General features: G+C 72.0%; 49 protein-coding genes (1 of these 49 only partly in view). 21 read left to right on the top strand and 28 right to left on the bottom strand.

What is annotated here, in order from left to right; all coding sequences use genetic code 11:
• The 5 genes from KSK32_RS12080 to dnaA all read right to left on the bottom strand — a co-directional run.
• Nucleotides 1-584 carry the 5' portion of a DciA family protein gene (locus tag KSK32_RS12080; protein WP_216931309.1) on the bottom strand. The gene continues 22 nt to the left of window position 1, outside the view, so 584 of the gene's 606 nt are visible here — the first part of the coding sequence; its start codon is at nt 582-584; the stop codon falls past the left edge of the window.
• Nucleotides 574-1707 carry a DNA replication/repair protein RecF gene (gene recF, locus KSK32_RS12075; protein ID WP_216927902.1) on the bottom strand — a complete coding sequence of 378 codons (1134 nt, stop codon included), beginning with the start codon at nt 1705-1707 and terminating at the stop codon, nt 574-576. The genes KSK32_RS12080 and recF overlap by 11 nt, the downstream gene beginning before the upstream one ends.
• Before the next feature lie 16 nt (nt 1708-1723).
• Nucleotides 1724-2596, bottom strand: a complete 873-nt coding sequence (gene gnd / locus KSK32_RS12070; RefSeq protein WP_216927901.1) for a phosphogluconate dehydrogenase (NAD(+)-dependent, decarboxylating) — start codon at nt 2594-2596, stop codon at nt 1724-1726.
• A gap of 40 nt (nt 2597-2636) precedes the next feature.
• On the bottom strand, nt 2637-3770 hold the full coding sequence (gene dnaN / locus KSK32_RS12065) for a DNA polymerase III subunit beta (protein ID WP_216927900.1): 1134 nt from the start codon (nt 3768-3770) through the stop codon (nt 2637-2639).
• A 1167-nt stretch (nt 3771-4937) separates the two neighbouring features.
• A complete protein-coding gene (gene dnaA, locus KSK32_RS12060) occupies nt 4938-6782 on the bottom strand; it encodes a chromosomal replication initiator protein DnaA (RefSeq protein WP_216931308.1) in 1845 nt (614 codons plus the stop codon).
• 576 nt (nt 6783-7358) lie between these two features.
• On the opposite strand from dnaA, the gene rpmH reads away from it, so the two are divergent.
• From rpmH to KSK32_RS12010, 9 genes are all read left to right on the top strand, one after another.
• Entirely contained in the window at nt 7359-7496 is a 138-nt protein-coding gene (gene rpmH / locus KSK32_RS12055; protein ID WP_018788530.1) for a 50S ribosomal protein L34, read from the top strand.
• Nucleotides 7497-7530: 34 nt separating this feature from the next.
• Nucleotides 7531-7944, top strand: a complete 414-nt coding sequence (rnpA, locus tag KSK32_RS12050) for a ribonuclease P protein component (protein ID WP_216931306.1) — start codon at nt 7531-7533, stop codon at nt 7942-7944.
• Nucleotides 7945-7988: 44 nt separating this feature from the next.
• Nucleotides 7989-8228: a membrane protein insertion efficiency factor YidD gene (yidD, locus tag KSK32_RS12045; RefSeq protein WP_013477538.1), complete on the top strand. Its 240-nt coding sequence runs from the start codon at nt 7989-7991 to the stop codon at nt 8226-8228.
• Nucleotides 8229-9230, top strand: a complete 1002-nt coding sequence (gene yidC / locus KSK32_RS12040; RefSeq protein ID WP_216931304.1) for a membrane protein insertase YidC — start codon at nt 8229-8231, stop codon at nt 9228-9230.
• Between the two features lie 208 nt (nt 9231-9438).
• The gene (locus KSK32_RS12035) at nt 9439-10029 is read left to right on the top strand and encodes a R3H domain-containing nucleic acid-binding protein (RefSeq protein ID WP_216931302.1); all 591 of its coding nucleotides are present in this window, start codon (nt 9439-9441) and stop codon (nt 10027-10029) included.
• 194 nt (nt 10030-10223) lie between these two features.
• A complete protein-coding gene (gene rsmG / locus KSK32_RS12030; protein ID WP_374226746.1) occupies nt 10224-11123 on the top strand; it encodes a 16S rRNA (guanine(527)-N(7))-methyltransferase RsmG in 900 nt (299 codons plus the stop codon).
• A 247-nt stretch (nt 11124-11370) separates the two neighbouring features.
• Nucleotides 11371-12708 carry an AAA family ATPase gene (locus KSK32_RS34370; protein WP_374226708.1) on the top strand — a complete coding sequence of 446 codons (1338 nt, stop codon included), beginning with the start codon at nt 11371-11373 and terminating at the stop codon, nt 12706-12708.
• Nucleotides 12709-12735: 27 nt separating this feature from the next.
• Entirely contained in the window at nt 12736-13776 is a 1041-nt protein-coding gene (locus KSK32_RS12015) for a ParB/RepB/Spo0J family partition protein (RefSeq protein ID WP_216931299.1), read from the top strand.
• Between the two features lie 1554 nt (nt 13777-15330).
• Nucleotides 15331-16224, top strand: coding sequence for a hypothetical protein (locus tag KSK32_RS12010; protein WP_216931297.1), 894 nt, complete (start codon nt 15331-15333; stop codon nt 16222-16224).
• A 1-nt stretch (nt 16225) separates the two neighbouring features.
• Here KSK32_RS12010 and KSK32_RS12005 read toward each other — a convergent pair whose 3' ends face one another.
• A complete protein-coding gene (locus tag KSK32_RS12005; protein ID WP_216931296.1) occupies nt 16226-17221 on the bottom strand; it encodes a D-alanine--D-alanine ligase in 996 nt (331 codons plus the stop codon).
• A 7-nt stretch (nt 17222-17228) separates the two neighbouring features.
• Nucleotides 17229-18542 carry a PLP-dependent aminotransferase family protein gene (locus KSK32_RS12000; protein WP_216931294.1) on the bottom strand — a complete coding sequence of 438 codons (1314 nt, stop codon included), beginning with the start codon at nt 18540-18542 and terminating at the stop codon, nt 17229-17231.
• Nucleotides 18543-18824: 282 nt separating this feature from the next.
• Between KSK32_RS12000 and KSK32_RS11995 the strand changes: the two genes are divergently transcribed.
• Entirely contained in the window at nt 18825-19490 is a 666-nt protein-coding gene (locus KSK32_RS11995; protein ID WP_013289377.1) for a hypothetical protein, read from the top strand.
• An 8-nt stretch (nt 19491-19498) separates the two neighbouring features.
• On the opposite strand, the gene KSK32_RS11990 is transcribed toward KSK32_RS11995, so the two are convergent.
• The 7 genes from KSK32_RS11990 to murJ all read right to left on the bottom strand — a co-directional run bounded on the left by KSK32_RS11990 (nt 19499) and on the right by murJ (nt 27769).
• Nucleotides 19499-20659: an N-acetylmuramoyl-L-alanine amidase gene (locus tag KSK32_RS11990; protein ID WP_216931293.1), complete on the bottom strand. Its 1161-nt coding sequence runs from the start codon at nt 20657-20659 to the stop codon at nt 19499-19501.
• Nucleotides 20660-20822: 163 nt separating this feature from the next.
• Nucleotides 20823-21146: a thioredoxin gene (gene trxA / locus KSK32_RS11985; protein WP_013289375.1), complete on the bottom strand. Its 324-nt coding sequence runs from the start codon at nt 21144-21146 to the stop codon at nt 20823-20825.
• A gap of 38 nt (nt 21147-21184) precedes the next feature.
• On the bottom strand, nt 21185-22138 hold the full coding sequence (trxB, locus tag KSK32_RS11980; RefSeq protein ID WP_216931291.1) for a thioredoxin-disulfide reductase: 954 nt from the start codon (nt 22136-22138) through the stop codon (nt 21185-21187).
• A gap of 176 nt (nt 22139-22314) precedes the next feature.
• On the bottom strand, nt 22315-23259 hold the full coding sequence (locus tag KSK32_RS11975; RefSeq protein WP_216931289.1) for a hypothetical protein: 945 nt from the start codon (nt 23257-23259) through the stop codon (nt 22315-22317).
• Nucleotides 23256-23960, bottom strand: coding sequence for an RNA polymerase sigma factor SigM (sigM, locus tag KSK32_RS11970; protein ID WP_216931287.1), 705 nt, complete (start codon nt 23958-23960; stop codon nt 23256-23258). Before sigM ends, KSK32_RS11975 begins: the two co-directional genes overlap by 4 nt.
• Before the next feature lie 43 nt (nt 23961-24003).
• Nucleotides 24004-25614, bottom strand: coding sequence for a protein kinase family protein (locus KSK32_RS11965; RefSeq protein ID WP_216931285.1), 1611 nt, complete (start codon nt 25612-25614; stop codon nt 24004-24006).
• 409 nt (nt 25615-26023) lie between these two features.
• A complete protein-coding gene (gene murJ, locus KSK32_RS11960) occupies nt 26024-27769 on the bottom strand; it encodes a murein biosynthesis integral membrane protein MurJ (protein ID WP_216931283.1) in 1746 nt (581 codons plus the stop codon).
• Between the two features lie 132 nt (nt 27770-27901).
• Between murJ and KSK32_RS11955 the strand changes: the two genes are divergently transcribed.
• Complete coding sequence (locus KSK32_RS11955; RefSeq protein WP_216931281.1) at nt 27902-29362, top strand: CCA tRNA nucleotidyltransferase; 1461 nt, start codon at nt 27902-27904, stop codon at nt 29360-29362.
• Between the two features lie 178 nt (nt 29363-29540).
• Entirely contained in the window at nt 29541-31577 is a 2037-nt protein-coding gene (locus KSK32_RS11950; protein WP_216931279.1) for a S8 family serine peptidase, read from the top strand.
• Between the two features lie 57 nt (nt 31578-31634).
• Here the strand turns inward: KSK32_RS11950 and KSK32_RS11945 are convergent, their stop codons facing one another.
• The 4 genes from KSK32_RS11945 to KSK32_RS11930 are packed head-to-tail and all read right to left on the bottom strand — an operon-like array spanning nt 31635 to nt 35349.
• Complete coding sequence (locus KSK32_RS11945) at nt 31635-33143, bottom strand: flotillin family protein (protein WP_216931278.1); 1509 nt, start codon at nt 33141-33143, stop codon at nt 31635-31637.
• A 25-nt stretch (nt 33144-33168) separates the two neighbouring features.
• Nucleotides 33169-33711, bottom strand: coding sequence for an NfeD family protein (locus KSK32_RS11940; protein WP_216931276.1), 543 nt, complete (start codon nt 33709-33711; stop codon nt 33169-33171).
• Between the two features lie 31 nt (nt 33712-33742).
• A complete protein-coding gene (locus tag KSK32_RS11935; protein ID WP_216931274.1) occupies nt 33743-34843 on the bottom strand; it encodes a hypothetical protein in 1101 nt (366 codons plus the stop codon).
• Nucleotides 34840-35349, bottom strand: a complete 510-nt coding sequence (locus KSK32_RS11930; protein WP_374226707.1) for a SigE family RNA polymerase sigma factor — start codon at nt 35347-35349, stop codon at nt 34840-34842. The genes KSK32_RS11935 and KSK32_RS11930 overlap by 4 nt, the downstream gene beginning before the upstream one ends.
• A gap of 68 nt (nt 35350-35417) precedes the next feature.
• Between KSK32_RS11930 and KSK32_RS11925 the strand changes: the two genes are divergently transcribed.
• Complete coding sequence (locus KSK32_RS11925; protein WP_216931271.1) at nt 35418-35897, top strand: methylated-DNA--[protein]-cysteine S-methyltransferase; 480 nt, start codon at nt 35418-35420, stop codon at nt 35895-35897.
• 66 nt (nt 35898-35963) lie between these two features.
• On the opposite strand, the gene KSK32_RS11920 is transcribed toward KSK32_RS11925, so the two are convergent.
• Complete coding sequence (locus KSK32_RS11920; protein ID WP_013289364.1) at nt 35964-37043, bottom strand: inositol-3-phosphate synthase; 1080 nt, start codon at nt 37041-37043, stop codon at nt 35964-35966.
• Between the two features lie 23 nt (nt 37044-37066).
• Entirely contained in the window at nt 37067-37705 is a 639-nt protein-coding gene (locus KSK32_RS11915) for a PadR family transcriptional regulator (RefSeq protein WP_018788504.1), read from the bottom strand.
• 174 nt (nt 37706-37879) lie between these two features.
• Here KSK32_RS11915 and KSK32_RS11910 point away from each other — a divergent pair, with 174 nt between their 5' ends.
• From KSK32_RS11910 to KSK32_RS11900, 3 genes are all read left to right on the top strand, one after another.
• The gene (locus tag KSK32_RS11910) at nt 37880-38326 is read left to right on the top strand and encodes a DUF5318 domain-containing protein (RefSeq protein ID WP_026268621.1); all 447 of its coding nucleotides are present in this window, start codon (nt 37880-37882) and stop codon (nt 38324-38326) included.
• 194 nt (nt 38327-38520) lie between these two features.
• Complete coding sequence (locus tag KSK32_RS11905) at nt 38521-41343, top strand: transglycosylase domain-containing protein (RefSeq protein WP_216931269.1); 2823 nt, start codon at nt 38521-38523, stop codon at nt 41341-41343.
• 122 nt (nt 41344-41465) lie between these two features.
• Complete coding sequence (locus tag KSK32_RS11900) at nt 41466-43022, top strand: glycosyltransferase family 87 protein (RefSeq protein ID WP_216931267.1); 1557 nt, start codon at nt 41466-41468, stop codon at nt 43020-43022.
• Between the two features lie 21 nt (nt 43023-43043).
• On the opposite strand, the gene KSK32_RS11895 is transcribed toward KSK32_RS11900, so the two are convergent.
• Both KSK32_RS11895 and KSK32_RS11890 read right to left on the bottom strand, forming a co-directional pair.
• A complete protein-coding gene (locus tag KSK32_RS11895) occupies nt 43044-45224 on the bottom strand; it encodes a hypothetical protein (protein WP_216931266.1) in 2181 nt (726 codons plus the stop codon).
• Entirely contained in the window at nt 45221-46003 is a 783-nt protein-coding gene (locus tag KSK32_RS11890) for a deoxyribonuclease IV (RefSeq protein ID WP_216931264.1), read from the bottom strand. Before KSK32_RS11890 ends, KSK32_RS11895 begins: the two co-directional genes overlap by 4 nt.
• Nucleotides 46004-46637: 634 nt before the next feature.
• On the opposite strand from KSK32_RS11890, the gene rpsF reads away from it, so the two are divergent.
• The 4 genes from rpsF to rplI all read left to right on the top strand — a co-directional run bounded on the left by rpsF (nt 46638) and on the right by rplI (nt 48280).
• A complete protein-coding gene (gene rpsF, locus KSK32_RS11885; protein ID WP_013289357.1) occupies nt 46638-46928 on the top strand; it encodes a 30S ribosomal protein S6 in 291 nt (96 codons plus the stop codon).
• A gap of 82 nt (nt 46929-47010) precedes the next feature.
• Nucleotides 47011-47538, top strand: a complete 528-nt coding sequence (locus KSK32_RS11880; RefSeq protein ID WP_018788497.1) for a single-stranded DNA-binding protein — start codon at nt 47011-47013, stop codon at nt 47536-47538.
• 41 nt (nt 47539-47579) lie between these two features.
• Entirely contained in the window at nt 47580-47819 is a 240-nt protein-coding gene (gene rpsR / locus KSK32_RS11875) for a 30S ribosomal protein S18 (RefSeq protein WP_013289355.1), read from the top strand.
• Between the two features lie 14 nt (nt 47820-47833).
• On the top strand, nt 47834-48280 hold the full coding sequence (gene rplI, locus KSK32_RS11870; protein WP_018788496.1) for a 50S ribosomal protein L9: 447 nt from the start codon (nt 47834-47836) through the stop codon (nt 48278-48280).
• A gap of 66 nt (nt 48281-48346) precedes the next feature.
• On the opposite strand, the gene KSK32_RS11865 is transcribed toward rplI, so the two are convergent.
• Nucleotides 48347-50029 (bottom strand): hypothetical protein, encoded by a 1683-nt coding sequence (locus tag KSK32_RS11865; RefSeq protein ID WP_216931262.1) that lies wholly within the window; start codon nt 50027-50029, stop codon nt 48347-48349.
• A gap of 397 nt (nt 50030-50426) precedes the next feature.
• On the opposite strand from KSK32_RS11865, the gene dnaB reads away from it, so the two are divergent.
• Nucleotides 50427-51827 carry a replicative DNA helicase gene (dnaB, locus tag KSK32_RS11860; RefSeq protein ID WP_216931260.1) on the top strand — a complete coding sequence of 467 codons (1401 nt, stop codon included), beginning with the start codon at nt 50427-50429 and terminating at the stop codon, nt 51825-51827.
• Nucleotides 51828-51833: 6 nt separating this feature from the next.
• Here dnaB and KSK32_RS11855 read toward each other — a convergent pair whose 3' ends face one another.
• The 5 genes from KSK32_RS11855 to KSK32_RS11835 all read right to left on the bottom strand — a co-directional run bounded on the left by KSK32_RS11855 (nt 51834) and on the right by KSK32_RS11835 (nt 57569).
• A complete protein-coding gene (locus KSK32_RS11855) occupies nt 51834-52514 on the bottom strand; it encodes a maleylpyruvate isomerase N-terminal domain-containing protein (RefSeq protein ID WP_216931258.1) in 681 nt (226 codons plus the stop codon).
• Nucleotides 52515-52608: 94 nt separating this feature from the next.
• Nucleotides 52609-53004, bottom strand: coding sequence for a zf-TFIIB domain-containing protein (locus tag KSK32_RS11850; RefSeq protein ID WP_216931257.1), 396 nt, complete (start codon nt 53002-53004; stop codon nt 52609-52611).
• Nucleotides 53005-53027: 23 nt separating this feature from the next.
• The gene (locus KSK32_RS11845) at nt 53028-53660 is read right to left on the bottom strand and encodes a phosphoribosyltransferase (RefSeq protein ID WP_216931255.1); all 633 of its coding nucleotides are present in this window, start codon (nt 53658-53660) and stop codon (nt 53028-53030) included.
• Nucleotides 53657-55000, bottom strand: coding sequence for a glycosyltransferase 87 family protein (locus KSK32_RS11840; protein WP_216931253.1), 1344 nt, complete (start codon nt 54998-55000; stop codon nt 53657-53659). The genes KSK32_RS11845 and KSK32_RS11840 overlap by 4 nt, the downstream gene beginning before the upstream one ends.
• Nucleotides 55001-55040: 40 nt before the next feature.
• Nucleotides 55041-57569, bottom strand: a complete 2529-nt coding sequence (locus KSK32_RS11835) for a putative bifunctional diguanylate cyclase/phosphodiesterase (protein ID WP_374226706.1) — start codon at nt 57567-57569, stop codon at nt 55041-55043.
• Between the last annotated feature and the right edge of the window lie 102 nt (nt 57570-57671).

Below are 57671 nucleotides of genomic sequence, written 5' to 3'. Positions count from 1 at the left end.
CCGCGCCCGCGTACCCGCCGGGGACCGCGCGACCACGACGGCGCCGCCGGGCCGTGGATGTGCAGCTTGCGCACCACGTTGTGGCCGACCTCGCTGGCGATCTGCTTGAGCAGCGAACCCGCCAGCAGGCGCAACTGCGTCGCCCAGGCCGTCGAACGCGCCTCCACCGTCAGCTCGCCGTCCTCCAGCTTGACCGGGCGGCTGTGCTGGGCGACTTCCGGGCCGACCACCTTCTCCCAGGCGCCGAACACGGTCGCCTCAGCCGCCGGCTGCTGCCAGCCGCGCGCCTTCACCAGCTTGTCCAGCACCGCGCCGAGCGGCTGCGGGTCGCGCGGGTCCGGCCCCGGGCCGGAGTAGCCGCGCAGCCGCTTCTCGCCGTCGCCGCGGACCGCGCCACGCCGGCGCGGGGCCGCCGCCTGACGCCGGGCCTTCGCCGCGTCGAGCACCGCCCGCGCCAGCTCCGGCCCGGTCGCGCCCTCCGGCAGGTTCGCGGCCGGCTCGCCGTCCGCGGGCTTCCCCGGGGTACGCGCGTCGCGCCCCGGCCCGAGCCGCGCGGGCGGGAGCTGCACCTCGTCATCCGGCACGTCGCACCGTCCCCTCGCCCACCGCGTACCGGGTGCCGCGCAGCGTCGCCGGCACGTCGTCGTCCACGGCGCAGGTGACGAGGAGCTGACTCGCGCCGCCGACCAGCTCGGCCAGCCGTTCCCGCCGGCCGGTGTCCAGCTCGGCGAAGACGTCGTCGAGCACCAGCACCGGCTCGATCCCGTCGGCGCGCAGCAGGTCGTACCCGGCCAGCCGCAACGCGAGCGCGTAGGACCAGGACTCGCCGTGGCTGGCGTACCCCTTGGCGGGCAGCGGGCCGAGCGTCAGTGCCAGGTCGTCGCGGTGCGGGCCGACGAGTGTGGTGCCGCGCTCGATCTCGGCGGCGCGGTTCGCGGTCAGCGCGGCGGCGAGCGCCTCCGCCAGCGCCGCCCGGTCGGCGCCGGGTTCGGGCAGCTCCACCGAGGGCCGGTACGAAATGCCCGCCGCGCCCCGGCCGGCGGCCACCGCGTCGTACGCCTTGGCCACGTGCGGGGTGAGCGCGGCGACCAGCTCCAGGCGACCGGCAAGCAGGTCCGCGCCGTGCTGCGCCAGATGCGCGTCCCACACCGCCAGCGTCGACAGGTCGCCGCCGCGTGTGCCGCCGGTCTTCCGAGCGAGGTACGAGGTACGCAGCAGCGCGTTGCGTTGCTTGACCACGCGCTCGTAGTCGGCGCGTACCCCGGCGTAGCGGGGCTGGCGGGTGACCAGCAGATCGTCCAGGTAGCGGCGACGTTCGGCCGGGTCGCCACGGACCAGTTCGAGGTCCTCCGGCGCGAACAGCACGAGGCGCAGCGCGCCGAGCACGTCCCGGGCGCGCCGGGCCGGGGACCGGCCGAGCCGGGCCCGGTTGGCCTTGCCCGGGACGATCTCCAGCTCGACCAGCAGTTCCCGGCCCTCGTGCACCACCGCGCAGCGGATCACCGCCGAGGCGGCGCCCATCCGGACCAGCGGGGCGTCCGTGGCGACCCGGTGCGAGTCCAGGGTCGCCACGTAGCCGAGCGCCTCGACCAGGTTGGTCTTGCCGACGCCGTTGGCGCCGACGAGCACGTTCGGACCCGGCTCCAGGTCGACGCCGACGCGCTCGTAGGAGCGGAAGTCGACCAGTTCGAGCCGGCGGACGTACACAGCCTGTGGATACCGGTCAGCGCTTGTGGACGGCGTGGCCGCCGAACTGCTGGCGCAGCGCGGCGACGGCCTTCATCGCGGGCGAGTCGTCCTGCCGGGAGGCGAACCGGGCGAAGAGCGACGCGGTGATGACGTTGAGCGGCACGGCGAGCCGGACCGCCTCGTCCACGGTCCACCGGCCCTCGCCGGTGTCCTCGGTGTAGCCGCTCAGGTCGGCCAGCTCCGGGTCCTCGTCGAGCGCCCGGTCCAGCAGGTCGAGCAGCCACGACCGGACCACGGTGCCCTCACGCCACGACTTGAACACGCCGGGGACGTTCGTCACCAGCTCCGAGGCGGCCAGCAGCTCGTAGCCCTCGGCGTACGCGTGCATCAGGCCGTACTCGATGCCGTTGTGCACCATCTTGGCGTAGTGGCCGGCGCCGACCGGACCGGCGTGCACGAAGCCGAACTCGCCCTCGGGCTTGAGCGCCTCGAAGATCGGCATGAGGCGCCCGACGTGCTCCTGCGCGCCGCCGACCATCAGCGCGTACCCGTTCTGCCGGCCCCAGACGCCGCCGGAGACGCCGACGTCGATGTAGCCGATGCCCTGCTCGTTCAGCCGCTCGGCGCGCGGGGCGTCGTCGCTGAACCGGGAGTTGCCGCCGTCGATGATGATGTCGCCCTCGCCGAGCACACCGGCGAGCTCGTCGATGGTGGCGTCGGTGACGCCGGCCGGAACCATGACCCAGACCGCACGGGGCGACTGGAGCTTCTCGGCGAGCTCGGCCAGGCTTGCGGCGTCGCTGATCTCCGGGTTGTGGTCGTAACCGACCACCTCGTGCCCGGCGGCGCGCAGCCGCTCCCGCATGTTGCCGCCCATGCGGCCGAGTCCTACCAGGCCGAGCTGCATCTGCTCCTACCTCCGTACGTCAGGGTCGTGCTGCCTGCGATCAGCGGGACACGCGGATCGGCATGATGAGGTACCGGTACCCCGGGATGACCTCGCCATCCTCGCCGGCCGGGGAGATGACCGCGGGCTTGAACGCGTCGACGAACCGGAGCAGGGCGTGCTGGGCGCCCAGGTTGGTCAGACCGTCGATGAGGTACTGCGGGTTGAACCCGATGGTCAGCGGCTCGCCGCTGAACGTGGCCTCCATGGCCTCGCTGGCCCGGGCCTCCTCGGTGCCGCCCGCCTCGACCACGAGACCGTCGGCGCTGAAGCTGAGCAGGACCGGGGTGGTGCGCTCGGCGACCAGCGCGACGCGCTTGACCACCTCGATGAGCGCGGCGACGGCGACCCGGGCCTCGGCGTTGTGGTCGGCCGGGAACAGCGAACGCACCGGCGGGTAGTTGGCGCCGTCGAGCAGCCGGCTGGTGGTCCGGCGGGTGCCGCCGGAGAAACCGATCATGCCCTCACCGGCGCCGCCGGAGGACAGCGCCATGGTGACGTGGCCGCCGAGCGGGCCGAGCGCCTTCGCGGTGTCGTGCAGCGTACGGGCCGGCACCAGCGCATTGAGGCTGATCTCCGGGTCGTCCGGGTTCCACTCCATCTCGCGCAGCGCGAGGCGGTAGCGGTCGGTCGCCAGCATGGCCATCGTGCTGCCGCTCAGCTCGATCCGGACGCCGGTCATCATCGGCAGCGTCTCGTCGCGGCCGGCGGCCACTGCCACCTGGGCCACGGCGGAGGCGAAGGCGGCGGCGTCGACGGTGCCGGCGCTCTCCGGCATCTCCGGCAGCGTGGGGTAGTCCTCCACCGGCATGGTGGGCAGCGTGAACCGGGCGCTGCCGCAGACCAGTTCGAGGTGGGCGCCGACGGCGGCGATGTCCACCGGCTTGGCCGGGAGAGCCTTGGTGATCTCGGCGAGCAGGCGGCCGGAGACCAGGGCGGCGCCGTCCGCGTCACCGTGCACCTCGACTGTCACCTGGCTGGAGACCTCGTAGTCGAAGCCGGAGACCTGGAGGTTGCCGTCGGTGACCCGGAGCATCACTCCGGCCAGCACCGGTACGGAGGGCCGGTTGGGCAGGCTCTTGGCGGTCCACGCGACCGCCTCGGCGAGCGCGTCGCGCTCCACTCGGAACTTCATCAATGCCTCCGCGTCGACGTCAGCGACAACTCTCTCATGCCGACCGCTGCCACCCGCCCCGCCCGACCGTGCGGGTACCCATCGCACCTTAAGGCGCTGGGGCATCGGCTGTGCGCCCGACCCCGTGGATCCAGGTGCCGGGGTGACTGCCGACGGCAGTGCTTCGGCCCGATCCACAGGAAGTCCAACGGTGATGATTGGTTTTTGTTGTTTAGAAGAGATAACTCATCGTCTTCATCGCACCTGTGCAAACTGTGGAGAACCAGCGTCCGCGCAGGTCACACACGTTATCTACAGGTGGTTTGGCTGTGGAGAACCAGGGGTAAAACCCGTGTCCCGGTCCACAGCCCTCGCCGGCAGCCGGGTTTTCCACGGCTGTCCACCGGTTGTCCACCGGTAATCCACCGGTTTTCTCCCCAGCGCTGTGGACAACGCGGGCCGGGTTGACAGCCGTCATCCCCAGAACCTTCAACAGCTCACCCACAGGCGGACCGCCGGCTGGGGACAACGTGATCGTCGTCCCCAGGCATCCACAGCGTCGTCCCCAGGAGTTGTCCACAGTCTGTGGGTAACCGGCCGGGTGCGATGCGTGGTTGTCCACCGCCTGTGACACAGGGGCTGTGGACAACGGGTACGAGCTGTGGACGAGCACACGACCGATCCTGGGCCCTCCACCGGGTCGAGGGTCAACATTTCCCCGCTGTCGGCTACTCGCCACCCGCCCGAGCCCGGCCCGTAGGCCCCGAGATGGTCGCCTCCGTCACGCCGCCCCTCCCGCCGCTCCGCCTGTCTCGCCCCGCCCCACCTCGGTTGATCATGAAGTTGGCGGCATTTGGCGTCCGGTTTGTCGCCGCCAACCTCATGATCGACGCGAACGGTCGGGCGGGTGAGGGCGGGATCGTGGCGGTGGGCGGTCGCCGTGACCGCCGATCAGGGCACGCCCGGGGCGGTGACGCTAGGGTCCGGCGAGATCTTGGTAGGAAACGGCACCTATGAGGGCCTATGAGGGCACCACGCTTCCAAGATCCGCGCGTCTGCCCCTTCTTGTTGACCAAGGAGTTTGGGGCAGGGATGACGCCTTTCCCGGACACAAACTCCTTGATCACCGGGGAGCGGCGGGAGCGGCGGGAGCGGGAGGGAAGGAGGCAGCGCGAGGGCTGAGCGCGGTCAGGTGTTCTGCTTGATGCGGTTGGTCAGCTCGGCGATCTGGTTGTAGAGCGAGCGCCGCTCCGCCATCTGCTGGCGGATCTTGCGGTCCGCGTGCATCACCGTGGTGTGGTCCCGGCCGCCGAACGCCTGCCCGATCCGGGGCAGGGACAGGTCGGTCAGCTCGCGGCACAGGTACATGGCCACCTGACGCGCGTTCACCAGCACCCGGGAGCGGGAGTGGCCGCGCAGGTCCTCCAGGCTCACGCCGAAGTAGTCGGCAGTGGACACCATGATCTGGTCCGCGGTGATCTCCGGGCCGGCGCCGTCCGGGATGAAGTCCCGCAGCACCTCCTCGGCCAGCGACAGCTCCACCGAGGACCGGGTGAGGCTGGCGAAGGCGGTGACCCGGATCAGCGCCCCCTCCAGTTCGCGGATCGAGTTCGAGACCCGGGACGCGATGAACTCCAGCACGTCCGGCGGCGCGAACAGCCGCTCCTGCGCCGCCTTCTTCTGGAGGATCGCGATCCGCGTCTCCAGGTCCGGCGGCTGGATGTCGGCGAGCAGGCCCCACTCGAAGCGCGTACGCAGCCGATCTTCGAGCGTCGCCAGTTGCTTCGGCGAGCGGTCGGACGTGATCACGATCTGCTTGTTGGCGTTGTGCAGCGTGTTGAAGGTGTGGAAGAACTCCTCCTGCGTCCGCTCCCGGTTCTCCAGGAACTGGATGTCGTCGATCAGGAGGATGTCCACGTCCCGGTAGCGGCGCTGGAACGCGCTCGTCTTGTCGTCGCGCAGCGAGTTGATGAAGTCGTTCGTGAACTCCTCGGTCGAGACGTACCGGACCGAGCGCGCGTTGCCGAGCGTCGTGGCGTAGTGCCCGATGGCGTGCAGCAGGTGGGTCTTGCCCAGCCCGGAACTGCCGTAGATGAACAGCGGGTTGTACGCCTTCGCCGGTGACTCGGCCACCGCCACGCTCGCGGCGTGCGCGAACCGGTTGGACGAGCCGATGACGAACGTCTCGAACATGTACTTCGGGTTGAGCCGGTTGCCGCCGCTCTCCGTACCGCCGGGGAGCCTGCGGTCGGCCTGGCCGCCGCCGGGGCGGTGGTGGTCGGCGCCACCGCGGCCGGGGCCGTTGTCGGTCGCGCCGTCGCGGGGCAGGCCGCGCATCGGCGCGGGGTCGGCGGCCGGACGCTCCCGGTAGCGGGGCTCGTATCCGCCGGCGTCGGGCACGGGAGGTTCGATCCGGGTGCGCTCGTCGAACGCGCGGCGCTCGGGCGCGGTGCGCACCGGCTCGGCGAACGCGGCACTGAAAAGCGTGTCCTGCGCGTCCCGGCCGGTCGGGATCAGGTGCGGGCGACCGCCGTCGGCGGTCCGCTGGCGCGGCGCCGGCTCGTCGAGCGGCTGCTCCGGGCGCAGTTCGGCGTACCCGGGATCCGGGCGGGAATCGGCGTACCCGGATTCCGGGCGCGGCGACGGGAAGGCCGGGGCGGACACCTGCGGGCCGGGCTGGTCGAAACCGGGCAGCGGGGCGGTGCCGTCGTGCTCGGGCAGCGGCTCCGGGCTGGTGCGGTAGACGGTGCCGGCCGGGCGGGCGCCCGGGTCCTCGGCGACCCGTACGGTGACCGCCACCTGGATCGGCCGGCCGAGCCGGCGGCTCAACGCCTCGGTGATGGCCGGGCGGAGCCGGGACTCGATCACGTCCCGGGTGAAGGCGTCCGGCACCGAGAGCAGCGCGGTGTCCTCGACGATCGCGCGCAGCCGGGTGAGCCGGAGGTACGCCCGTTGCTGCGCGGAGATGATCTCGTCGGCGAGTTCGTCGGTGGTCGCCGTCCACACCGCGGCAAGGTCGGTCGCTCCGGTCACCGTCGTGCCACCCCCTCGCCTGCTCCTTCTCACGCCCGCCCGGACGGCTGACCGGTCGTCATCCACAAGTTATCCACAGCCTGTGTACCGACCGATTGTGGCCGCCCACCGGACGCGGGTCGGACCTGCCCCCCTCGATCCACGGAGGCGTTGAAGCGGGTTCACCGTGCCGAACGATTCAACAGCGTGTCCGGTCTTGCCGATCGGCGACAAACCCCGGACCCCCGACGCCGACCGCAATCGCGCACGCTAACAGCGCGGACCCCGCAGCATCAACCGGCGACACCCTGACGACCTTGGCAACATCAGTGAAAACCGCCCCTTCGGTCGCGCATGCCCGCAGGTCGGACGCCCGAGTGTGACGTTTGACGGTCATTGCGCCCCTGCGTAGGCTGGAGCGGCTGCTCTCTCGCCCTCTGCTAGGGTGATTGATGCTTGCTGTCCGTGGCTGTCACCCCGCATCGCCGGGGAGCGTGTCACGGCAGCGCCGATCGGAGGTCACCGGCAGGTGATCTGGACCAGCACACGACCCCGGGCGATCCGCCGCGCGGGGCGTACGACAACGGAGAGCCTGACGTGAGCAAGCGCACCTACCAGCCGAACAACCGCCGGCGCGCGAAGACCCACGGCTTCCGGCTGCGCATGCGCACCCGTGCCGGCCGCGCCATCATCGCGACCCGTCGCTCCAAGGGCCGCGCCCGCCTGTCGGCCTGACGCCGACAGGTCCGGTCCGGGGACGTGGGCAGTCGTGCTGGCCGCCGCGCAACGACTGCGGCGCAGTAGCGACTTCGCCGCAGCGGTCCGCGGTGGCCGACGCGTCGGCCGCGGTGCCGTCGTGGTCCACCTGACCCTCCCCGGATCGATCGGCACGACCGCGACACCCTCGCCGGAGCCGGCGCGGAGCAGCGGTGCGGAGACCTCCGCACCGAGCCGCGCCGGCTTCGTCGTGTCCAAGGCCGTCGGCGGCGCGGTGGTCCGCAACAAGGTCCGCCGCTGGCTCCGGCACCTGGTCCGCGAGCGGCTGGCCGAGCTGCCCGCCGGCGCCACCCTCGTGGTACGCGCGCTGCCCGCGGCCGCCGACGCGACGTACGCCCGGCTCGGGGCCGACCTGGACGCGGCCCTCTCGGCCGCGCGGGCCCCCCGGGGGCGGCGGTCGCGGTGACCGGGCCGACGACGGCGACTCCGCCGCGCACAACCGGTGCCCGCATGCTGCTGGCGCCCATCATCGCGTACCGTCGGTGGATAAGTCCGGCACTGCCGGCCCGCTGCCGGTTCTACCCGTCGTGCAGTGCCTACGCCGTCGAGGCGGTGTCCCGGCACGGTGCGCTGCGGGGAGCCTGGCTGACGGTCCGTCGGCTGTCGCGCTGCCATCCCTTCCACCCTGGTGGACACGACCCGGTTCCGGAGCCGGGCGACCGCCGCCGTTCCGACGTGACTGGAGCCTGAGTGTTTAGTCTCGACTGGATCTACTACGCGATCTCGTGGATCCTGCTGGCCTGGCACTCGGCCTGGGACGCCATCGGAGTGCCGGTCGGGGCCGTGGTCGGTACGAACTGGGCCTGGATCCTCGCCATCATCTTCCTGGTGGTGACGGTCCGGGTGATCCTGTTCCCGGTCTTCGTCAAGCAGATCAAGTCGCAGCGTGCCATGCAGGCGCTCCAGCCGAAGGTGAAGGAGCTCCAGGAGAAGCACAAGGGTGACCGGGAGACGCTCCAGAAGGAGATGATGGAGCTCTACCGGAAGGAAAAGGCCAACCCGCTCATGGGCTGCCTTCCGATGTTCCTCCAGATCCCGGTCTTCCTGGGCCTGTTCCACACGCTGCGCCGGCTCAGCCCGGACAACCAGGGTAAGACCCTGTACGGCTGGACCGTCGACCAGTTCGACAGCGCCTCGAACGCGACGCTCTTCACCGCGCCGATCTCCGGCAAGTTCGGCTCCACCGTCGAGGAGCTGAGCCGGCTGGGCGCGAGCACCGGCACGGTCAAGGTGGTCGCCGGCATCCTGGTGGTCATCATGATCGCCACCACCTACCTGACCAGCCGCCAGATGATCCTCAAGACCGGCTGGGCCGAGGACCCGCAGCAGCGGATGGTGCAGCGGCTGATGCTCTACGGCATCCCGCTGTCGCTGCTGGTCTCGGGCGCGATCTTCCCCATCGGTGTGATCATCTACTGGGTCACCAACAACCTCTTCACGCTCGGCCAGCAGCAGTGGGTGCTGCGGAAGTTCCCGCCGCCGCCCACGGCCAAGAGCACCAGCGCCGCCAAGAGCACCTCCGGCCGGGGCCCGGTGCAGCCGGCCAAGGTCGGTGGCCTGTTCGGCCGCAAGGCGGCCCAGCCGCCGGCGAAGGCGCCGGCAGCCGCGCCGAAGGTGGCCGGCCCGAAGCCGGGCGCCAAGCCGGTCAACCCGAAGAAGGGCGGCAACCGGCCCGCCAAGCGACAGGGCTGAGCCACCGGGCCACCGTCGCGACACCGGCGGTGGCCCGTTCCGGCCGCGTGCTGCCATTCGAGGAGTCGGCGCCGGGCCGGAATCGCCGCGCGGAGCGCGGACACGGGCGAAACTGGCCCGTACAGACGTGCCCGAGGGCACCCGGCGAACCTCCCGCCGGCCCCGGGAGACCAGCGGACCTCGACGGTCCGGCCGAGCGAGTACGGAGATGAGACCCGTGACCGAGACCAGCATCCCCAGCGCCGACCAGTCCCTGGACGAGGAGACCCCCGTTACCGCCGCCACCGAGACCGAGGACGCCGCGGGCGAGGCCCGGGAGAAGAAGGCCCCGGCCGACAGCGACCTGTTCCGGCAGAGTGAGATCGCCGCCGACTACGTCGAGGGTCTGCTGGACATCCTCGACTACGACGGCGACATCGACGAGCTGGTCTCCGGCGGCCGCCCCGTGGTCGAGGTGGTCGGCGCCCGGCTCCAGAACCTGGTCGGCCAGCGCGGCGTGACCCTGGAGGCGCTCCAGGAACTGACCCGGCTGGCCGTGTTCCGCCAGACCGGCACCCCGAGCCGGCTGCTGCTCGACGTCGGCGGCTACCGGGCCGCCCGTCGCAAGGAGCTGGCCGCCGTGGCGAAGAACGCGGTCGAGAAGGTCAAGGAGCACGGCGAGCCGGTGCGGCTGGAGCCGATGTCCGCGTTCGAGCGCAAGTGCGTGCACGACGTGGTGAACGCGATGAGCGGGGTGGAGAGCGAGTCCGAGGGCGTCGAGCCCAACCGCCGCATCGTCGTCCGGCCGGTGGCGGACTGAGGTCCGTGATCTCCGACGAGACGACGGCAGGAGCCGTGACCGGCCCGGGTGGCACGCCGCCCGGGCCGTCGGCTGTGCGCCCCGACCACAACGTCGACCCGGTCTTCTCCGACGACGACGGGCCGGCCGACCCGGCGTACCCGGGACGGGCCGGGACCGACCCCGGCGAGCCCGCCTTTTCCGGCGAACCGGCGGTGGTGACCGGGATGGAGCCCGCCGACCCGGCGGTGGACGTGACACCCGCCTTCTCCGGTGAGCAGGCGGCGGATGTGACGCCGCCCGACCCGGCCGCGGTGGCCGACCCGGTCTTCGCCGAGCCGTCGGCGGACGTACCGTCCCTCGTGGACAGTGGCGCCACGCCCGATCCGGCGTCGGCGACGCTGCCGCCCGAACTGGCGGAGGCCGCCCGCGCGCTGTTCGGGGACCGGCTCGACCTGGCCGCCGCGTACACCGAACTGCTCGCCACCGACGGTGTGGTCCGTGGCCTGATCGGCCCCCGCGAGACGCCGCGACTCTGGGAGCGGCACCTGCTCAACTGCGCGGTGGTGGCGGATCGTATTCCGGAGGGTGCCCGTGTGATCGACGTCGGCTCCGGCGCCGGGCTCCCCGGTCTGGTGCTGGCGATCGCGCGCCCCGACCTCACCGTGACGCTCGTGGAGCCGCTGGCTCGACGGGTGTCCTTCCTGATCGAGGCGGTACAGCGTCTCGGCCTCACCCGGGACGTCCGTGTGTTCCGTGGGCGGGCGGAGGAGGCGGCGGCCGGCTCACGTGACCGGGAACCGTTGAGCGCGGACATCGTGACGGCCCGCGCGGTGGCGCCGCTGGACCGGCTCGCCTCCTGGTGCCTGCCGCTCGTGACTCCCGGCGGGCGGCTCGTCGCGCTCAAGGGCGCGTCGGCGGCCGAGGAGATCACCGAGCACACCGAGACCGTGATCCGTCTCGGCGGCGGTACGCCGGAACTGCGTCGATGCGGCGAAGGGGTGATCGAACCCCCGGCGACTGTGGTCGAGGTGGTCCGGGAGCGCGTGGTCAACCCGCGTGGTCCGAAGAAGCCGAAGCGGTCGCGTGGCGGTCGTCGTCGCGGCGACCGCTGAGCGGGTACGCCATTCCGCGCGCCCGGTCCGGTCGTTGGACCGGTGGGCGTGACGCGATCGATCGCAACCCGACATGGACCCACCGCGCCCGTCGGCCGTAGGCTGACCGCGCGTCGATAGTGTGGAACGGCGGTGCCGGGCGGCACCCGAACCCGATGGTTCCCGCCGAGCCGACACACCGCCGCGCGAGGCGCGGACGCGATTCGACGGGTGCGGACCGACCATCCGGAGCGGGTAGGGATGACAGGTGCATGACGACGGCAGGTACGACGATCCACGGTTGACCGGACCAGGAGGCCAGCCCTCCGCCGACCCCGTTTCACGTGAAACCAACTACCAGGAGTGGACGGTGAACGAGTCCGGCGAACCGTCCTCCCCGCACCCGGCTCAGCCGTCGAAGCGACGGGAGTCGTCGGCCGGCGGACCCGTGCGTCCCGTCTCGTCGGTGCCGGCGAACGTACCGCCGGCCCGCGACCCACTCGACCCGGCCGACGGCCCGGTGAACGCGCCGACCCCGCGCCCGCCCGCGGTGCGGGCGAACGCCGCGGTGCCCACCCGCTACGAACCCCAGCCGCCCGTCTCGGCCGTGCCGTTCCAGGCCGCCCCCGAGGCCGCCGCGGCGGCCTCCGACACGCCACAGGCAGACGGGTACGGGGACGAGGTAGACGCCAGCACGTACGTTTCACGTGAAACCCCGACGCGCGAAGAGGATGATCCACCGTTGGCTATGGAGGCGATGCGCGCCGTGCAGATCCTGAATCCCAGTGGCGAGGTCACCATGCCGCGCCCCGACCGGACCCGGGTGATGTGCGTCGCCAACCAGAAGGGCGGCGTGGGTAAGACGACCACCACCGTGAACCTCGCAGTGGCGCTCGCGCTCCACGGCAACCGTGTGCTCGTGGTTGACCTTGATCCCCAGGGCAACGCCTCCACCGGTCTGAACGTGCCGCACCACACGGGCGTGCCCGATGTGTACGACTGCCTGATCGACAGCGTGCCGTTGGAGGAGGTGGCCCAGGCGGTCGAGGGCATCCCGAACCTGTGGTGCGTACCGGCCACGATCGACCTGGCCGGCGCCGAGATCGAGCTGGTCTCGGTGGTGGCCCGGGAGTCGCGCCTGGCGCGGGCCATCGCCGCGTACCCGGGGCACTTCGACTACGTCTTCATCGACTGTCCGCCGTCGCTCGGCCTGCTCACCGTCAACGCGCTCGTGGCCGCGCAGGAGGTGCTGATCCCGATCCAGTGCGAGTACTACGCGCTGGAGGGCCTGAACCAGTTGATAAACAACATCAACCTGGTTCGTCAGCACCTCAACCCGAAGCTTGAGGTCTCCACCATCCTGCTCACCATGTACGACAGGCGTACCCGGCTGGCCGACGCGGTGGAGCAGGACGTCCGGAACCACTTCGGTGACAAGGTGCTCCAAGCCGTCATCCCCCGCAACGTGCGTGTCTCCGAGGCACCGAGCTACGGCCAGTCGGTGATGACCTACGATCCCGGTTCGCGGGGAGCCACGAGTTATTTCGAGGCCGCCCAGGAGATCGCGGAGCGAGGCGTCAAGGAGCCGGTGAGCCGGAATGCGTAGTGCGGAGATGTCGCTGGGAGGCGTCGCATGAAGAACCGTCCCCGCGGCGGACTGGGCCGAGGGCTCGGTGCCCTCATCCCCACCGGACCGGTACCGGGTGCCGAACCGGCTGCCGTCGAGCCGGAGGCGTCGGCCGCTGCCGCGTCGCCGTCGGCTCCGGTCGCCGGCGCGACCGCCGCCATCACCGGCGGCCTCGGAAGCACCCCGCCTCCGGCCGTCGAGCCCGAGCCGCAGCTGAGCCCGGTGCCCGGCGCGCGCTTCGCGGAGATCCCGGTCGACGCGATCGTGCCCAACCCGAAGCAGCCCCGGCACGTCTTCGACGAGGAGGCGCTGGAGGAACTGAAGACCTCGATCCAGGAGGTCGGCTTCCTCCAGCCGATCGTGGTCCGCCAGCTCGATCCCGAGAAGTTCGAACTCGTGATGGGCGAGCGGCGCTGGCGTGCCGCCCAGGCGGTCGGCCGGGAGACCATCCCGGCGATCGTCCGGGACACCAAGGACGACGCGATGCTCCGGGACGCGCTTCTGGAGAACATCCACCGCGCCAACCTCAACCCGCTCGAAGAGGCGGCGGCGTACCAGCAACTGTTGGAGGAGTTCGGCGCGACGCACGAGGAACTGGCCCGGCGGATCGGCCGCAGCCGCCCACAGATCTCGAACACCATCCGGCTGATGAACCTGCCGCCCGCCGTGCAGCGCCGGGTCGCCGCCGGTGTCCTCTCCGCCGGCCACGCCCGGGCACTGCTCAGCCTGGACAACGCCGAGGCGCAGGAGGCGCTCGCGGAGCGGATCGTGCGCGAGGGCATCACGGTCCGCGGCGCCGAGGAACTGGTGCACCTGGCGCTTGCCGAGGAGCCGGCGAAGTCGGCCGCCGCCAAGCGCCGGCCGAAGCCGCACGCTCCGGCGCTCACCGATCTTGCGGACCGGCTCTCGGACCGGTTCGACACCCGGGTGAAGGTCGACATCGGCCGCAGCAAGGGCAAAATTACGATCGAGTTCGCCACCGTCGACGATCTGGAGCGGATCGTCGGCATCATCGGCATGGGCGAGGACGGGCAGCCCGACGCGTAGCCCTGACTCTGGTCTGTTGATCCGGCCGTACCGCCCGCCGAGGGGGTGCGGCCGGATCTGCGTCGAGGGCTTGCCTTCGCTGCCGCACCCCGGACTGAAGGCGTGCGTCTCGCTTCCTGATCGCGCGAGGCGGGCTGCCGATCGTCGCCGGTGGTTTCACGTGAAACGGCGAGAGGCGGCTGAGGCACGTGGCGCTCGCCGCGCGGGTCTTCGCGGCCCGGGCTTGGCGACAGCCCGTTCGGCGAGCGGTGGAACCGGCCGGTCCTCAGCGATGCAGCCGGGCCGGCTTTGACGGTGCCGGGATCCGTCCCTTGATCGATGGCTCGTCCTGGCCGACCCACCGTTCGGTCGCCGGCGTTGAGGCGTTCCGCGGCTTCACCGCTAACCGCGTCGGGAGCGGCAGAACCACCCAGGCCTCGAACCTGGATCCACGCTCAGCGCGCTTACACACCCCGGTAGTGCGCCCTCATCAGCCAGACCGAGCCACAGTGCTAAGCCGCGAGCTTGACGGTTCAGGCTCCGGTGACGCGGCTCCTTCGGAAACGACCTCGGCACTTCGCCCGAATCGGCTCGGCGGCCGGACTGGCCGCGCTAGCCGACCGAGCCCTGCTTCACTCAGTCCTGCCGGACGAGGGATCTCAGTCGCCGGACGAAGCAGCGATCTCAGTCCTTCCGGTGAATCTGGGCCGCGGAGCGCCCGAGCCGGGCACAAGGATCCGGGCGAACGCATCGAGCCGAGCAGTGAGGCCGGACGGGTCCAGCAGGGAGCCCGGCATCACGCTGGCTCCGGTCCCGTCATCCGGGCGGCCTTGACGCGGGAGCGAACCGCCGAGCCGCGCACCACGACCTCGAACGATCAAGCCCTGCACGAGGAACTCACCCACCGAGCCGCGCGACGTAGGTAGGGACTCTCGACTCCCGCGGACCCGCTCCGCCTTGCGGGGATCGCACTTGCACGCAGCCCCGTTGGAGCCGGCCGAGCCCGGGGAGACGGCGATCCGTTTCACGTGAAACGGCCTCCCCGGCTCCCGTCCGCCTCAGAGCTGCGCCACGGGCAGGCGATGACGCGCGGCACTCGCCGGATGGAGGGCTGAGGGGTACCCCCGCGATCAGCTCTTCAAGAACGCCAGCGCCTCCGGCGCAACGCCCCTCTCCAGCCGGCACCATCCCCATGCCCCGTCCGGCTGCCGCCCGCCCGAAGAAGCCACGCGGCGTGCCGTGCCTAAGTGACCGCGCCAAGCACCCGCGCCGAGGATGGCACCGGCACGCCCTGTTTCACGTGAAACACGTACGAGAAGAACCGCCCACACCCGGTGCGGATCGATCGCCGGATCGTTGGAAGAACGGACCCGGACACGCCCCTGGTTATCCACAGCAGTTTTCCACAGGCTCCCTCCGTTTCACGTGAAACGAAGCGAGGAAACCCTTGCTGAGCAGTGCATGACGCGCTGTGCTGGTGATCTCGGCAGCCTGTGGACAACGCGGTGGACAACCTGTGTGTGCCCAGTGGAACGGGTAGGGACAGGCGTCGCCAACTCGGTTAGGGTCAGCGTCGTGCCGGACACCCCTCCCTCAGTTCCCGACTTCACCCAGTGGCCGTCGTTCCCCTTCGAGGGCGATCTCCGCGTCAAACAGCTCGACGAGCCCGTACCGTTCGAACCGCCCCGCCGTGGCGAGGCGGACCGGGAGTGCACCGCCTGCAACGCGCCCGACGAGGCGTACATCTGGGTCGGTGAGCGGTGGCGCGTCCGCGCCATGGACCGGCCCACCGGCCTGCCGATGGTCCTGATCCTGGAGTCCCGCTCGCACCTGGATCTGGGCGACCTGCCGAACCTGCTCGCCGCCGAGCTGGGCGTGATGACCGTCCGCCTGGAGCGGGCCGTCCGCTCGCTCGACGGGGTGGCCCGCGTTCACGTGAACCGGTGGGGCGACGGCTCCGCGCATCTGCACCTGTGGTTCCTGGCCCGGCCGTACGGGCGGCTGCAACTGCGGGGCACGTTCCTGTCGCTGTGGGACTCGATCCTGCCGCCGATCTCCGAGGACCAGTGGCGGGAGAACCTGGCGCTGGTGGCCGCGTGGCTCGCCGAGTTCGGTGGCCGCCCGCTGGCCGAGCCGCCGCGCATCCAGTGGCAGGCACCGTCGAGCCTTTCCGCGACCTCCCCCGCGAACGCCGCTGAGGAGCCCGAGGAGGAGTCCTTGTCGGTGATCGAGGCTGCGGACGAGATCCCGGAGTCCGACGCGGCAGCGGACCTCTCAGACCCCTCGGCGGACCCGTCGGAGCCCGACCCGGCAGCGCAGGCCGGTGAGACGCCCGCGAGCGAGTCACACAGCGCGCCGAACAGCGCATCGGACAGCGGGCCGAACAGCGCCCCGGACGACGAAGACGAGGACGAGCCGGAGAACGCGCCGGACGACCGGCCGGGCGCGGCGCGTACCCGGGAGGTCTGAGTCAGCGACGGCGGGCGGCGGCCCGGGTCACGAGCGTGCCGAGGACCCGGCCGAAGTCCAGCCCGGCCGCCTGGATCGCCAGCGGCAGGAGCGACGTCTCGGTCATGCCCGGGGAGACGTTGACCTCCAGCACGTGCGGGTCGCCGTCGGCGTCGACGATCAGGTCGACCCGGGACACGTCGCGCAGTCCGAGCGCGGTGTGCGCGGCGAGCGCCACCTCGGTCACCCGGGCGGTCGTCGCGGCGTCGAGCCGGGCGGGCGCGTGCCAGGTGGTACGCCCGGCGGTGTAGCGGGCCGCGTAGTCGTAGACGCCGTTGCGCGGCACGATCTCGACCGGGGGCAGGGCCTGCGGCCCCTTGCCGAGGTCGAGCACGGAGACCGCCACGTCCATCCCGGGGACGTAGCGTTCCACGAGCGCGGTCTGGTCGTACGCGAAACAACCCACCATCGCGGCCGGCAGCGACGCCGCCTCCCGGACCACGGCGGCGCCCAGTCCGGAACCGCCCTGCGCGGGCTTGACCATCAGCGGCAGCCCGAGGCGGTCGACGATCCGGTCCAGGACTGCGACCGCACCCAGCTCGGAGAAACGGTCGTGCGGCAGCGCCACCCAGTCGGGCGTCGGGATGCCCGCCTCGCGCAGCACCGCCTTGGCCGACGGCTTGTCCCACGCGAGGCGGGACGACCGGGCGTCGCAGCCGACGTAGGGCACGTCCCAGAGGTCGAGGACGCCGCGCAGCGAGCCGTCCTCGCCGGTGGCGCCGTGCAGGGCGATCACCACGGCGTCCGGCGGGTCGGCGGTCAGGGCGGGCAGCAACGCCACGTCGGCGTCGCGCAGTTCCGCGTCGACGCCGACGGCGCGCAGTGCGTCGAGAACCCGGCGGCCCGACCGCAGTGAGACGTCCCGCTCGTAGGAGAGGCCGCCCGCGAGCACCAGTACGTGCAGCTCGTCGGCGGCGGATCCGGTCACGGGAGGCGGTGCGGCAGGGCTGTCGGACATGCGGGCATCATGCCAAGTCGGGACCGGGCGCGTCCGAGCCGCCCTGGCGACGGCGGGGACCGGCACCGCCGACCGCGCCGAAGACCTTGCGCATGGCGATCTCCTGCTCCATCACCCCGGCGAGCCGGCGGACGCCCTCGCGGATCCGCTCCGGCGTCGGGAAGGAGAAGTTGAGCCGCATGTTGCCGGCGCCCGTGCCGTCGGCGTAGAAGCCGGTCCCCGGCACGTACGCGACGCGGGCGGCCACGGCGCGCGGCATCATCGCCTTGGAGTCGAGCCCGTCGGGCAGCGTCGCCCAGACGAACAGGCCGCCGCCCGGTGTGGTCCAGGTGGTGCCCTCCGGCATCAGGTCGGTCATCGCGTCGAGCAGCGCGTCCCGGCGCTCGCGGTAGACCTCGCGGTAGACCTTGAGCTGCTGCCGCCAGGGCATGGTGCCGAGGTACGTCGAGACGGCCGACTGCGCGTAGGCGCTCGGGCAGAGGATCTGCGCCTCGCTGGCGATGACCAGCTTGTCGCGGACCGCGTGCGGGGCCAGGATCCAGCCCACCCGCAGACCCGGCGCGAACGTCTTGGAGAACGTGCTCAGGTAGAAGACCCCGTCGCGCCGCCGGGCCCGCAGCGGCGCGGGCGCCGCGCCTTCGAAACCGAGCTGACCGTACGGGTCGTCCTCCACCACGAGCAGCCCGGCGCGCTCGCAGATGTCGAGCACCCGTTCGCGCCGTTCCTCGCTCAGCGTCACGCCGGTGGGGTTCTGGTAGGTGGGGATGGTGTAGAGGAACTTCACCCGCCGGCCGGCGCGGGCCAGATCCGCGATGGCCACCTCCAGCGCCTCCGGGATGAGCCCCTCGTCGTCCATCGGCACATGGGCGACCTGGGCCTGGGCGGCCTGGAACACCCCGAGCGCGCCGACGTACGTCGGGCCCTCGGCGAGCACCACGTCACCCGGGTCCAGGAAGAGGCGGGCCACCAGGTCGAGGGCCTGCTGGCCGCCGACAGTCACCACCACGTCCTCCGGTGAGGCGCCGCAGGAGGCGTCGATCCCGGACAGGGACATCACCTCGCAGATCCGCTCGCGCAGCTCCGGGGTGCCCTGGCCGATGCCGTACTGGAGGGTGGTGGCGCCGTGTTCGGAACCGAGCCGGCCGAGCATCTCGCCGACCGCGTCCAGCGGCAGCGCCGCGATGTAGGGTGCCCCACCGGCGAGCGAGACGACCTCCGGCCGGCTGGCCACCGCGAAGAGTGCCCGGATCTCCGAGGCGGTCATCCCGCGGACGCGCCGGGCGTACCGGTCGGTGTAGTCGTCGAGCGTCGTGCCGGTCATGGACATCACCTCGATCGGGTGTCGGCGGGGCTGCCGCCCGGTGTGGTACCCGCGATGCCGACATCCATTGGCGGCGGGGGCCGGTTGGTCGATCGTAGTCCCCGGTGACGGTCGTGGCACCGGCCGTGTGGACACGTCCACATCCCGGACCCGCCGCCGGCCGTCCGGGTGGGGGTTCGCGCGTTCCCTCCCGTACCGCCGGGCAGGGGCGTACGATCGCTCGTCGGGAGCAGGAGGGCGCGGGACTCACCGGCGCTCCGAGCCTAGTGGTGGGGTGCGCTCATGTCGCGACGTCTGGTCAGCCTGACCCTGGACACGCTGGAGGACCTGCCTCGATCCTGCCGCAGCTGCGTCTACTGGGAGCTGGATCCGGTCTCCGCCGAGCGGGCCTGTGCGGCAGGCGACCCGGGCCTGGAGAAGGAGGCGTGGGTCTCCCAGACGCTGCTGGAGTGGGGCTCCTGCGGCAAGCTCGTCTACGTCGACGGCATGCCGGCCGGTTTCGTCATGTACGCCCCGCCGGCGTACGTCCCGCGTTCGATGGCGTTTCCCACCTCGCCGGTCTCGGCGGACGCGGCGCTGCTGATGACGGCGCACGTGGTGCCCGCCTTCGCCGACGGCGGCCTGGGCCGGATGCTGGTGCAGGGCGTGGCCCGCGACCTGACCAAGCGCGGCATCAAGGCGATCGAGGCGTTCGGCGACGCGAAGTTCGGCGACGACGCGGACGATCCGGCGCGTGCGTGTGTGGCGCCCGCCGACTTCTTCCTGTCGGTCGGCTTCAAGACGGTCCGGCCGCACCCGCGCTATCCGCGCCTGCGACTGGAGTTGCGGACGGCGCTGAGCTGGAAGTCGGACGTCGAGTACGCGCTGGAGAAGCTGCTCGGCTCGATGAGCCCGGAGACGCTGCTGCGGCCGGTGCGCCCGGCGCCCGCCACCCGCTCGACGAGCTGAGCCGCGGGTCAGTCGACGACGGTTCCGGCGGCGACGATCGCCCGCAGCTCGCTCACGTCGATGGAGCCGGTCGGCACGTCCCGCTCGATCGGCAGGTACATCCGCTGCACGCCGGCCACGATGGCCTCGACCACCCGGTCCCGGAAGCGGGGGTCGACGAGCCGCGCCCGGTCGTCCGGTGAGGTGAGGTATCCGACCTCGACGCGTACCGCGGGCATCCGGGTGAGCCGGAGCAGCTCCCAGGCCTTGGCGTGGGTACGGCAGTCGCGCAGCCCGGTGCGGGCCACGATCTCCCGCTGCACCAGCCCGGCCAGGCGTTCGCCGGTCGCCGACGTGACGCCGTTGTCGGTGCCGTAGTGGTAGGTGGCCACCCCCTCGGCCTCCGGGTTGGCGTGCCCGTCGGTGTGCAGCGAGATGAACACGTCGGCGCCGAGGGAGTTGGCGAGCTGGGCCCGGTCCGCGTCCGGCAGGCAGTCGCCGGGCGACGGGCCCCGGGTGAGCTGCACGCGTACGCCGGCCGCGGCGAGCCGCCCCTCCAGCCGGCTGGCGAGGTCGTGCACGAGGTCCGCCTCGCTCCAGCGCAGTGGGCCGTCGGGCACCACCACGCCCGGGTCGGTGCCTCCGTGCCCCGGATCGATCACCACGGTCCGCCCGACGAGTGCCGGCCCGGCCTGCCGGATGGCGTCGGACTCGCGCAGCCACTGCGGGCGCCCGCCGACCACCTTACGGCCGAGGCGGCGCAGCGCGTTGACTGTGTGCGGCCCGCACGAGCCGTCCGGCTTCAGGCCCATCTCCCGCTGGAACTGTGCCACCGCGCGGGAGGTGCGGATGCCGTAGATGGCGTCGGCGCGGCCCACGTCGTACCCCATCTCCAGCAGGCGTTCCTGGAGCGAGCGGACGTCCTCGCCGGTCAGCGGTTCGGGTACGGCGTGGTAGAGCGCGCGGGCGCCGAACCGCCAGCGGGCCGCGTCGAGCGCCCGCCAGGTCTCGGCGCCGACCCGCCCGTCGACGCTGAGGCCGCGGGACTGCTGGAAGGCGCGTACCGCCCGTTCGGTCTGGGCGTCGTAGTCGTCGCCTCCGGCCTCGGCGGGAAGAAGTTCCAGGGCGGCGAGGACGGTACGGATCTCGGCCACCGCCGGTCCCTGGTCACCGGGTCGGATCGGACGCACGACGACCCCCTCTGCACGGACGTTGGCGGACCGGAACTCCGACGGACGCTTACGGAGCGTACCGTGACCGATACCCGACGGGTTCGTGTTCATGCAGGTCAGGAAAGCCGCAACCCCCGCCACCGGGGTGTGGTGGCGGGGGTTGCGGCGGTGTCGGTACGGCTCAGAGCGCCGACTCGATGAGCTTGACCAGCTCGCCCTTCGGCTTGGCGCCGGCGATCGACTGCACCGGCTGGCCGTTCTTGAAGATGGTCAGCGTCGGCACCGACATGACCCGGTAGGCGCGGGCCGTCTCCGGGTTCTCGTCGATGTTGAGCTTGACGATGGTGACCTGGTCCTTCATCTCGCCCGCGATCTCCTCCAGCAGCGGCGAGACCTTGCGGCAGGGGCCGCACCACTCCGCCCAGAAGTCGACCAGAACCGGCTTGTCGGACTGCAGCACGTCGCTGACGAAGCTGGCGTCCGTGACCGCCTTTGTTGCTCCCACTATGAACTCTCCTCCTCCGAACCTTGCCCGTGGAACTCTCAGCCCTGGATGGTGGCGATGAACCGCTCGGCGTCCAGCGCGGCGGCGCAGCCGGTGCCGGCCGCGGTGATGGCCTGCCGGTACGTGTGGTCGACGAGGTCACCCGCCGCGAACACACCGGGCACGCTGGTCCGGGTGCTGGGGGCCTGCACCTGCACGTACCCCTCGTCGTCCATCTCCACCTGACCGCGGAACAGCTCGCTGCGCGGGTCGTGACCGATCGCCACGAACACGCCCGTGACGTCGAGCACCTTGCTCTCGCCGGTGTGCACGTTGCGCACCCGTACGCCGTTGACCTTGCCGTCGTCGCCGAGGATCTCCTCGACCACGGTGTTCCACTCGACCTTGATCTTCTCGTTGCTCAGTGCGCGATCGGCCATGATCTTGCTGGCGCGGAACGAGTCGCGGCGGTGGAGGATGGTCACCGACTCGGCGAAACGGGTGAGGAAGCTGGCCTCCTCCATCGCCGAGTCGCCGCCGCCGACCACCACGATGTGCTGGTTGCGGAAGAAGAAGCCGTCACAGGTGGCGCAGGACGACACACCGTGGCCGAGGTACTCCTGCTCGCCCGGCACACCCAGCGGACGCCAGGCCGAGCCGGTGGAGAGGATGACGGCACGGGCGCGGTAGGCGGTCTCGCCCACCCACACGGTGCTCACCGCGTCGGAGCCGATCTCGCCGGTGTCCTTCAGCTCGACCCGCGTCACGTCGTCGGTGAGGAACTCGGCGCCGAAGCGCTCGGCCTGCTTGCGCATGTTGTCCATCAGTTCGGGGCCGAGGATGCCGTCCGCGAAGCCGGGGAAGTTCTCCACCTCGGTGGTGGTCATCAGCGCGCCACCCGACTGCACGCCCTCGATCACCAGGGGCTTCAGGTTGGCGCGGGCGGCGTAGACCGCCGCCGTGTAGCCGGCCGGACCGGAGCCGATGATGATCAGGTTGCGGACCTCGTCCACTGCCGTCTCCCGATGTGTGTGTTCGTCACCGGCCGCACCGATGTCGATCCCGAGTGCCGGCGGCTCAGGGGCGCCGGCGCCTGACTTGCAGAACGTCATCGTACGAAGCGGGGATTCCCGGGCCGGTCATCCGGTGGGTCAGGTCACGTGGCGGGACAAGCGTCGGGTCCGCGTTTTCACCCTACCCGCGTCCGGAACCGCGTGTCCGCGCCGGACCCGGGTACCCCGCACTCCGGCCCGCTCACCCAGCCCCAGCGGGCGCCGCCCGCGTCGGCGAACGTCACCACGAGCGCCGGAGCACCCTGGAACCGGGCGTAGTCGACCATGGTCACGGTGAGCGGCCCGGCGCCGTGCTCGGCTCCGATCGCGGTGAGGCACGCGGCGAGGGTCTCCGGCCGGTCCAGCCGAGCCAGGCCGCTGAGGGCGCCGAGGCGCTCACTCTTGTACAGGGGCGTCTCCGCGCCGCCCTTCGCCGCGCCGGACGGCCCGGCCATGTCTCCCGGGACCGACTTCGCTCCGGCGGGCGCCCGGTCGGCGGCGAGGCGTTCCGGTGTCCAGTCGGTGCCGCTGCGCACTGCCGGTCCGGTGGTCCGGTACGGCGCGGCGGCCATCGGCGCCGCCTCCCCGCCCGCCCGGTCGGCCGTACCGACGCGGCCGTCGCCCGGATCGGCCATCCGGCCGACACCGAGCCCCACCGCGGCGACCGAGGCGGCGGCCAGGGCCACCGGCCCGGCGATGCGGGCCCAGCGCCGAGGACGGCGACCGGGGCCGCTGTGCCGATCGGTGCGGGGGGCCGTGCCGGGTGGCCGACTCGCGCCGCCGGACTGCGCCGGCACGACCGGCGTACCGTCGCGCAGCGCGGGCCCGGCCCCGGCGAGCGCGGCGGTGATCCGGTCGGCCACCGCCTGCGGCATCTCCGGCGCGGGGGCCGCGGCCCAGCCGGCCAGGTCGGCTCTGACCAGTTCGACCGCGTCGGCGAGATTCTCGTACGCGGCACGCCACGCGGGGTCCTGCTCGACCAGCCCTGCCACGGTCGCCTGCTCGGGGGTGCCGTCCAGCGCCCCGCCGAGGTAGTCGGCGAGCAGGTCGTGGTCGACCTTGCTGAACTCCCGGGAAGTCACGGCTCCTCCTGGCTGACGGCCTGACGGGACGCTCCCGACGAGGATCCGACGCCCTCGGGACGCCTGCGGTTCCCGGAGGTGAGCCGCGGCACGTCGCCGGCCGGTGCGTCGGTGCCGGTCCGCAGATGTCCGAGCAGTACGGCGAGGCGGGCCCGGCCCCGGGCGCACCGGCTCTTCACGGTGCCCTCGGCGACGCCGAGCATGGCGGCGACCTCGGCCACCGGGTAGCCCTGGACGTCGACCAGGACCAGCGCGGCCCGCTGCTCCGCGGGCAGCGCGGCGAGCCCCTGCCGGACCACGAGCGCGGTGTCGTGGTCGTGGTCCGGCGCGGCCGGTTCCGGGCCGCCGGTGTGCCGGCCCGGTTCGCCGTCGGTGTGCACGCCGTCGGGCAGCGGGACCGTGGCGTGGGTCTGCCGCCGCCGGATCCGGTCCAGGCAGGCGTTCACCACGATGCGGTGCATCCAGGTGGTGACCGCCGAGTCGCCCCGGAACCGGGCCGCCGCGCGGTGCGCCGACAGCATGGCGTCCTGGAGGGCGTCGGCGGCCTCCTCGCGGTCGCCGATCGTGCGCAGCGCGACCGCCCAGAGGCGGTCCCGGTGCCGTTGGAACAGCTCGGTGAAGGCGTCCCGGTCGCCTGCCGCGTGCGCCCGGAGCAGCTCCAGGTCGGAGCGGCCGGGCTGCGCGCCGTCGCGTTCGGCCATCACCACATCCGGCGGAGGTGGCTCGGTGGGGACGGCGGCCGGGTCACGAGCCCTGGACCGTGATCTCCTGGACGCCGAGCTTCCAGCTGTTGCCGCTGTCCTTCGCCGGCAGCTTGGTGATCCAGAACAGCAGGTACTGGTACTTCTGGTCGGGCTCGAACGCGTCGAAGATCATCTTGGTGCCGCCGTCCTCGTTCGGCGGTCCGACCACCGTCGAGTAGGCGTTCACGAGCTGCTTGTCGCCCGAGGAGGTGGACGGGAAGTCGCCGCGGGTGCCGGTGCGAAGCTCGACGGTGGCGCCGGTGGCGGAGAGCGTGGCCTCCAGCTGCTTGACCGTGTGCGGGGCGCCCAGGTCGATCCAGACGCCCATGCCCTTCTTGAGGCCGCCGAACTTGGCGTTGGTGCGGTAGCTGTTGGTCTCCCACCCGTCGTCGTCGTCGCCGTCGATGACCTTTTCGGCGTTGCGTACCTCGGCGCGGTCGCCCTCCGGATCGATGATCCGTACGTCCTCGATGGTGAGCTTGCGGACCTGCGCGGTGGGTTCGGCCCCGCCCTCGGTGGCCGGCGCGCTGTTCGACGGCTGGGCGACCGGCTCCTTGTCGCCGTCGTCGCCACCACCGAGCGCGTTGATGCCGATGAGCAGCCCGACCAGGGCGACCGCCAGCAGGCCGGCGATGCCGATGGCGACCTTGCGACCACCGGCCGCGGCCAGCGGGGAGGGCTCCTCGCCGGGGTCGGCGGTGAAACGCAGCGGACCGGCCTGCTCCAGGAACTGCTCGTCGGCCGGGATGTCGAGCCGGCTCAACTCGGCGGCCAACACGTCCGACGACGGCGGGGGGATCTCCGGGTCGAGCAGATCCATGGTGAGGTCGTCGAGGTAGGCCGGCACCCCGGCGCGCATCTGCCGGGGCGCGGCGATGGCGCCGCCGGCGTCCCGGACGGCGTCCGGCAGGGCGGCGCGGCCGTGCCCGGCGGTGGCGCCGTGCAGCGGGGCCTCACCGTGCGGCCAGTGCCCGGTCAGGGCGAAGTAGAGCACCCCGCCGACCGCGCGCAGGTCGTTCTCCTGGCTGTCCGCGCCGTCGGTACGCGCGTCGGCGAGCACCACCCGGCCGTCGTCGCTGATCATGACGGTGCCGGGGTGGAGATTGCCGTGGACCATGCCGGTGGCGTGCACGGCGGCGAGGGCGCTGGCGACGGCGTTGCCGATCGCGGTGGCCCGGGCCGGGTCCAGCGGCCCGTCGGCGGCGACCAGTTCGCGCAGCGACTGGCCGTCGACCCACTCGCGGACCACGTAGGCCCGGTCGTCCTCGTCGATCGCGTCGTAGACGCCGACCAGGTTGGGGTGGATGACGCGGCTCGCGGCGACCGCGGCCTGAAGCATCTCGGTGGCGGAGTCGCCACCCGGGTAGCGGAGGACCACGGCGACGGGACGGCGGAGCACCACGTCGACACCGCGCCAGACCAGCCGGCCCGCGCTGTCGTTGTTGATGTGCTCGACCAGTTCGTACCGCTCGGCGAGCAGCTCACCGACCGTGGGAGCACCGAAGGTCACGACCGCAGGAGAGGTCTCCTCCGCTTCCTGACCCTCGCCGACCTGGGTCACCCGTCCTCCCTCGGTGATCGCGTCGATCGATGGACCCGTGCTGCTGGGCATGTGGCTTCCCGCTCTGCCTTCGGTGGAACGGCCGCGGTGTCGACACCCGCGTCGATCCCGGTCGTACCCGTCGAGAGCGACCTTACCCGGGATGCCCGGTTCTCCGACATGTCATCTTCCCGCTGTGACCGGCCGGAAGGCCAGTCGCCACGGGCCCCGGCCGGCTCGCCCGCCCGCCCGACGGGCAAGCCGGACACACACCGCCAATCTAGAGGTTGGCGGCAACGAGGCGGCACAGGGGCGTACCGGTGCGGCGACGGGAAGGTTCTCCCCGCCCCGGCCTGCGCTCCCTCGTCCGTACGGTTGGTTGTCCACAGGCCGAGAGGGCCAGTGGACGGCGGAATTCCAAGTTATCCACAGCCGTATCCCCAGCCTGGTGATCCTCGTTCACCGTCGGTCACCGAGGGGGTCAACGCCCGAGGCGCCGCCGGACCATCCCGACCACCTCGGTGATCTCGCCGATCCGCAGCACCATGGCGAGCCCGAGGTAGGTCGCGCCGATCGCCGCGCCGCCGATCACCAACTGCACCGCCGCGGCGAGCCAGCTCAGGCTCGCCGGATCGCCGGGGAGCACCGCCACCACGAGCACGCCGACGAGCGCGGCGCCGAGCGCCGCCACGACCACCCGGCCGAGCGTCCGCATGATCGCGCCCAGCCCGATCCGGCCCACCCGGGGCCGCAGCAGCATCGCCGAGATGATCGCCGCCGCCAGGTACGACACCGCGTTGCCGAGCATCATCCCGGCCGCCGCGAACGTGTTCGAGAAGATCAGGAACAGGCCCACCTGGAGCAGGACGCGCAGCGCCACCACCGGGATGTTGACCAGAGCGGGGGTACGGGTGTCCGGCAGCGCGTAGAACGCGAAGGTGAAGAGCTGGCTGACGGCGAACGGCACCAGCCCGAGCGCCGCCACCAGCAGCACGGTCGAGGTGGCCACCGCGTTGTCGCCGGTGAACGCGCCGTACCGGAAGACCACCACGGAGATCGGGGCGGCCAGCACCGCGTAGCAGACCGCGATGGGCGCGAGCACGGCGCTGACCATCCGGGTGCCCCGGGACAGGTCGGCGGTGACGTCGTGGAAGCGGTTCTCGGCCGCGGCCGCGCTCATCCGGGGCATCAGCGCCGTGATGATCGAGACCGCGATGATGCCGTGCGCCATCATCAGCAGCAGGAAGACGTTGTTGTAGATCAGCAGGCCGGCGTTGTCGCCGCCGGCGGCGCGGGTGAGCAGGTTGACCACCACGAAGAGGCCGAGCTGGTTGACCCCGACGTAGCAGAACATCCAGCCGCCCAGCCGGGCCAGCTCGCCCAGGCCGAGCGCGCCGAAGTCGAATCGCCACTTCCACCGGAAGCCGACCTTGCGCAGCGCCGGCAGCAGGCCGGCGGTCTGGACCGCGACGCCGAGCAGCGTGCCGCCGCCGATGAGCAGGATGCGGTCCCAGCCCATCTGTCCGGGCTCGACGATCTTGGCGCCGAAGACCGCGATGTAGAGCCAGCAGACGCCGATCACCACGAGGTTGTTCAGAATCGGCGCCCACATCGGCGCGGCGAAGTGCCCGCGCGTGTTCAGCACCGCGGCGATCAGCGCGCTCACACCGGTGAAGAACAGCATCGGCAACATCAGGTACGACAGGCCGGTGACCAGCCCCCGGTAGTCCTGGTCCTTGCCGCCGGCGTAGATGGCGGTCAGCACCGGCGCACCGATCATCGCGATCAGCGCGACGGCGGCGAGGGCCAGCACGGCCAGCGTCAGCAGCCGCTGGGAGTATGCCTCGCCCCGGTCCGGATCCGACTTGCGCCGCCGGACCAGCACCGGGATCAGCACGCTGGTGAGCACACCGCCGAGAAGGAACTCGTAGACCTGGTTCGGCAGGAAGATCGCGGTGGTGAACGCGTCACCGACCAGTGCGCCACCGAGCGCGGCACCGATCATCAGGTTGCGGATGAAGCCGGTACCCCGGCTGACCAGGCTGCCGACGGCCATCACCGCGCTGTTCGCCGCGGCGCTGGTCTCGGCGACCACCTCCTGCGGAGGCGCGACGGACTCGACACCGGGCTGGTTCAGCGGCTCGGCGGAGATGAAGGTGGCGCCGTCGTCCGGCGGCGGGCCGCCGTCGTGCGCGTTCGCGCTGCGGTAGAGCCCGCCGCCGCTCATCTCCACAGCCTCCAAGGGGTACGCCGGAACCGGGCCCCGCCGGCCCCGCCACCCGGAACCTTAGTCAACCTCGACCCGTTACCCGCGCCCGGCGCGGTCGATCCACCTCCGGCCCGATAGGCTGGCGATCCCATGTCCGAAGCCTCCGCCTCCCACGCCGCCGACCGCCGCGAACTGACCGCCGCGCAGCGCAACGCCGTCGCCGAACTGCTCCGAGTCTCACCTGTTGCCGACGAGTTGGGCCGGCGCTTCGCGCAGGCCGGTCACGAACTGCACCTGGTGGGCGGATCCGTCCGCGACGCGCTGCTCGGGCGGCTCGGCAACGACCTCGACTTCTGCACCGACGCCCACCCGGACGAGACCATCAAGGTCATCCGCGGCTGGGCGGAGTCGATCTGGGAGACCGGACGCGAGTTCGGCACCATCGCCTGCCAGCGCGACGGCCTCAACCTGGAGATCACCACGTTCCGCGCGGAGGTCTACGACCAGGTCAGCCGCAACCCGGTGGTGCAGTACGGCACCAGCCTGACCGAAGACCTCAAGCGCCGCGACTTCACCGTCAACGCGATGGCGGTCAGTCTTCCCGACCACCGGTTCACCGACCCGTACGGTGGCCTGGCCGACCTGGCCGCCAAGATCATCCGTACTCCCGGCACGCCGCAGGAGTCGTTCCGCGACGACCCCCTGCGGATGCTGCGCGCGGCCCGGTTCGCCGCCCAGCTCCGCTTCGCCGTCCACCCGGACGTCCGCGGGGCGATGACCCGGATGGCGACGGACCTGGACCGGATCACCGCCGAGCGGATCCGGGACGAGTTCACCAAGCTGCTCTGCGGCGCCGACCCGATCACCGGGCTGCGGCTGCTCGTCGACACCGGCCTGGCCGAGCGCTTCCTGCCCGAGCTGACCGGCCTGAAGCTCACCATCGACGAGCACGCCCAGCACAAGGACGTCTACGAGCACACGCTCACCGTGGTCAGCAACGCGATGTCGCTGGAGTCCGACGGCTGCGACTTCGTGCTGCGGATGGCCGCGCTGATGCACGACGTCGGCAAGCCGGCCACCAAGGCGGTCGGCGCGGACGGCCGGGTCAGCTTTCACCACCACGAGGTGGTCGGCGCCCGGCTGACCAAGAACCGGATGAAGGCGATGCGCTACTCCAAGGAGATCACCTCCCAGGTGGTCAAGCTGGTCGGGCTGCACCTGCGCTTCTACGGGTACGGCCGGGGCGAGTGGACCGACTCGGCGGTGCGCCGGTACGTCACCGACGCCGGTGACCTGCTGTCCCGGCTGCACAAGCTGACCCGCTCCGACTGCACCACCCGCAACCGGCGCAAGGCGGCCCAGCTCGCCGCCGACTACGACGCGCTGGAGGAGCGGATCGCCCGGATCGCCGCCGAGGAGGACCTGGCCCGGGTCCGGCCCGACCTGGACGGCAACGCGATCATGGAGCTGCTCGGCGTACCGCCGGGGCCGGTGGTCGGCCGTGCCTGGCAGCACCTGAAGGAGCTGCGCCTGGAGCGCGGGCCGCTGGACCGTGACGAGGCCGAGGCGGAGCTGCTGCGCTGGGCGCGCGACGAGGGCATCACCGGCTGAGGCCGGCGCCGGGATTCGACGACGATACGCCGGCGTGTCGACCGAACGGTTGACCCGTTCCGGTCGATGTCTCCCGCATGATGGGTCATCGCCAGCCGCAGGATCGACGGATGCGGCTGCTCTGATCTTCATCCGCCCGTCCGACCCGGACGGTCGCTGGACACGGGGAGACATCTCGGTGACACGTCACGGCGCCCTGCGCCGCTCCGCACTCGTGGGGCTCGCCCTCACCAGCGCCACTTCGATCATCTGCGCCACAGTCGGCGGCCCCGCCCTGGCCGATCCGAAGCGACCGCCGGTCCGTGGCGCCGGCACGGCCGAGGCGGTGCCCGGCCGCTACATCGTGGTCCTCAAGAAGGGCAAGACCACCCCGCCCAAGGTGAAGTCCGCCGCGTCCGCGCTGGCCGGAGAGCACGGCGGCACCGTCCGCCGGGTCTTCGGCAAGGCGCTCAACGGCTACTCCGCCACCATGGACGCCCGACAGGCCGCGCGGCTCGCCGCCGACCCGGACGTCGAGTACGTCCAGCAGGTCCAGCGCTGGAGCACCGCCGGCACCCAGACCACCCCGCCGTGGGGACTGGACCGGATCGACCAGCTCAAGACCCGGACCGACGGCAAGTACACCTACCCCGCCACCGGCGCCGGGGTGACCGCGTACGTGATCGACACCGGCATCGACATCGACCACCAGGACTTCGGTGGGCGGGCCCGCAACGGCTACGACGCGATCGAGCAGGACGACGTCGCGCAGGACTGCGACGGGCACGGCACGCACGTGGCGGGCACGATCGGCGGTACGACGCACGGCGTAGCCAAGGGCGTCGACCTGGTCGCCGTCCGGGTCCTCGACTGCTCCGGCAACGGCGACACCGAGCAGGTGATCGCCGGCATCGACTGGGTCACCACGAACGCCACCGGGCCGGCCGTGGCGAACATGAGCCTCGGCGTCAGCCGCGTCGACCAGGCCGTGAACGACGCGGTCACCCGCTCGATCAACTCCGGCATCACGTACGCGGTCGCCGCCGGCAACAGCATGCAGGACGCCTGCGGCTCCTCGCCGGCGAGCGTGCCCGCCGCCATCACCGTGGGCGCCACCGACCGGGTCGACATGCGCGCCTGGTTCTCCAACCACGGCCGCTGCCTGGACCTGTTCGCCCCCGGCACCGGCGTGGTCTCGGCCAAGGCCGGCACCAGCGCCGGCACGGAGTCGATGAGCGGCACCTCGATGGCGTCCCCGCACGTGGCGGGCGCGGCCGCGCTGCTGCTGCAGGAGCACCCGGGCTGGTCGCCGCAGCAGGTGCGCGACTCGGTCGTGACCACCGGGATCGGCGGCGCGGTGCACGACGTCATGGGCTCCACCGACCGGCTGCTGCACATCGGCTCGGCCGTGACCGCGCGCGGCTCGTACGGGCTCAAGGCCCGGGGCACCGGCCGGTACGTCACCGCGGAGAGCGCCGGCGCGAAGCCGCTGGTCGCCCGCGGCACGACCGTCGGCGCCTGGGAGAAGTACGACGTGGTCGACGCCGGCGGGGGCCTGTTCGGCCTGCGGGCGCGGGTCACGAACAAGTTCGTCACGGCGGAGAGCGCCGGGGCGAAGCCGCTGATCGCCCGCTCGGCCACCATCGGCGCCTGGGAGAGGTTCCAGATCGTCGACAACACCGACGGCACCATCAGCCTGAAGGCGGCGGTCAACGGCAGGTACGTCACCGCGCCGAGCACCACCTCCCCGCTGATCGCCAGCAAGACCGCGATCGGCACGGCCGAGAAGTTCGACTTCGACGCCCCGGCACCCCTCGTGAGCATCAAGTCGGTGGCGAGCGGCAAGTTCGTGACGGCGGAGAGCGCTGGGACGAAGCCGCTGATCGCCCGCTCGGCCACCGTCGGCGCGTGGGAGAAGTACGAGCTGGTGAACGTCGGTGACGGCTACGGCACCTTCGGCCTGAAGGCCCAGATCAACGGCAAGTTCGTCACGGCGGAGAGCGCCGGGGCGAAGCCGCTGATCGCCCGGGGCGCCTCGATCGGCGCGTGGGAGGGGATGTCGTTCCTCGACTACAACGCCGACGGCTCGGTCTACCTGTACGCGAACATCAACGAGAAGGCGGTCACCGCCGGCAGCGCCGGCACCAGCCAGCTTGTCGCGAGTCGGACCATCGACTGGAACAGCCCGACCCTCGGCCTGGGCGCCGGCGAGAAGTTCGTCGTCGCCGTGCTCTGACCCGTACCACAGCGCGACGCCCGCCGGCTCCCCGAGGGAACCGGCGGGCGTCCGTCGTCACGGGGTGACCGTGGCGCCGTCCACAGTGGTCTTGCCGTTGTTCTGCGCGCTGCTGCCCAGCCGCGCCAGCAGTCCGGCCAGGTCGATGCCGGTCAGGTCGCTGCCGAGCTGGAGACCCTGGGCGACGTTGCCGGCCACGGACTTGGTCAGCGACGACGCGCCGTCGGTGGAGATCACTGTCATCTTGTCGATCGCGCCGATCGGGGCGCTCGCCGCGCCGACCACCTCGGGCAGCACCTTGACCAGCAGGTCCAGCACGGCTGCCTCGCCGTACGCGGCGAACGCCTCGGCCTTGCGGGCCATCGCGTCGGCCTCGGCCTGACCCTTGGCGAGGATGGCCGCCGCCTCGGCCTGGCCCTCCCGCTCGACCGCCTCGGCGATCGCGGAACGACGGCGCTGCTCCGCCTCGCCCTCCTTGGCGCCCTCGATGGCGTTCGCCTCGGCCAGCGCGGCCCGGCGGGCCCGCTCGCCCTCGCCGGTGAGGCGGGCCTGCTCGGCTGAGGCCTGCGCGGCGGCGATGGTGGCCTGCCGCTGCGCGTCGGCGGTGAGCACCGCCGCGTTGCGGGCCGCCTCGGCCTCCTGCTCCACCTTGTACCGGGCCGCGTCGGCCGGCTTGCGCACCTCGGTGTCGAGCTGGCGCTGCTTCAGCTCGGCGTTGCGCTCGGCCACCTTCTGCTGCTCGGAGAGGATCGCCTGGTCCCGCTCGGCCTGCGCGAGCGGACCGGCTGCGGCCGACTTCGCCTTCGCCGCGTCGATCTCGGCCTGGATGCCTGCCTGCTTGAGCGCCAGGTTCCGGTTCGCCTCGGCGATCGCCTCCTCGGCGAGCAGCCGCTCCTGCTCGGCCTGCTGGCGGGCCCGCGCCTCGGCGATGGCCGCGTCCTTGAGCACCCGGGCCGCCTCCGGCCGGCCCAGGTCCTGCAGGTAGGAGCCCTCGGCGAGGATGTCCTGGAGCTGGAACGTGTCCAGCACCAGGCCCTGGTTGGTCATCGAGTGCTCGGCCTCCTCGGCGACCGCGCTGGCGAACGCCGCCCGATCCCGGATGATCTCCTCGACGGTGAGCCGCCCGACGATCGAGCGCAGCGCGCCGGCGAGCACCTCGCGGGTGAAGTTGTCAATCTCCTCCTGCTGGTTCAGGAAGCGCTGGGCGGCGGCGCGGATCGCGTCCTCGGTGCCGCCGACCTTGACGATCGCGACGCCGTGCAGCTCGGTGCGGATGCCCTGCTTGCTCACCGCGCCGCGGATGCTGACGTCGATCCGGCGGCTGGACAGGTCGAGCGACTGGAGCTTCTGCACCACCGGCAGGACGAACACCGAGGCGCCGAGCACGACCTTCTGCCCGGACATGTCGGTGGCCCGGCCGCCGTCGGCGGTCTGGGTGGTGCGGCCCTTGCGGCCGGTGACGATGAACGCCTGGTTCGGCCCGGCCACCTTGATCCGGGACAGCACGAAGAGGATGAGGACGACGGCGAGGAGGACCGCGCCGCCGATGGCGACGAGCAGGGGCATGGGCGTTCCCGTCTGTGTGGTGGTGTCAGTAGGTCTCGACGTGCACGCTGGTCTCGCTCAGTGCTTCGACCACGAAGATCCGGGTGCCGACCGGGATCGGCCCGTCGGCCCGGGCGTTGAGCTTCACCGGCTGGCCGGCGAGGCGTACCCGCACCTCGCCGTAGCCGCCGTCGGGGATCGGCGTCACCACCAGGCCGATCGCGCCGGCCAGATGGTCGCGGGTGGGTGTGGCGTCCGTGCGCATGTTGCGGGCCGCGCGGCTGAGCCGCGCCGCCAACCAGCCGGTGGGCACGGCGGCGAGCGCGCCGCCGGCCACCGCCGCCGCGATCATTCCGGGGGTACGACCCCCGAGCAGCTCGTTGACGATCGCGCCGCCGAAACCGAACGCCCCGGTGAACCCGGCGGCCGCCTCCAGCGACACCGGCCCGTCGACGTCCGGCTGGCCGAGGTGGAGCACTCCCGAGCCGAGCAGGGCGAGGGTCAGCACCCCGACACCGACCCCGCCGATGATCAGGAAGATGAGCGTCCCGGTGGCCATGACCTGCACGGTATCGACGCCGTGCAACATCCACTTCGCTCAGCTGACGTTCAGCGGCGGGTCAGCGCGGCGCGATCGTCACCTCGGCCAGGGAGAAGTCCTCCGGCAACGGCTGACGCACGAGTTCGCGGCCGGTGGTGTCGGCGAGCACGAAGTCGCGCGACCCGTACGGCCGCCGGTAGAGCAGGCGGTCGTCGCCGACCCAGACGACGTCGGCCACCGGCAGCGGGTTCACCACCCGGCCGGTCGCCGCCTCCACGAGCAGCGGCTCCGTCTGCCCCTGCACCACCACCAGTTTCCCGTCCGGTGACCACGCCCACGGCCCGGCCGGGTCGCCCGGCAGCGGCTCGAAGCGGGTGGGCCGGCCGCTGTCGGCGGCGAAGAACTGGACGCCGCGCCGCAGGTGCCGGACCGACTCGGACCGGGGACGGCTCGGGTCGCTCTGCTGGAGCAGCACCTCCCGCCCGTCCCGGGTCCAGAGGAAGAAGCAGTAGTCGGTGCAGGGGTAGCGGGTGGTGTCGACCGCGTGGGAACGCGTGGTGCCGTCGGTGCTCAGCACGACGAAACCGGAATGGCCGACCCGCTGACTGGTGAACAGCAGGCTGCGGCCGTCCGGCGACCAGTTCGGCGAGCCGAGCGCGCGGCCCGGCTCGTGCCAGCTGGTGGTTCCCCGGGCCAGGTCGACCAGGCCGACCTGCCGGGGCCGGTCGTCGTCCCAGACCGCCACCAGCGAACCGGCGGGCGCGGGCAGGACGGCGTCGTAGCGGGCGTTGCCGAAGTACCGGCCGCGTCCCCGGTCGAGCAGGTACGACGGTCCGCCGGTGCCCGTCGGCGCCCGCGTGCCGGTGACCACCCAGTCGCCGGGCAGCACCAGCGGCCCGTCCGCCCAGTCCGCTCCGGGCGCCGACCGGACGACCGGCGACGGGGCGACGGTGACCGGCGGCGCGGTCGGCGGCGGAGCGGGGCGCGGACGGAGCAGGACGAACGGCAGGGTCACGGCGACCACTGCGACGAGCGCGGCAGCCGCCGCGCCCGCACGCCGGCGACGGCGCAGCCGGCGGCCCCGGCCGAGCGCGCGCGACGCCAGGTCCGGCGCGGGCGCGGCGCGGTCGGCGAGATCGTGTACGGCCGTCCGGAGCGTCTCGTCCGGTGACGTGCTCATCGGGTCACCTCCGTCCGGTTCGTCAGCTCGTCGAGTCCCGGCACCAGCTTCCGGAGCCGGGCCAGCGCCTTGGTGCTCTGGCTGGCCACGGTGCCGGGGCGGCAGCCGAGCAGCGCGGCCGTCTGCTCGACGCTCAGGTCCTCCAGGTAGCGCAGGGTGAGCACGGCGCGCTGGCGTGGCGGCAGCGCCCGTAGCGCGTCGCGCACCAGCAGCCGCAGGTCGCTGTCGTCTCCGGCGGCCGGTCGCTCCGGCAGTTCGGCCACCGGCACCTCTGCCCGCCGCGCCCGTCGCCGCCAGCCGGAGACCTGGTCGTGGTAGAGGATCCGCTTCACGTACGGCTCCGCGTCGCCGTGGATCCGGGACCACCGGACGTACGCCTTGGCCAGCGCGTTCTGCAGCAGATCCTCCGCCGCGTGCTGGCTGCCGGCCAGCGCGTACGCGACCCGCAGCAGGGCCGCTCCCCGCTCGTTGACGAACGCGGTGAACTCCCCGTCGACCTCTGCCACCGTCCACCTCCGCATCTCCAGACGCCCGGGGCGGGGAAATCTTTGCCCGCCGCGCGACAATGGGTGACATGCGCTGGACCGTGCTCGACTCACCGATCGGGGAGTTCTCCGTCGGCACCGACGACGACGCGGTGCGCGGCGCGCACTTCGGCCGGGTGGACGGCGCGGCCGGCGAGCCCGGCGACGCGGTGGCCCGGCTGGCGGTGGCGGAGCTGCGGGCGTACTTCGCCGGTGAGCTGACCGAGTTCTCGGTGCCGGTGTCGGCGCCCCGGGGTTCGGAGTTCGAGCGCGCGGTGTGGCGGGAGATGACCCGCATCCCGTACGGGGAGACGATCACATACGGCGAGGTGGCGAAGGCGGTCGGTGAACCGGGAGGCGCCCGGGCGGTCGGGGTGGCCTGCAACCGCAATCCGGTGCCGGTGATCGTGCCCTGTCACCGGATCGTCGGCGCGGGCGGCAAGCTGGTCGGCTTCGGTGGCGGGCTGCCGCGCAAGGTGACGCTGCTGGAGCTGGAGGCGTCGGTGGCACTGCGACGAGCCTGGTCCTGACGTACGCGAGGAGAGAAGGCCGGGTCCGCGCGGACCCGGCCTTCTTCCTTGTGCTGGTGTGGCGCGTCAGCGCTCGATCTCGCCGGCGATGAACGCCTCGACGGCGGCGTGCGCGTCGTGGTCGGCGTACTGCTCCGGCGGGGACTTCATGAAGTACGACGAGGCGGAGAGGATCGGGCCGCCGATCTTCCGGTCCAGCGCGATCTTCGCGGCGCGGACGGCGTCGATGATGACACCGGCCGAGTTCGGCGAGTCCCACACCTCGAGCTTCAGCTCCGCGTTGAGCGGGGTGTCACCGAAGGAGCGGCCCTCCAGGCGGATGTACGCCCACTTGCGGTCGTCCAGCCACGGCACGTGGTCGGACGGGCCGATGTGCACGTCGCTCTTGCTCATCTCGTGCGGGATCTGGGAGGTCACCGACTGGGTCTTCGAGATCTTCTTCGAGACCAGGCGGTTGCGCTCCAGCATGTTCATGAAGTCCATGTTGCCGCCGAAGTTGAGCTGGTACGTGCGCAGCAGCTCGACCCCGCGGTCCTCGAAGAGCTTCGCCAGCGCGCGGTGCACGATGGTGGCGCCGACCTGGCTCTTGATGTCGTCGCCGACGATCGGCAGACCGGCGTCGGTGAACTTCTTCGCCCACTCCGGGTCGGAGGCGATGAAGACCGGCAGGGCGTTCACGAACGCGCAGCCGGCGTCGATCGCGGCCTGGGCGTAGAACTTGTCGGCCTCCTCGGAGCCCACCGGGAGGTAGGAGACGACCACGTCGACCTGCGCGTCGCGCAGCGCCTGCGCCACGTCGACCGGCTTGGCGTCCGACTCCTCGACGATCTCGCGGTAGTACTGGCCGAGACCGTCGAAGGTCGGGCCGCGCTGCACGGTGACGCCGGTCGGCGGCACGTCGCAGAGCTTGATCGTGTTGTTCTCGCTGGCGACGATCGCCTCCGCGAGGTCCATGCCCACCTTCTTGGCGTCCACGTCGAACGCCGCGACGAACTTCACGTCCGAGACGTGGTAGTCGCCGAAGGTGACGTGCATGAGACCCGGGACGCGGTCGTTCGGGTCGGCGTTCCGGTAGTACTCCACGCCCTGTACGAGGGACGAGGCGCAGTTACCCACACCGACGATGGCGACGCGGACGGAGCCCATAGCGTCTGCCTCCTTCTTCTTCATCACGGCCGCTCTGTCCTGGACGTTCCAGGCGTGGGCGGGCTGTCGTTGTCTCCTCGGCCACCGGCCGTCCCGGGTCGCGGGTCGGCCGGGGCCCGGCCGGAGCGCTCGTTGGCGATGAGCTCCTCCAGCCAGCGGACCTCGCGCTCACAGGCGTCGAGCCCGTGGCGTTGCAGTTCCAGGGTGTACGCGTCGAGGCGCTCGGCTGCCCGGCCGAGCACGTCACGAAGACCTTCGCGACGTTCCTCGATCTTGCGGCGACGACCTTCCAGGATCCGGAGCCGGGTGGCCTGGTCGGTCCGGGCGAAGAACGCGAAGTGCACGCCGAAGCCCGTGTCGTCGTACGTCTCGGGTCCAGCCTGCGCTATGAGCTGGGCGAAGCGTTCCTTGCCCTCCGCGGTAATGGTGTAGACCACCCGACCGCGTCGGCTGGTCAGCGCGGGAACCTCCTCGGCGGTCGCGGGTGTCTCGGCGGCTTCGGTGATCCATCCCGCCGCCTGCAGCCGGCGCAGGGTCGGGTAGAGCGAGCCGTAGCTGATCGCCGCCCGGATGGCGCCGAGCTTGGCGGTCAGCTCCTTGCGCAGCTCGTAGCCGTGCATCGGCGCCTCCTGCAGGAGGCCGAGGACGGCGAGCTCGAGCACGGGCCATCCCTACTTTCCCCCTGCGCGGAGCACTAACCACCGCGATGTATCGGACCGATACCTCGCACGTTAGCGGAGAGGTGAGGGTGGGGCAAACCCCTGCTTGTGCGACGCGTCTATCACGCATCGTGACCATGGTCGCCTGGGTCCGCGGGAGCGCGTACCCTTTGCCGCATGCGTACGTCTCGCCAGGTCGTCGACTACTCGCTCCAGAAGCGGGCTGTGCTGCGTGAACTCCTCGCCGGGCGGATCGGCACGTACGACGTCTGCGACGCCTCGCCGTACCTGAAGAACGCTGCTCGTTTCCACGGCGAGCCGACCGACCACCGCTGCCCGATCTGCCGCAGCGAGAACCTGATCCACGTCCACTACATTTACGGTGACGAACTCAAGCAGTCGGCCGGCCAGGCGCGTACCCGGGCCGAGTTGCCCGTCCTGGCCATGACGCTGCGTGAGTTCCAGGTGTTCGTGGTGGAGGTCTGCCCCGGCTGCGACTGGAACCATCTCGTCGAGCAGTTCCTGCTCGGCCGGGACGGTCTCGCGGGCGAGGCGGAGGGCGCGGACGAGTCGGTCGCGGCCAACGGTTCCACCCCTCGGCGAAGGCGAGAGGCGCAACGGTGAACGCGGCTGTCCCGATCGCTGCCGGCCCATTCCCCGGGCGGCAGGATCGACAGCCTTTAAGCGTAAATAGTCCGAATAGATCGGATTTGGCGGGCGCGCGCCGGTACCACCGGCGGGTAACGTCCCGTGTTCCAGCTCACGGCAACCCGGTGGCGGCGCCCCCGCGTCCCACCGCGACCGGCAGGGTGTGAGGAATGAACTACGGCGATCCCAGTTCTTCGCGTGGGCGGGCCCAGATCCCGGGCCCGAACGGCGACCCCGGTTCCGAAGGAAACTGGGGCGGGAACGGTTGGTCCGGCGCGGCGGAGGGCGGCGCCTCGGCGCGCGCCTCCGTGTCACCGTACGGTGCGGGTGGCCGGGCTTCGGTCGGCGGCGCCGCTCCGGCGCCGCGCGGAGCGGCCGGCTCGGCCTCGGTGGGCCGGGCCGGCACAGGCGGCCGGGCCTCGGTGCCCGTCTCTCCGGCACCCGGGGCCTCCGGACGTGCGGGCGCCGGCCGGGCGTCGGTGCCGGTGTCCCCGGCGGCTCCGGCGGGACGCGCCTCGGTGGGCGCGGCGAGCGTGGGCGCGGCGGCGGTAGGTGGACGGGCGAGCGTTGGTGGACGCGCGAGCGTGGGCGGGGCAGCGGTCGGCGGCCGCGCCCGGGTGCCCGGCGCCGCCGGCGGCGGCCCCGGTGGTCCCGGCGGTCCGGCCGGCCCCGGCCGGCGCGGCCGCGGCGAGGACCCGGCGCGGGCAAAGAAGCGCCGCCGGATCAACATGATGATCGCCGGCTTCGCCGTGTTCATCATGCTCGCCGGCATCGGCGTGGTCAGCTTCACCTGGTACTCCACCAAGGTGGTGCTCCCGGAGGACACCATCCCGCCGCTGTCCACCACCATCTACGACTCGAGCGGCCAGGCGATCGCCCGGATCGGCGACCAGAACCGCCAGCTGGTCACCATCGACCAGATCCCGGAGCACGTCCAGCACGCGGTCGCCGCGGCGGAGGACCGGAACTTTTACAAGCACTCCGGTGTGGACTACAAGGGCATCGCCCGCGCCGCGTGGAACAACCTCACCGGCGGCGACAAGCAGGGCGCTTCGACCATCACCCAGCAGTACGCGCGCAACGCGTTCGAGAACCTGAACCAGGACACGTACGGCCGCAAGGTGAAGGAGGCGATCCTCGCCTCCAAGCTGAACGACAAGTACGACAAGCGCGTGATCATGCAGCACTACCTGAACGTCATCTACTTCGGCCGGGGCGCGTACGGCATCCAGGCGGCGGCGCGGACCTACTTCGGCAAGGACGTCAAGAGCCTCACAGTGGCCGAGGCCGCGGTGCTCGCCGCGCTGATCAAGCAGCCGGAGCCGAGCGCCACCCACCAGGGCTACGACCCGGCGATCAACGCGACGGCCGCGCTGGACCGGTGGAACTACGTGATCAACGGAATGATCACGGAGAAGTGGCTGGACGCGCCGAACATGCCGGCGCACCCCACCGAGTACCCGAAGAACATCGCGAAGCCGACGAAGAACAGCGGCGGCGGCTTCGGTATCGACACCCCGGCCGGCAACATCGTCAACTACGTCTCGCAGGAACTGCGCGAGATGAAGCTCTGCACCGACAACGAGGCCGAGGCGACCGAGAAGAAGCCGCTCTGCGCCAAGGCGCTGAGCCGCGGTGGCTACAAGATCACCACGACGATCAACCGGAAGATGCAGGAGGCGGCGCTCGCCGCGGCCCAGCGGGCCAAGAAGGGCTCCGAACTCGCCGGCCAGCCGTCGAACCTGATGGCCGCCGTGGTGGCCATCGATCCGCAGACCGGGCGCGTGCTCGCCTACTACGGCGGCGACAACGGCACCGGCACCGACTACGCCGGGAAGAACGTCGACAACGGCGTGGTGAGCGGCGGGCACTCGCCGGGTTCGAGCTTCAAGATCTACACCCTCGCCGCGGCGTTGAAGGAAGGCATCTCGCTCAAGTCCCGATGGAAGGGCTCGGCGTTCACGCCGAAGGACACGAAGTTCAAGGTCAGCAACGCCGGCGCGGACAAGGTTTCCTGCGGTGACTCCTGCACGCTCGAACTGTCGACGCTCAAGTCGCTGAACGTGCCGTTCTACTACATCACCGAGAAGATCGGCCCGGACAAGGTGCTCGACATGGCCAAGCAGGCCGGCGTCACCACCATGTGGCAGACCGACACCAACCCGGCCAAGGCGCACGACCTGACCAAGGCCGACCCGAAGGACCTCGCTCCGTCGCCGTTCTTCCACGTCCTCGGCTACGGCCAGTACCCGATCACCGTGCTCGACCACGCCAACGGCGTCGCCACCTTCGCCAATCAGGGCGTCTACCACAAGGCGCACTTCGTCCGGAAGGTGGAGAAGCAGAACCCGGACACCGGCAAGTGGGACCTGGTCGGCGCGGAGAAGCTCAAGGGGCAGCAGCGGATCGACAAGGACATCGTCGCCGACGTCACCTCCGTGCTGAAGCAGTACCCGGGCCAGATCAACAAGAAGCTCGAGGACGGCCGGCAGGTCGCCGAGAAGACCGGCACCTGGGAACTCGGCGACAAGACGACCCGCAACGGTGACGCCTGGATGATCGGCTACACGCCGCAACTCGCCACCGCGGTCTGGGTCGGCAACGTCAAGGACCGCAAGGCGATCAAGTACAAGGACGGCCGGGACATCAGCGGCGCCCGGATGCCGGGTGACATCTTCCAGCGCTTCATGAACGACGCGCTCAAGGGCAAGGACAAGGAGGAGTTCCCGCCGGCCGCGAACGTCGGCGAGGACGACACCGGCAACGGCGAGGCGCCGCCGCCGACGAACGAGCCCGGCCAGCCGGGCGGCCCGAACTGCGACCCGCTGGGCCTGTTCTGCCCCGGCGGCACGCCCGGCGGCGGCACGCCCGGCGGCGGCGACCAGGGTGGCAACAACCCCGGCGGGGGCGGCCTGCCCGGCGGCGGACGTCCCGGTGGGGGCGGTGGCGGCGGTGGGCTGCTGCCGAGCACACCACCGACACGGCAGAACTGACGCGTACCACCTGACGGCGGCGGCCGGACCCGAGCGGTCCGGCCGCCGCCGCGTTTCGCGTACCGGAATTTCTCCGCGCGCGACGGGACGGCGACCCCCGGTGTACGGCAGGATGCCTCTCCATGAGCACCCAGTCGCCCGCAGGCATCGATGAGCCCGGCGCGTCCGAGGCGGCGCCACGATCCGCGGAGACGGCGGACCACCCGTCCCGCTCGGACTGGTTCGTCCGGGGCGCCTCCGGTCTGATCGGCGGGCCGCTCGGCGACCACGCCGCCGTCCTGGACCGGCCCGCCGGCCGGGAGAGCCGGTTCTGGACCGCGAGCCGGATCGTGCTGGCGCTGGTGTGCCTGACGCTGGCCCTGCACTGGGTGCAGAAGTCGCCCTGCCAGGACGGTGCCTGGCAGAACAACATCCAGTACACCCGGATGTGCTACACGGACGTGCTGGCGCTCTACTACGCCGAAGGGCTCAACGAGGGCAAGGTCCCCTACGCCGACCACCCGGTGGAGTACCCGGTACTGACCGGCTACTTCATGGGCGCGCTCGGCCTGTCGGTGCACGCCCTCGGCGCCGACAACCCCGGCATCAACCAGGGCCAGTGGTTCTACAACCTCAACGCGCTGGTGCTCGGCGCGCTCGCCGTCGCCACCGTCGCGGTGATCCTCAGCCTGCGCCGACGACGACCCTGGGACGCCGCGTTGTTCGCGCTGTCCCCGGCCCTCGTGCTCACCGCCACCGTCAACTGGGACCTGCTCGCCATCGGCCTGGCCGCGTTCGGCCTGCTGGCCTGGGCGCGCGCCCGGCCCGACCGGTACGCGCTGCTGCTGCCCGGAGTAGCAGGCGTCCTCATCGGCCTGGGCGGCGCGGCCAAGATGTGGCCGCTGTTCCTCCTCGGCCCGATCCTGGTGCTCGCGTTGCGCGCCGGCAAGCTGCTGGCCGGTCTCGTCGCCACGGCGACCGCGCTGGTGACGCTCGTGGCCGTGAACCTGCCGGTGGCGATTCCCTACCGCGAGAACTGGGAACGCTTCTTCGACCTGAACACCACACGCCCCATCGACTGGGGCACGCTCTGGTACATCGGCCGCTACCTGGACGGCCGGATCAGCCCGTCCTCACCCGGCGAGCTCGGGCCCTTCGAGTGGCTCAACGCGAACATCCCCACCCTCAACTGGCTGTCGTACCTGCTGTTCGGCCTGGCCTGCCTCGGCGTGGCCGGGCTGGCGATGCTCGCGCCGCGCCGCCCCCGGCTGGCCCAGCTCGCCTTCCTGGTGGTCGCGGCGTTCCTCATCTTCAGCAAGGTGTGGTCCCAGCAGTTCGTGCTCTGGCTGCTGCCGCTCGCGGTCCTCGCCCGGCCGCGCTGGGGCGCGTTCCTGGCCTGGCAGATCGCCGAGGTCGGCTACTTCGCCGCGTTCTACGGCGAACTGCTCGGCACGGCCATGTCCCGGCCGGTCTTCCCCGAGGGCGTCTTCGTCCTGGCGTCGAGCCTGCGCCTGATCACCGTGGTGGTGCTCTGCGGGTTCGTGATCCGGGACATCATGCGGCCCGAACTGGACGTGGTCCGGCACACCTACGCCGACGACCCGGACGGCGGGGTGCTCGACGGCGCACCCGACGCGCCCTGGCATCAGCGCTGGCGGGCACGAGCCGCCGAACGGCCCGCCGAACCCGTTCCGGTGTGACCGAGGCGGTCGTGTTCCGGTCTACAGCCGGAACACGACCGCCTCGCCGACCTGCTCCCGGGTCACCCCCGGCGTGTCGACCGGCCGGTCGAGCATCCCCTCCCACGGGGTGCCCGCCAGCTCGTCGCGCAGCACGACCACGTTCCGCACGCCGATCTGCCGCAGGTAGTCGACGCTCGCGTAGTCCGGGAAACCGACAGTCGCCTCGCGGATCCGAGCCTGCGAGCGCGGCGTGAAACCGCTGCCGCCGTTCACCATCGGCTGGAACCGGTCGGTGGACCAGAGCATCACCGGCTGGTCGAGGTTCTGGCTGCTCGGCAGCACCAGCATCGGGCCGTCCACGGTCCGCATCGCTGCCGGCTGCCGCGGCACCACCGGCTGCGGCGTGGCGTTCAGCCCTTCCACGAGCACCAGCGCCAACGGCAGCAGCGTGGCCAGGCGCAGCCACGGACCCGGCCACGGCGGCACCCGCTCGGCGGCCAGCTCGCGTACCCGCATGCAGAACGCGGTGACCGCGCCGGCCGCGAGCAGGCCCAGCAGCAGCGTGGCCCAGAGCATCATCCGGCCCGGCGTGCGCAGCCCGCTCCAGCCCGGCAGGTAGTCGAACAACGGCACGTAGGTGAGCCGGCCGCCGAAGAACCGGGTGCCCATCGCCAGGGCCATCGTCACGAGCACGCCGGCGAGCAGGAAGATCCGGTGCCGGACCCGCCAGACCGAGAAGAACAGACCACCGGCGGCGAGCGCGTAGAGCACGAAGCCCGGCAGCAGCGTCATCTCCGGATGCCAGGGCAGCACGGCACGGGCGCCCTCGTGCAGCCCGCCCCAGACCCGGGACTCGGCCGGCGCGGTGAAGAACCCGCTCACCGGCGGCGAGTAGAGCCCGATGTCCCCGAGCGTCCGCTCCGCGTTCGGGTGCAGTTCGGCGACCTTGAAGTACGGCACGGCCAGCGCCGCGCCCACCGCGGCGAAGGCGAGCCCGCCGAACACGTCGGCCAGGAACAGCCGCCGCCCGAACGGCCGCTTCACCCGGCGCCGCCGCACGAACCACAGCACCACCGCGACCACACCGGTACCGGCCAGCATGTACGCGAACGGCAGCCCGATGCCGAACCCCAGGCTGAGCTGCCACGCGGCCACCAGCCACCCGGCGAACGCCCAGCCCGCGTGCCGGCGGCGCGGCCGGTAGCCGTACCGCAGCGACCAGCCGTGACCCCGGGCCAGCATGGCCAGCGCCAGCGGGATGCCGCCGTTGGAGAGGATGTGCAGGTGCCCGGCTTGAGCCAGCAGCCACGGCGCGTAGGCGAAGCTCGCCCCGGCCACCGCGCCGCCGATGCGGCCCGCGCCGAGCTGCCGGGCCAGCACGTACGCGCCGAACGCGGCGAGCGCGTGCGCCAGCACGAACATGATGTTGTAGCGCAGCACGGCGTGCTCCGGGCCGACCCCGATCAGGCCGGCCGGGGCGTACCCGAGGAGCGTGTCGGAGAACGCGAAGCTCCAGTTCTCCGGATAGAACGTGTTCGCGTGCCACAGCATCGCCGGGTCGGTCCGCAGGATGTGCCCGGACCACGCCATCTGCCACGCCTGCAGGCTCGGATCCCAGTAGTCCTGCGGCAGCGTGTGCCGCGGATAGCGCAGCGTGGGCCAGGTCATCGCCGCGGCCAGCGCCAGCGCGGCGACGGCGGCGAGCGTCCACTCGTGCACCAGGAACCGGCCGACCGCACGGACGGCCCGGCGGGCCCGGCCGAGCACCGGCTCCGGCGCGGGCCCGAACGCGGACCAGGGATCGGCGGGCTCGTCGCCGGCCGTACCCGTTGCGCTCTCGTCCCCGCTCCCGGCCTTCGGGCCGTCGGCGTTCCCGGCGTCGCCGCCGTCCGCCCGGCCGGCCGGGGTGTCGCCCTTGCCGGCGGCGGCCTCGTCCCGGGTCTCGGCCTGCTTCCCGGCGGCCTCGTCCGCGGTGCCGGTTCCGGTGTCCGCCTTGCCGGCGCTCGCGTCCGCCTTGCCGGGCTCGGCTGCCCTGCCGGTCTTCCTCGCCGTGCCGACGGTGACGTCCTCGCCGGATCCGTCTTCGGCGGTCCCACCCTCGCCGGGCGGGGCCGGCCTGGTCGCGTCGTCCGGCCGGTCGGGTGCGGCGGCGTCGCCGCCGTCCGGACGGGGCTCGGCGCCGGACCGGCGGCCGGTCGTGCCGGACTGCTCGGTCGTCACGCCGCAGCGCCCAGCTGTCCGCGCAGGAACGCGATGTCGGCGGCCTGGCCCTCGACGCCGCCGGGGGTCTCCACGATCACCGGCGCGCCCGCCGCGCGGATCACCGCCACCAGCAGCTCCGGGTCGATGGTGCCGCCGGTCAGGTTGTCGTGCCGGTCCTGGCCGGAGTTGAACGCGCCCTTGGAATTGTTCGCGTGGATCAGGTCGATCCGGCCGGTGATCGCCTTCACCCGGTCGACCAGGCCCAGCAGTTCCTCGCCGCCCGCGTACGCGTGGCAGGTGTCCAGGCAGAAGCCGACCTCGTGGTCGCCGAGCGCGTCCCAGAGCCGGGCCAGCGAGTCGAGGTGCCGGGCACAGGCGTTGTCGCCACCGGCGGTGTTCTCGATCAGCACCGGCAGCGGGAAGCCGCCGGAGTCCGCCGCGTACGCGAAGGTCTTGCGCCAGTTGTCGAAACCGGTGGCGACGTCGTGGCCGGCGTTGACGTGGCCGCCGTGCACGATCAGCCCCTTGGCCCCGACGTCGGCCGCGGCGGTGGCGTGGGCGATCAGCAGCTTGCGGCTGGGGATGCGGATCCGGTTGTTGAGCGTGGCCACGTTGATCACATACGGCGCGTGCACGTAGAGGTCGACGTCGGCGGAACGCAGGCGTTCGGCGTCCTCGCGCGGCTTCGGGGCCTTCCAGTCCTGCGGGTCGGCCAGGAAGAACTGGACCGCCTCGGCCTGCCGGGCGGCCGCCTCGGCCAGCGGGTCGGTCGGATCGACGTGGGCTCCGATTCGCATGCAGGGCAGCCTACGTCGCGCCTGCGACGGTCGGCGCGTTCGCGGGAGGCGTCCGGCGGGTCGGCCGCGTCACCACCCGGCCCGGCGGTCGTTGTCCGAGGTGGGATCGATGGTCGACGCTCCGCCCGCACGTGGTCCACAGCACGGACGGGCGAGGGTGGACCCCCGGAAACGGGACGCCCCGCCGTGCGGCCCGGCACTGCGGGGCGGGATCCACTCGTCATCCCGGTAGGGGAGGCCGGCAGTAGGACCAATTCCTCCATTTACCCCAAGTGGTGACGAGAGCCATTGTATGGTCAGACCAGGTGACAACACGATAAAGCTCCGCGGGGCGTCTTCGATCCAACCTCATCGGTGTGGTCGTTCCTCCCCAGGTCCCACCCAAGGAATGCGGACGGGACGCCCCGCGGTCCCGTGGACAGGGGTCCACCTGCCGGCTCGCCGGGGGTGGGCCCCTGTCGCCGCACCCGGCTCACCGGGCCACCGGCCCGGCCATGATCGTCCGGACCGGCTATCCTGGTCCGGTTGTCCGCGTGTCCGACCGGGTTCCCCCGGCACCGGCTGCGGCCAACGACGCACGACCTCCTGCCACGGAAGGACCGTGGCCGCTTAGCCCACAGGAGGTGAGCACGTCTTGCGTCATTACGAAGTCATGGTGATCCTCGACCCCAGCCTCGAGGAGCGCACCGTCGCCCCGTCGCTCGACACGTACCTGAACGTGATCCGGACCGCGGGTGGCTCGGTGGAGAAGACCGACGTGTGGGGCCGCCGGCGCCTCGCGTACGAGATCAACAAGAAGGCCGAGGGCATCTACGCCGTCATCGACCTCCAGGCGACGCCGGAGGCCGTTGGCGAGCTGGACCGTCAGCTCCGACTCAACGAGTCGGTGCTGCGCACCAAGGTCATCCGCCCGGAGATGCGCTGAGCATCTAGACCCGGCACGTCCGGATCACAAGCCTCATCCACGCTGTCGTACGGCTCTGAGAGCCTCAACGGCACAACGATGAGTGCGCGAGGAGATGGTCATGGCAGGAGACACCACCATCACGGTCATCGGCAACCTGACCGATGACCCCGAGTTGCGATTCACCCCCTCCGGCGCGGCGGTCGCCAAGTTCCGGGTCGCTTCGACGCCCCGCTTCATGGACAAGGCCTCCGGCGAGTGGAAGGACGGCGAGCCGCTGTTCCTCTCGTGCACGGTCTGGCGCCAGGCCGCCGAGAACGTCGCCGAGTCGCTGCAGCGCGGCGCTCGCGTGATCGTGTCCGGCCGACTGCGCCAGCGGTCGTACGAGACCCGTGAGGGTGAGAAGCGCACCGTCATCGAGCTTGAGGTCGACGAGATCGGCCCGTCGCTGCGCTACGCCACGGCGAAGGTGCAGAAGATGTCCCGCTCCGGTGGCGGTGGCGGCGGCTTCGGTGGTGGTGGCGGCCAGGGCGGCGGCGGAGGCAACTTCGACGACCCCTGGGCCTCTGCTGCCCCCGCCCCCTCCCGCGGTGGTTCGGGCGGCAACTTCGACGAGGAGCCTCCGTTCTAATGGCGCCGAGCGCCCGCGATCGCAAACCAGGAGCACGAGCAATGGCTAAGGCTGCGGCCCTTCGCAAGCCGAAGAAGAAGGTGAACCCGCTCGACAAGGACGGGATCACCTACATCGATTACAAGGACACCGCGCTGCTGCGCAAGTTCATCTCCGACCGCGGCAAGATCCGCGCTCGACGGGTGACCGGCGTGACCTCGCAGCAGCAGCGGCAGATCGCCCGTGCGGTCAAGAACGCCCGCGAGATGGCGCTCCTGCCGTACACGGCCACGACCCGCTGAGAGGAGGCACGGACATGAAGATCATCCTGACTCAGGAGGTGTCCGGCCTCGGCTCTCCGGGCGACATCGTCGAGGTCAAGGACGGCTTCGGCCGTAACTACCTGCTGCCGCAGGGCTTCGCGATCGCCTGGACCAAGGGCGCGGAGAAGCAGGTCACGGTCATCAAGCGGGCCCGCTCGGCCCGCGAGATCCGCGACCTCGGCCACGCCACCGAGGTCAAGACCCAGGTCGAGGGTCTGAAGGTCAACCTGAAGGCCCGCGCCGGCGACGGCGGGCGGCTCTTCGGCTCGGTCACCCCGGCCGAGATCGTCGACGCCGTCAAGGCCGCCGGCGGACCGACCCTGGACCGCCGCCGGCTGGAGCTGCCCGGCCACATCAAGGCGCTCGGCTCCTACCCGGTCAGCATCCGGCTGCACCCCGAGGTGACCGCCAAGTTCGACCTGAACGTGGTCAAGGGCTGACACCCGAAGCACGACGCGAAAGGCCCGCACCGGTCGCCGGTGCGGGCCTTTCCGCATCCCCGCCCGTCAACCGAGCGGATTACCCGTCACCGCGCTGATCACCACGGTGGACAGGCCACCACCCACCACCGCGGCCGCCAGCGCCACGGTCGCCGACCGCCACGTCGTCCCGACCTGCCGCAGCAGCACCGCCACCACCAGACTGCTCACCATCGCCAACCCGAACCGCGGCGCCGCCGACACCAACGAATCCAGCGCGTGCGCACGCGGCGAGTCACAACCACCGCCGGTGATGTCGGTGACGCACCCCGCCGGAGGCTGACCGCTCAGGAACAGCAGACCGACCACGAGCAGCACCGCCGGAACCAGATAGCAGGCCGCCGTGTAGACCAGCGGCCGCAACGGACCACCCGGATCCGGGTCCAGCAGGTCGTCCTCCAGCCGGCGACCCCACGAACCGCCGCCGATCGTCTCCACCCGCCGCCGCAGGCTCGACGGCGGCGGCTCCACCGGACGCCGGCGAGGCGCGGTACGCGGACGCGGCGCCGAGTAGGCCACCGCAGGCGACCGCGGAGCCGTCGACGGCGTCTCCATCCACCGGGGGTCGTCACCGGACAGCCGGGTACCCGACCAGAACGCCTCGGCCCGTGCCGGCGACGCCCAGCCCTCCCGGACCGGCGGCGCCGAACGGTCCCACGGATCGGCCTCCGCGTACCGATCGTCGGTGTCCCGCACCGGCTTCAGGAAGCCGGTGTCGGTGAACCGGTCCCACTCACCCGTGTGCTCCGTACGGTCCCACCGGCTCTCCGCCCGCTCCCGGCGGCTCGCAGGCACCGGCCGGTCCCAGGCGTGCACGCCCGACGCGTCCCACGGCTCGACAGCGGGCGGCTCCACCGGCTCACGCTCGGCGCCCCGGCGACGCTGCCACGGATCCGCCGCCGGCCGCGACCGCGCCGACTCCGACGGCGCCGCCCGCGACCAGGGCGGCTCCGCCCCGGACGCCGTCGCCCGTCCCCAGGCCGGGTCCGACTCGGCCGTCGACGCCGACCGGCCCGCGTCCGACGACGCCGCCGGCCACTCGGCATCCGTCCCCGGACGGGCCCACGCGTTGTCCGGGGCCGCCGACCGAGACCAGGTGGAGTCCGACTCCGCCGGCGGCGGCCAGGACGAACCCGACGCCGACCGGCGCCGCCGGCCCGCCGGGCGTTCACCGTCCGAACCAGCCGGCCCTTCGCTCGTACCAGCCGACTCCGTGAGCCCGGACCAGGTCACCTGCGGCCGGCGCGTCGCCGCCCGGCGCGGACGGCTCCGGGGCGCCGCCCCCGACACCGGCTCGTCGTCCTCGTCCGCCCGCCGGTTGCCCACGTACCCCCGCTCCTGCGGGGCGTCCATCGTCCACTCGGCGGTGTGGTCCGACAACGGACCCGCACCGATCGCGCGCAGATCCCGCCCGCCGGCGTCCGCCCGCCGGCCACCGCCTGAGGACGGCGGCTCCACCTCGTCGTCGGGCGCGGCATGCCGCCCGCCGCCGTCCGCGCGACTCACCCCGGACTCCAGCGCCCAACGGGGAAGGTACGTCTCCACCGGCTCGTCCTGGCCACGCTCGATCGCCCGCCGCCGGCTCGCCGTGCGGTAGCCCTCCGGCGCGTACGAGTCGACCCGGCGCGGCCCGGCGGGCTCGTCCCAGGAACCGCTCGGCCGTCGCTCGCGCGGGCTGTCCTCCCCGCTTCCCCAGTCCCGGTGTCTCACGGCCGGAGCGTGACCTCTCTCAACCCGAAAGTAAACCCGCTGTCCCAGGTGTCGCCGTATCGCAGCGATAGTACGGGACGAACGACGACAAAGCTCGGCCGGAAATCTTCCGTCCACAGGGTGGGGATAGTAAAAGCCCAGGTCAGAGGCGATAAGCCCAGAATTCCCCATCACTTTTCCACACCCCTGTGCACACCCTGCGCACATGCCTGCCCCCGGCGTCCACAGGTTGTCCCGAGGCTCGTCCACCGGCCTTGTTGAGCGGCTGACCTCGGGTTCCGTATCGTTGGCCCCCGACCGCCGGGCGATGACCCCCGATCGACCGGAGGGTCGGCGGAGAGTTGTCATACCCCGGCGATACAGCTGGACTCGATCCGACGCAGCGAGGGGGGAACCCGTGTCGGTCACCGACGAGACGCGCGCGGAACGGACCGGGGGATCGCCCGAGCCGCCGCCGCGCGATGCGCCGTTCGAGAAGACACCACCCCAGGACGTCGCCGCCGAGCAGTGCGTGCTCGGCGGCATGCTGCTCTCCAAGGACGCCATCGCGGACGTCGTGGAGATCCTGAAGACCAACGACTTCTACCGCCCGGTCCACGCCACCATCTTCGACGCGATCCTGGACATCTACGGGCGCGGCGAGCCCGCCGACCCGATCACCGTGGCGGCCGCGCTCGCCGACTCCGGCGACCTCGCCCGGATCGGCGGCGCGCCCTACCTGCACACGCTGATCGCCAGCGTGCCCACCGCCGCGAACGCCGCCTACTACGCCCGCATCGTCGGTGAACGAGCAGTGCTCCGCCGGCTGGTCGAGGCGGGCACCCGGATCGTGCAGCTCGGCTACGGCACCGGTCCGAGCGGCAGCCGTGACGTCGACGACATCGTCGACCTCGCCCAGCAGGCCGTCTACGAGATCACCGAGAAGCGCGTCAGCGAGGACTTCGCCGTCCTGGCCGACATGCTCCAGCCGACGCTCGACGAGATCGAGGCGGTCGGCGCCCAGGGCGGGGTGATGACGGGTGTGCCGACCGGATTCACCGACCTCGATCGCCTGCTCAACGGCCTGCACGCCGGCCAACTTATTATTGTTGCAGGCAGGCCTGGTCTCGGAAAATCAACGGCATCTATGGATTTTGCCCGGAATGCTGCGATTCGAGCGAATCAAGCGTCGGCGATCTTCTCGCTGGAAATGAGCAAGGTCGAGATCGTCATGCGACTCCTCTCGGCCGAGGCGCGCGTACCGCTGCATGTGCTGCGCAGCGGCCAGCTCTCCGACGACGACTGGACCAAGCTGGCCCGCTGCATGGGTGAGATCAGCGAGGCGCCGCTCTTCGTGGACGACACGCCGAGCATGAACCTCATGGAGATCCGGGCGAAGGCGCGGCGGCTCAAGCAGAAGCACGACCTGAAGCTGATCGTTGTCGACTATCTCCAGCTGATGACCTCGCCGAAGCGCACCGAGAGCCGGCAGCAGGAGGTCGCGGACCTGTCCCGTGGTCTGAAGCTGCTGGCCAAGGAGGTCGAATGCCCGGTGATCGCGGTGAGTCAGCTGAACCGTGGTCCCGAGCAGCGCACCGACAAGCGGCCGCAATTGTCCGACTTGCGGGAATCTGGGTCTATTGAGCAAGATGCGGACGTTGTCATTCTTTTGCATCGCGACGACTACTACGACAAGGAGTCGCCGCGAGCGGGCGAGGCGGACTTCATCATCGCCAAGCACCGGAATGGCCCGACTGACACGGTGACGGTCGCGGCCCAGCTGCACCTGTCGCGCTTTGTGGACATGGCCATCGTCTGAGCGGCGTCAACCGAGCAGCGGGAACCAGCCGGCGGCCTCGCCCAGCTCCAGCCGGTCCCGGTCGGTGAGCGGCACCCGCCCGGCGGCCTTCAACAGGTAGTCGTGGTCGTCCCAGCCGGCCGGCCGTACCGCGTCGTCGCTGAGCAGGCCGTCCATCGTGGTCACCGCGACCCGCGTCGGGTCCGCCGCCGGTCGCGGTGCGTCCGGCAGATCCACCACCAGGTCCAGGTGATGGATGACCGCCTCGGTGGTCAGGGTGGCGAGCAGATGAGGTACGCGCAGCACGTGGCCCTGCGTGGTCACGTACCCGCCGGGGTCGGCTGCGGTGGCCGCACGGACGGCGGCGGGAGCGGTGTCGGCCCAGAGGCGGACCACGCCGGTGGGCCGGTCGAAGGCGGCGGCGGAGCGGCGTGCCCGCCAGGCGTGCCCGGCGCTCGCGTCGTCGTCGCCGGGGGTGAACGCGCGCCAGTAGCTGACGTCGTCCACGTCGGCCGGTCCGGGTGCGGGGCTGGCCAGGGCGACGAGTGCGCGCTGGGCGTCGCAGAGCACGTGGAAGAGCAGGTCGGCGACGAGCCAGCCGCGGCACCGGGTGGGCCGTTGCAGGCCCGCGTCGTTCAACGGGGTGACCACGGCGGTGATGCCGTCGTACGCCTGGGCCAGCGCCTCGTGCTGCCGGATCGGGCTCATGCCGAGCAGCCTGCCACGGTGTGGCAGGTGCGGCACGGCGACGAGCGCGCCGGGTCGATGCGGTGCACCGGCCCGGCGTGCGCGTCGTCGACGGTCAGTCGAACAGTTCGCCGAGGAAGCCGTGCTTCTTCTTGCGGCGGTAGTGGCCGTGGTAGCCGTAGTGCTGCTGCTGGCTGTGGCCGTACGCGGGCTGCGCGTAGCCGTGGCCGGGCGGCGGCGGAGGGGGCGGGGGAACGGTGCCGTAGCCGGGCTGGTGCGGCGCGGCGGCGGGCGGGGGCGGCGGGGGTGGCGGGTAGCCGGCACCGGCCGGCGCGGCCTGCTGCGGTGCGCCGCCGTGCTGCCGGTTCCAGTTGGCCTCGGCATCGAACAGCTTCTCCAGCTCGCCGCGGTCGAGGAAGATGCCCCGGCATTCGCCGCACTGGTCGATGACTACTCCGCTGCGCTCGTACTGGCGCATTTCTCCGCGGCACTTGGGACAGGTCATCTGCATGACAACGACGGTACCGGGTGTTTTCACGCGGTGGCGGTCAGCGCCTGCGTGACCTCGTCGTCGGAGACCTCGTGGAAGTCCTCGTAGTACGCGCCGACCGCGGCGAAGTCGTGCGGAAGCTGGCAGCTCACGACCGTGTCGGCGTCGGCGGCGAGCATGTCGTACGCCTGCTCGGAGCCGACCGGGACGGCGACCAGGACGCGGGCGGCGCCGAGGTGACGGGCGACCTGGACGGCGGCGCGTGCGGTGGCGCCGGTGGCGAGTCCGTCGTCGACGATGACGGCGGTGCGGCCGGTGAGGTCCAGCGGTGGCCGGCCACCGCGGTAGCGCTGTTCGCGGCGGTCCAGTTCGGCCTGTTCCCGGCGGCGGACCTGGGCGCGGTCGTTCTCGCTGATCCGGCCGGCGACCATCTCGTTGAGAACCTGGACGCCGCCGGGGCCGAGTGCGCCGTACGCGACCTCGGGTGCCCAGGGCACGCCGAGCTTGCGGACGACGAGGACGTCCAGTGGTGCGCCGAGCCGGTCGGCGACCACCCGGGCGACGGGTACGCCGCCGCGGACCAGGCCGAGCACGATGACGTCGGGACGGCCGGCGAGGTCGGTGAGCCGCTCGGCGAGTTCGCGTCCCGCCTCGGCCCGGTCGCGGTAGGTGGTCATCCCTCAGGTGTACGCCTTCCGCCCGGATCGCGCCGGGTGGTTACCGGGAATGCCGCCGGGTCGCCCGGTCGGGTGAGTGCCAGCGCCGGAGCGAGGACGAGCAGCGCGGCCGGGTAGAGCAGGTACCCGAAGCGGGTGGAGGGCATCAGCAGGATCGCGGCGAGCAGCCCGTACCCGCAGATGAGGGCCGTGGCGGCGGCGGTGCGGGGCGGGCGGCGCAGCAGCCGGACGGCGATGGCTCCTCCGGCGGCGACGAGCAGCGCGGCGGCGACGGCGCGGCCGGCCGGGAGTGTCTCGGCGACGAGGTGCCCGGGGAACGGTGACTGGGCGGGGCTGCTGACGAGGCCGTGGCCGAGCGGGAAGCGCAGCACGTTCTCGACGAGGGCGTCGCGGTCGACGAGGAGCACCGGGACCAGCGCGAGGACGGGGAGGCCGATGGCGCCGAGGGCGGTGCGGGTCGCGGACCGGCGGGTGGCGGCCCAGCAGATCAGCACGATGGCGACCGGCCAGGCGAAGAGTTTCAGGGCGCCGGCGGCGCCGACCGCGAGGCCGGCCCGGCCGGGTCGTCCGGCGGCGGCGAGCGCGAGGGCGAGGAGGCAGAGCGCGAGTACGGGGAGGTCGTCGCCGCCGGTGGCCAGGGTGAGCGCGCAGACGGGCAGGACGGTGGCGGCCTGGACGGCGCGCAGGACGGCGGCGTCTCGGCGGGGTGCGGCCGGGCCGCCGCTTGCGCGCAGCGTGGCGACGAGGGCGACGAGGGTGAGTGCGGTGACCACGGCGAACCAGACGCGGGAGTCGGTCCACCAGGTGTCGACGGCGGCTCGGGGCAGCCCGAACAGTGCCATGCCGGGCTGGTAGGGGGTGTAGCCGAGGAGTTGCTCGCCGGGGGGCAGGGCGGCGATGGCGTCGGGTCCGAGGTAGGGGGTGCCGTGTTCGGCGAGGCGGGCGCCGGCGTGTTCGATCACGAGCACCTCCTCCTGGGCGCGGTCGGTGCGTCCGCCGGCGCGTTCGATGCTCTGCGTGATGATCGGCAGCAGCGCGGTGGCGGCCCAGGTGAGACCGGCGACGGTCCAGCGTGCGGGCAGGCCGGCCAGGGGTGTGCCGGGGTCGCGGCGGCGGGCGAGCAGCTGGGTGGTCGCGGCGAGCGTGGCGAGCGCGTACCCGATGGTGGCGACGGCGCCCCAGGCGCGGTGCGGCGGGAGCGTGGAGGTGGCGGCGGTGATCGCGGCGAAGACGGTGGCGGCGGCGTAGAGGCCCAGGTCGAGGGCGAGTCCGCCGGCGGCGGCGTCGAGTGCCGACCAGCGGCGGGATACGGGGGTTGCCGGGTCGGCGTGGGCGGTCACGCGGGCCAGTGTGGCAGACCGGCGGTGTGCCCCGGCCGGGTCAGGGTTGCCGGGCGTCGGTGGCGGCGGGGGGTGCCGGGCGGGTGCGGCCGGTGCGGCGGCCGGGGAGGCGGATGACGGCGCCGGCGTCGTGCAGCGCGGGTGCGAGCGCGCCGGTCCGGCCGCCGTGGCCGCGCTGGAGGGCGGCGAGGAGCGCGGCGGCGGGCAGTGGCCGGGCGAACAGGTGGCCCTGCCCGGCGGCGCAGCCGAGTTCCCAGAGCGCGCGGCGTTGCGGTTCGCTCTCCACGCCTTCGGCGACCACCGTGAGGTCGAGGCTGCGGCCGAGGTCGAGGGTGGAGCGGATCACGGCGGCGGCTTCGGGCGCGGTCTCCATCGCGCCGACGAAGCTGCGGTCGATCTTCAATTCGTGTACGGGGATGCGGGAGAGCAGGGAGAGCGACGAGTATCCGGTGCCGAAGTCGTCGAGTGCCAGCCGGACGCCGGAGTCCCGCAGGCGGCTGAGGACGCGGTCGACCACGTCGAGCTGGCTGAGGGTGAGTGTCTCGGTCAGTTCCAGCACGAGCCGGTCCGGCGGGAGGTCGTGGGCGCGCAGCCGGGCCAGCACCGCGCCGGGGAAGCGGGCGTCGAGCAGGCTGCGCGGGGACACGTTCACCGAGACGGGCAGGTCGAAGCCGGCGTCGCGCCAGGCGCCGGCGGCGATGAGCGCCTGGTCGAGGATCGCCTCGGCGAACGCGGGGAGCAGCCCGGAGCGTTCCACCGCTTCGAGGAAGCGCAGCGGGTCGATGAGCCCGTGGGTGGGGTGGTGCCAGCGGGCCAGGGCCTCGGCGCCGATCACCTCGCCGCTGCCCAGGTCGACGATGGGCTGGAAGTTGACTGTGAACTCGTGGTCGGCGACGGCGCGGGGCAGTTCGCCGCCGAGGGTGAGCCGGCTCAGGTCGGCGGTGTCGCGGGCCGGCGCGTAGGTGGCGACCCGTTGGCCGGCGCGTTTGGCCTGGTACATGGCCACGTCGGCGCGGCGCAGCAGTTCCGCCATGCCGCCGGTGGCGGGGGCGACGGCGATGCCGCCGCTCGCCTCCACGCTGATCCGCATACCGTCGAGGTCGAGCGGGTCGTGCAGCGCCGCGAGCAGGGCCTCGGCACGGTGGGCGGCGACGGCCGGTGCGGGCAGGCCGCGCAGGAGTACGGCGAACTCGTCGCCGCCGAGCCGGGCGACCAGGTCGTCGGGGCGGGCCGCGCCGCGCAGCCGGTCGGCGACCTGGATCAGCACCCGGTCGCCGGCGCCGTGTCCGAGGGTGTCGTTCACTTCCTTGAAGTGGTTGAGGTCGATCAGCACCAGGGCGGTGACGCCGTCGGCGTGCCGGGTGGTGAGCTGGGCGCTGCCCTCGTCGAGCAGGTGCCGCCGGTTGGACAGGCCGGTGAGGGCGTCGTGGGTGGCGGCGTAGGCGTGGTCCTCGGCGATGCGGGCGAGTTCGGCGTACGCCTGGGCGTTGCGGACCGCGGTGCAGAGAGCCGAGGCGAAGGTACGCAGGGTGTACTGCTCGCGCTCGGAGAGTTCGACCGGGCCGGCGAACCGCAGCCGCAACACGCCCACGTCGTCGGTGCGGTCGTGGCCCTCCAGCGGGACCGGCATGACCTGACCGTCGACGGCGCTGGGCTGGGGGCCTGTTCCGTCGTACGCGATGTCCGTGCCGTTGCCCCGGACGGTGCGTCCGCCGTCGCGCAGCTCGATCTCGACCTCGTCGGCGGAGAAGAGTTCGCTGGCCCCGGTGACCGCGGTGGTGAGCACCTGGTCGAGGTCGACCACGTTGAGGGCGTCGGTGGCGCGGGCCAGGCGCTGCCACGCCTGCTGCTCGGTGCGGGTGCGGATCCGGCTGGAGTAGGCCAGGTGCAGGCTGAGCACCAGCGGTGGCACGGCGAGCAGCAGGCGGGGGTCGACCCGCAGGATGAGTACGGTGCTGGCGGCCACCAGGAAACGCAGGCCGAATCCGGCGATCCGCAGGTCGAGGTCGTCGCGGAACTGCTGGAGGATCGGCGTGCGGGAGGCGAGCGCGATGACCGGGATCGCGAGGACGTCGTCGAGGACGGCGGCCACCAGGTAGACGAACCCCAGCAGCAGGACGATGCCGAGTGGCTCCCGGGGCGGCCAGGCGCTTCCCAGCAACAGGGTCGCGACAGCGGCTCCGCCTGCCACCAGGGTGTGCTTCGCGATGGCGAATGCCACCTTGATGGGGGCCAGGCGGGTGACTGATCCGCCCGCCACGCCGATCCCGGTGGCCAGGACGACCCATGAGGGTGGAGCCACGGCGAGGCCGATGACGATCGCGGTCTCGACCCAGGCGAAGTAGAAGGTGGTGGAGCGGATCCGCAGACGGGTCTTGATGACGGTGGCCAGGGTCACCGTCACGACGAGGGCTGCGACGGTGACGAAGTCACGTACGGAGTCAGGGTGTTGTGTACGGGCGGAGTAGATCGCGGTGAGGGCGACGATCGTCGCCCCCGCGACTAACGTGTAGACGATCCCGCGCAGGTGTGGGTCGACAGCCGTTCGGCTTTCCGTGGTTCGGCTCAACCCGAGTCACCCGCCGCTCACCGTCGGTATGCGATGAGCGGCAGCCTACCGCTCCACCCGGGTCCGGGAAACTCATCCCCATTCGGTGCTGCGCATTGTGCT

Source organism: Micromonospora sp. WMMB482 (assembly GCF_019038635.1).
GTDB lineage: Bacteria > Actinomycetota > Actinomycetes > Mycobacteriales > Micromonosporaceae > Micromonospora > Micromonospora marina.
The sequence above is the reverse complement of the archived record's forward strand: the minus strand, read 5'-3'. Positions and strand labels throughout refer to the sequence as shown.

Bases quoted from the DNA above. Each gene is read 5' to 3' on its own strand.
- gnd (WP_216927901.1), bottom strand. From the start codon at position 2,596: ATGCAGCTCGGCCTGGTAGGACTCGGCCGCATGGGCGGCAACATGCGG.
- dnaN (WP_216927900.1), bottom strand. From the start codon at position 3,770: ATGAAGTTCCGAGTGGAGCGCGACGCGCTCGCCGAGGCGGTCGCGTGG.
- yidD (WP_013477538.1), top strand. From the start codon at position 7,989: ATGCTGCTGGCGCCCATCATCGCGTACCGTCGGTGGATAAGTCCGGCA.
- KSK32_RS12035 (WP_216931302.1), top strand. From the start codon at position 9,439: ATGAGACCCGTGACCGAGACCAGCATCCCCAGCGCCGACCAGTCCCTG.
- KSK32_RS12015 (WP_216931299.1), top strand. From the start codon at position 12,736: ATGAAGAACCGTCCCCGCGGCGGACTGGGCCGAGGGCTCGGTGCCCTC.
- KSK32_RS12005 (WP_216931296.1), bottom strand. From the start codon at position 17,221: ATGTCCGACAGCCCTGCCGCACCGCCTCCCGTGACCGGATCCGCCGCC.
- KSK32_RS12000 (WP_216931294.1), bottom strand. From the start codon at position 18,542: ATGACCGGCACGACGCTCGACGACTACACCGACCGGTACGCCCGGCGC.
- KSK32_RS11995 (WP_013289377.1), top strand. From the start codon at position 18,825: ATGTCGCGACGTCTGGTCAGCCTGACCCTGGACACGCTGGAGGACCTG.
- sigM (WP_216931287.1), bottom strand. From the start codon at position 23,960: ATGGCCGAACGCGACGGCGCGCAGCCCGGCCGCTCCGACCTGGAGCTG.
- KSK32_RS11965 (WP_216931285.1), bottom strand. From the start codon at position 25,614: ATGCCCAGCAGCACGGGTCCATCGATCGACGCGATCACCGAGGGAGGA.
- murJ (WP_216931283.1), bottom strand. From the start codon at position 27,769: ATGAGCGGCGGCGGGCTCTACCGCAGCGCGAACGCGCACGACGGCGGC.
- KSK32_RS11955 (WP_216931281.1), top strand. From the start codon at position 27,902: ATGTCCGAAGCCTCCGCCTCCCACGCCGCCGACCGCCGCGAACTGACC.
- KSK32_RS11945 (WP_216931278.1), bottom strand. From the start codon at position 33,143: ATGCCCCTGCTCGTCGCCATCGGCGGCGCGGTCCTCCTCGCCGTCGTC.
- KSK32_RS11940 (WP_216931276.1), bottom strand. From the start codon at position 33,711: ATGTTGCACGGCGTCGATACCGTGCAGGTCATGGCCACCGGGACGCTC.
- KSK32_RS11935 (WP_216931274.1), bottom strand. From the start codon at position 34,843: ATGAGCACGTCACCGGACGAGACGCTCCGGACGGCCGTACACGATCTC.
- KSK32_RS11925 (WP_216931271.1), top strand. From the start codon at position 35,418: ATGCGCTGGACCGTGCTCGACTCACCGATCGGGGAGTTCTCCGTCGGC.
- KSK32_RS11920 (WP_013289364.1), bottom strand. From the start codon at position 37,043: ATGGGCTCCGTCCGCGTCGCCATCGTCGGTGTGGGTAACTGCGCCTCG.
- KSK32_RS11910 (WP_026268621.1), top strand. From the start codon at position 37,880: ATGCGTACGTCTCGCCAGGTCGTCGACTACTCGCTCCAGAAGCGGGCT.
- KSK32_RS11905 (WP_216931269.1), top strand. From the start codon at position 38,521: ATGAACTACGGCGATCCCAGTTCTTCGCGTGGGCGGGCCCAGATCCCG.
- KSK32_RS11900 (WP_216931267.1), top strand. From the start codon at position 41,466: ATGAGCACCCAGTCGCCCGCAGGCATCGATGAGCCCGGCGCGTCCGAG.
- KSK32_RS11890 (WP_216931264.1), bottom strand. From the start codon at position 46,003: ATGCGAATCGGAGCCCACGTCGATCCGACCGACCCGCTGGCCGAGGCG.
- rpsR (WP_013289355.1), top strand. From the start codon at position 47,580: ATGGCTAAGGCTGCGGCCCTTCGCAAGCCGAAGAAGAAGGTGAACCCG.
- rplI (WP_018788496.1), top strand. From the start codon at position 47,834: ATGAAGATCATCCTGACTCAGGAGGTGTCCGGCCTCGGCTCTCCGGGC.
- KSK32_RS11855 (WP_216931258.1), bottom strand. From the start codon at position 52,514: ATGAGCCCGATCCGGCAGCACGAGGCGCTGGCCCAGGCGTACGACGGC.
- KSK32_RS11850 (WP_216931257.1), bottom strand. From the start codon at position 53,004: ATGCAGATGACCTGTCCCAAGTGCCGCGGAGAAATGCGCCAGTACGAG.
- KSK32_RS11845 (WP_216931255.1), bottom strand. From the start codon at position 53,660: ATGACCACCTACCGCGACCGGGCCGAGGCGGGACGCGAACTCGCCGAG.